This is a genomic window from Hymenobacter mellowenesis, assembly GCF_030581005.1.
GTDB classification, from domain to species: Bacteria; Bacteroidota; Bacteroidia; order Cytophagales; family Hymenobacteraceae; genus Hymenobacter; species Hymenobacter mellowenesis.
The window spans coordinates 1-57,099 of sequence record NZ_JAUQSX010000001.1 but is presented as its reverse complement, the minus strand read 5'-3'; the positions used below and the strand labels follow the sequence as shown (position 1 = coordinate 57,099).

At 63.2% G+C, this 57,099-nt stretch carries 48 protein-coding genes; 23 read left to right on the top strand and 25 right to left on the bottom strand.

Features of this window, described 5'->3' with window-relative positions:
• Positions 1-21: 21 nt before the first annotated feature.
• The 11 genes from Q5H92_RS00235 to Q5H92_RS00190 all read right to left on the bottom strand — a co-directional run bounded on the left by Q5H92_RS00235 (position 22) and on the right by Q5H92_RS00190 (position 17,540).
• Complete coding sequence (locus tag Q5H92_RS00235; protein ID WP_305009425.1) at positions 22-2,175, bottom strand: glycoside hydrolase family 97 protein; 2,154 nt, start codon at positions 2,173-2,175, stop codon at positions 22-24.
• A gap of 293 nt (positions 2,176-2,468) precedes the next feature.
• Positions 2,469-4,271, bottom strand: coding sequence for a HAMP domain-containing sensor histidine kinase (locus Q5H92_RS00230; RefSeq protein WP_305009424.1), 1,803 nt, complete (start codon positions 4,269-4,271; stop codon positions 2,469-2,471).
• A gap of 148 nt (positions 4,272-4,419) precedes the next feature.
• The gene (locus Q5H92_RS00225; RefSeq protein WP_305009423.1) at positions 4,420-5,592 is read right to left on the bottom strand and encodes a sensor protein KdpD; all 1,173 of its coding nucleotides are present in this window, start codon (positions 5,590-5,592) and stop codon (positions 4,420-4,422) included.
• 133 nt (positions 5,593-5,725) lie between these two features.
• Positions 5,726-6,847, bottom strand: coding sequence for a porin (locus Q5H92_RS00220; protein WP_305009422.1), 1,122 nt, complete (start codon positions 6,845-6,847; stop codon positions 5,726-5,728).
• 98 nt (positions 6,848-6,945) lie between these two features.
• Entirely contained in the window at positions 6,946-7,515 is a 570-nt protein-coding gene (kdpC, locus tag Q5H92_RS00215) for a potassium-transporting ATPase subunit KdpC (RefSeq protein WP_305009421.1), read from the bottom strand.
• 145 nt (positions 7,516-7,660) lie between these two features.
• Positions 7,661-9,700, bottom strand: a complete 2,040-nt coding sequence (kdpB, locus tag Q5H92_RS00210) for a potassium-transporting ATPase subunit KdpB (protein ID WP_305009420.1) — start codon at positions 9,698-9,700, stop codon at positions 7,661-7,663.
• Positions 9,701-9,825: 125 nt separating this feature from the next.
• The gene (kdpA, locus tag Q5H92_RS00205) at positions 9,826-11,526 is read right to left on the bottom strand and encodes a potassium-transporting ATPase subunit KdpA (RefSeq protein WP_305009419.1); all 1,701 of its coding nucleotides are present in this window, start codon (positions 11,524-11,526) and stop codon (positions 9,826-9,828) included.
• A 4-nt stretch (positions 11,527-11,530) separates the two neighbouring features.
• Positions 11,531-11,608: a potassium-transporting ATPase subunit F gene (locus tag Q5H92_RS26595; RefSeq protein WP_369811112.1), complete on the bottom strand. Its 78-nt coding sequence runs from the start codon at positions 11,606-11,608 to the stop codon at positions 11,531-11,533.
• A gap of 403 nt (positions 11,609-12,011) precedes the next feature.
• Entirely contained in the window at positions 12,012-13,376 is a 1,365-nt protein-coding gene (locus tag Q5H92_RS00200; RefSeq protein WP_305009418.1) for a sigma-54-dependent transcriptional regulator, read from the bottom strand.
• A 97-nt stretch (positions 13,377-13,473) separates the two neighbouring features.
• Positions 13,474-14,490 (bottom strand): LacI family DNA-binding transcriptional regulator, encoded by a 1,017-nt coding sequence (locus tag Q5H92_RS00195; RefSeq protein ID WP_305009417.1) that lies wholly within the window; start codon positions 14,488-14,490, stop codon positions 13,474-13,476.
• A 251-nt stretch (positions 14,491-14,741) separates the two neighbouring features.
• Positions 14,742-17,540, bottom strand: a complete 2,799-nt coding sequence (locus Q5H92_RS00190; RefSeq protein ID WP_305009415.1) for a substrate-binding domain-containing protein — start codon at positions 17,538-17,540, stop codon at positions 14,742-14,744.
• Between the two features lie 334 nt (positions 17,541-17,874).
• Between Q5H92_RS00190 and Q5H92_RS00185 the strand changes: the two genes are divergently transcribed.
• The 8 genes from Q5H92_RS00185 to Q5H92_RS00150 all read left to right on the top strand — a co-directional run bounded on the left by Q5H92_RS00185 (position 17,875) and on the right by Q5H92_RS00150 (position 31,347).
• Positions 17,875-20,928, top strand: coding sequence for a SusC/RagA family TonB-linked outer membrane protein (locus Q5H92_RS00185; RefSeq protein ID WP_305009414.1), 3,054 nt, complete (start codon positions 17,875-17,877; stop codon positions 20,926-20,928).
• 167 nt (positions 20,929-21,095) lie between these two features.
• The gene (locus Q5H92_RS00180) at positions 21,096-22,517 is read left to right on the top strand and encodes a RagB/SusD family nutrient uptake outer membrane protein (RefSeq protein ID WP_305009413.1); all 1,422 of its coding nucleotides are present in this window, start codon (positions 21,096-21,098) and stop codon (positions 22,515-22,517) included.
• Positions 22,518-22,667: 150 nt separating this feature from the next.
• Positions 22,668-23,837: an alginate lyase family protein gene (locus tag Q5H92_RS00175; protein WP_305009412.1), complete on the top strand. Its 1,170-nt coding sequence runs from the start codon at positions 22,668-22,670 to the stop codon at positions 23,835-23,837.
• Positions 23,837-25,063, top strand: a complete 1,227-nt coding sequence (locus Q5H92_RS00170) for a glycoside hydrolase family 88 protein (protein WP_305009411.1) — start codon at positions 23,837-23,839, stop codon at positions 25,061-25,063. The genes Q5H92_RS00175 and Q5H92_RS00170 overlap by 1 nt, the downstream gene beginning before the upstream one ends.
• Positions 25,024-25,884, top strand: coding sequence for an SDR family oxidoreductase (locus Q5H92_RS00165; protein ID WP_305009410.1), 861 nt, complete (start codon positions 25,024-25,026; stop codon positions 25,882-25,884). Before Q5H92_RS00170 ends, Q5H92_RS00165 begins: the two co-directional genes overlap by 40 nt.
• Positions 25,885-26,048: 164 nt before the next feature.
• The gene (locus Q5H92_RS00160) at positions 26,049-28,517 is read left to right on the top strand and encodes a glycoside hydrolase family 2 TIM barrel-domain containing protein (protein WP_305009409.1); all 2,469 of its coding nucleotides are present in this window, start codon (positions 26,049-26,051) and stop codon (positions 28,515-28,517) included.
• A 309-nt stretch (positions 28,518-28,826) separates the two neighbouring features.
• Positions 28,827-29,990, top strand: coding sequence for an alginate lyase family protein (locus tag Q5H92_RS00155; RefSeq protein WP_305009408.1), 1,164 nt, complete (start codon positions 28,827-28,829; stop codon positions 29,988-29,990).
• A gap of 175 nt (positions 29,991-30,165) precedes the next feature.
• On the top strand, positions 30,166-31,347 hold the full coding sequence (locus tag Q5H92_RS00150; protein WP_305009407.1) for an alginate lyase family protein: 1,182 nt from the start codon (positions 30,166-30,168) through the stop codon (positions 31,345-31,347).
• A gap of 425 nt (positions 31,348-31,772) precedes the next feature.
• Here the strand turns inward: Q5H92_RS00150 and Q5H92_RS00145 are convergent, their stop codons facing one another.
• Positions 31,773-31,973 carry a hypothetical protein gene (locus Q5H92_RS00145; RefSeq protein WP_305009406.1) on the bottom strand — a complete coding sequence of 67 codons (201 nt, stop codon included), beginning with the start codon at positions 31,971-31,973 and terminating at the stop codon, positions 31,773-31,775.
• A gap of 317 nt (positions 31,974-32,290) precedes the next feature.
• Here Q5H92_RS00145 and Q5H92_RS00140 point away from each other — a divergent pair, with 317 nt between their 5' ends.
• Both Q5H92_RS00140 and Q5H92_RS00135 read left to right on the top strand, forming a co-directional pair.
• Complete coding sequence (locus Q5H92_RS00140; protein ID WP_305009405.1) at positions 32,291-33,901, top strand: hypothetical protein; 1,611 nt, start codon at positions 32,291-32,293, stop codon at positions 33,899-33,901.
• A 62-nt stretch (positions 33,902-33,963) separates the two neighbouring features.
• On the top strand, positions 33,964-35,490 hold the full coding sequence (locus Q5H92_RS00135; RefSeq protein WP_305009404.1) for a hypothetical protein: 1,527 nt from the start codon (positions 33,964-33,966) through the stop codon (positions 35,488-35,490).
• 418 nt (positions 35,491-35,908) lie between these two features.
• Here Q5H92_RS00135 and Q5H92_RS00130 read toward each other — a convergent pair whose 3' ends face one another.
• Together Q5H92_RS00130 and Q5H92_RS00125 are read right to left on the bottom strand one after the other, a co-directional pair.
• The gene (locus Q5H92_RS00130) at positions 35,909-36,466 is read right to left on the bottom strand and encodes a hypothetical protein (protein ID WP_305009403.1); all 558 of its coding nucleotides are present in this window, start codon (positions 36,464-36,466) and stop codon (positions 35,909-35,911) included.
• 24 nt (positions 36,467-36,490) lie between these two features.
• Entirely contained in the window at positions 36,491-37,924 is a 1,434-nt protein-coding gene (locus Q5H92_RS00125) for a hypothetical protein (protein ID WP_305009402.1), read from the bottom strand.
• A 204-nt stretch (positions 37,925-38,128) separates the two neighbouring features.
• Here Q5H92_RS00125 and Q5H92_RS00120 point away from each other — a divergent pair, with 204 nt between their 5' ends.
• Both Q5H92_RS00120 and Q5H92_RS00115 read left to right on the top strand, forming a co-directional pair.
• A complete protein-coding gene (locus Q5H92_RS00120; RefSeq protein WP_305009401.1) occupies positions 38,129-38,773 on the top strand; it encodes a hypothetical protein in 645 nt (214 codons plus the stop codon).
• Between the two features lie 43 nt (positions 38,774-38,816).
• The gene (locus tag Q5H92_RS00115) at positions 38,817-39,347 is read left to right on the top strand and encodes a DUF6985 domain-containing protein (protein WP_305009400.1); all 531 of its coding nucleotides are present in this window, start codon (positions 38,817-38,819) and stop codon (positions 39,345-39,347) included.
• A gap of 11 nt (positions 39,348-39,358) precedes the next feature.
• On the opposite strand, the gene Q5H92_RS00110 is transcribed toward Q5H92_RS00115, so the two are convergent.
• The 4 genes from Q5H92_RS00110 to Q5H92_RS00095 form a co-directional block, all read right to left on the bottom strand.
• The gene (locus Q5H92_RS00110; protein WP_305009399.1) at positions 39,359-40,150 is read right to left on the bottom strand and encodes a hypothetical protein; all 792 of its coding nucleotides are present in this window, start codon (positions 40,148-40,150) and stop codon (positions 39,359-39,361) included.
• 62 nt (positions 40,151-40,212) lie between these two features.
• Complete coding sequence (locus tag Q5H92_RS00105; protein WP_305009398.1) at positions 40,213-42,750, bottom strand: DUF4132 domain-containing protein; 2,538 nt, start codon at positions 42,748-42,750, stop codon at positions 40,213-40,215.
• A gap of 61 nt (positions 42,751-42,811) precedes the next feature.
• Positions 42,812-43,204, bottom strand: coding sequence for a hypothetical protein (locus Q5H92_RS00100; protein WP_305009396.1), 393 nt, complete (start codon positions 43,202-43,204; stop codon positions 42,812-42,814).
• 64 nt (positions 43,205-43,268) lie between these two features.
• Positions 43,269-43,892, bottom strand: coding sequence for a hypothetical protein (locus Q5H92_RS00095; RefSeq protein WP_305009395.1), 624 nt, complete (start codon positions 43,890-43,892; stop codon positions 43,269-43,271).
• A gap of 113 nt (positions 43,893-44,005) precedes the next feature.
• On the opposite strand from Q5H92_RS00095, the gene Q5H92_RS00090 reads away from it, so the two are divergent.
• Complete coding sequence (locus Q5H92_RS00090; protein ID WP_305009394.1) at positions 44,006-44,485, top strand: hypothetical protein; 480 nt, start codon at positions 44,006-44,008, stop codon at positions 44,483-44,485.
• On the opposite strand, the gene Q5H92_RS00085 is transcribed toward Q5H92_RS00090, so the two are convergent.
• From Q5H92_RS00085 to Q5H92_RS00075, 3 genes are read right to left on the bottom strand one after another with little or no spacing between them, the layout of a single operon-like run.
• Positions 44,482-44,844 carry a hypothetical protein gene (locus Q5H92_RS00085; protein WP_305009393.1) on the bottom strand — a complete coding sequence of 121 codons (363 nt, stop codon included), beginning with the start codon at positions 44,842-44,844 and terminating at the stop codon, positions 44,482-44,484. The two genes, Q5H92_RS00090 and Q5H92_RS00085, sit on opposite strands and share 4 nt — an antisense overlap.
• Positions 44,845-44,883: 39 nt before the next feature.
• Complete coding sequence (locus Q5H92_RS00080) at positions 44,884-45,375, bottom strand: hypothetical protein (RefSeq protein ID WP_305009392.1); 492 nt, start codon at positions 45,373-45,375, stop codon at positions 44,884-44,886.
• Positions 45,372-46,475 carry a radical SAM family protein gene (locus tag Q5H92_RS00075; RefSeq protein WP_305009390.1) on the bottom strand — a complete coding sequence of 368 codons (1,104 nt, stop codon included), beginning with the start codon at positions 46,473-46,475 and terminating at the stop codon, positions 45,372-45,374. The genes Q5H92_RS00080 and Q5H92_RS00075 overlap by 4 nt, the downstream gene beginning before the upstream one ends.
• A gap of 100 nt (positions 46,476-46,575) precedes the next feature.
• Here Q5H92_RS00075 and Q5H92_RS00070 point away from each other — a divergent pair, with 100 nt between their 5' ends.
• A complete protein-coding gene (locus Q5H92_RS00070) occupies positions 46,576-47,139 on the top strand; it encodes a hypothetical protein (protein ID WP_305009388.1) in 564 nt (187 codons plus the stop codon).
• Positions 47,140-47,228: 89 nt separating this feature from the next.
• Here the strand turns inward: Q5H92_RS00070 and Q5H92_RS00065 are convergent, their stop codons facing one another.
• Together Q5H92_RS00065 and Q5H92_RS00060 are read right to left on the bottom strand one after the other, a co-directional pair.
• Complete coding sequence (locus Q5H92_RS00065; protein ID WP_305009386.1) at positions 47,229-47,450, bottom strand: hypothetical protein; 222 nt, start codon at positions 47,448-47,450, stop codon at positions 47,229-47,231.
• Positions 47,451-47,574: 124 nt separating this feature from the next.
• Complete coding sequence (locus Q5H92_RS00060) at positions 47,575-47,874, bottom strand: hypothetical protein (RefSeq protein ID WP_305009384.1); 300 nt, start codon at positions 47,872-47,874, stop codon at positions 47,575-47,577.
• A 179-nt stretch (positions 47,875-48,053) separates the two neighbouring features.
• Between Q5H92_RS00060 and Q5H92_RS00055 the strand changes: the two genes are divergently transcribed.
• The 3 genes from Q5H92_RS00055 (at position 48,054) to Q5H92_RS00045 (ending at position 50,678) form a co-directional block, all read left to right on the top strand.
• Positions 48,054-48,656 carry a hypothetical protein gene (locus Q5H92_RS00055; RefSeq protein WP_305009383.1) on the top strand — a complete coding sequence of 201 codons (603 nt, stop codon included), beginning with the start codon at positions 48,054-48,056 and terminating at the stop codon, positions 48,654-48,656.
• A gap of 127 nt (positions 48,657-48,783) precedes the next feature.
• Positions 48,784-50,352: a TPM domain-containing protein gene (locus tag Q5H92_RS00050; protein ID WP_305009382.1), complete on the top strand. Its 1,569-nt coding sequence runs from the start codon at positions 48,784-48,786 to the stop codon at positions 50,350-50,352.
• A gap of 32 nt (positions 50,353-50,384) precedes the next feature.
• Positions 50,385-50,678, top strand: a complete 294-nt coding sequence (locus Q5H92_RS00045) for a hypothetical protein (protein WP_305009381.1) — start codon at positions 50,385-50,387, stop codon at positions 50,676-50,678.
• 13 nt (positions 50,679-50,691) lie between these two features.
• Here Q5H92_RS00045 and Q5H92_RS00040 read toward each other — a convergent pair whose 3' ends face one another.
• Positions 50,692-51,390 (bottom strand): DUF6882 domain-containing protein, encoded by a 699-nt coding sequence (locus Q5H92_RS00040; protein WP_305009380.1) that lies wholly within the window; start codon positions 51,388-51,390, stop codon positions 50,692-50,694.
• A 230-nt stretch (positions 51,391-51,620) separates the two neighbouring features.
• On the opposite strand from Q5H92_RS00040, the gene Q5H92_RS00035 reads away from it, so the two are divergent.
• From Q5H92_RS00035 to Q5H92_RS00015, 5 genes are all read left to right on the top strand, one after another.
• Positions 51,621-52,145, top strand: coding sequence for an SMI1/KNR4 family protein (locus Q5H92_RS00035; RefSeq protein ID WP_305009379.1), 525 nt, complete (start codon positions 51,621-51,623; stop codon positions 52,143-52,145).
• A 32-nt stretch (positions 52,146-52,177) separates the two neighbouring features.
• Positions 52,178-52,786, top strand: a complete 609-nt coding sequence (locus Q5H92_RS00030) for a hypothetical protein (RefSeq protein WP_305009378.1) — start codon at positions 52,178-52,180, stop codon at positions 52,784-52,786.
• 9 nt (positions 52,787-52,795) lie between these two features.
• Entirely contained in the window at positions 52,796-53,590 is a 795-nt protein-coding gene (locus tag Q5H92_RS00025) for a hypothetical protein (protein WP_305009377.1), read from the top strand.
• A gap of 95 nt (positions 53,591-53,685) precedes the next feature.
• Positions 53,686-54,432 (top strand): hypothetical protein, encoded by a 747-nt coding sequence (locus tag Q5H92_RS00020; protein WP_305009376.1) that lies wholly within the window; start codon positions 53,686-53,688, stop codon positions 54,430-54,432.
• Between the two features lie 258 nt (positions 54,433-54,690).
• The gene (locus Q5H92_RS00015; protein ID WP_440137016.1) at positions 54,691-55,317 is read left to right on the top strand and encodes a glycoside hydrolase family protein; all 627 of its coding nucleotides are present in this window, start codon (positions 54,691-54,693) and stop codon (positions 55,315-55,317) included.
• 747 nt (positions 55,318-56,064) lie between these two features.
• Here Q5H92_RS00015 and Q5H92_RS00010 read toward each other — a convergent pair.
• Positions 56,065-56,742, bottom strand: a complete 678-nt coding sequence (locus tag Q5H92_RS00010; RefSeq protein ID WP_305009374.1) for a hypothetical protein — start codon at positions 56,740-56,742, stop codon at positions 56,065-56,067.
• 75 nt (positions 56,743-56,817) lie between these two features.
• Between Q5H92_RS00010 and Q5H92_RS00005 the strand changes: the two genes are divergently transcribed.
• On the top strand, positions 56,818-57,099 hold a 282-nt coding region (locus Q5H92_RS00005; RefSeq protein WP_305009373.1), incomplete at its 3' end, for a transposase.

The window sequence follows — 57,099 nt, the reverse complement described above, 5'->3', positions numbered from 1 at the left end:
TCTCCAACCAGCCTGTGCTGTCTATTTGCCCGCTTCCACCACGCTGATGGCGTAGCCGCCGCCGGGCGCGCAGTACTGCGCCAGCTTGCTCTTGCGCGTTACCGGCATTTTGCGGATGGCGTAGGCCTGCGGATTCTTCTCGTAGTGGGCGTCCTTGGCGTCGGCGTAGATGGTAGCCACGTACTTTTTGCCGGGCTCCAGGAAGTTGAAATTGATGTTGGAGGTGCGGCCGTTTTCGTCATTGGTGCTGCCGATGAACCAGCTGCTCTTGCCCTTGGCCTTGCGGGCGATGGTGATGTAGTCGCCGGGCTCGGCTTCGAGCACGTGGGACTCGTCCCAGTCCACGGCCACGTCCTTGATGAACTGGAAGGCGTCGAGGTGCTCGTTGTAGTGCTCAATCATGTCAGCCGCCATTTGCAGGGGCGAGTACATGGTCACGTACAGGGCCAGCTGGCGGGCCAGGGTGCTGTGCACGAAGGACTTGTTGGCCGGATTGAAGGTGCTGATGCGCGTCTGGAAAATGCCGGGCGTGTAGTCCATCGGCCCGCCGATGAGGCGGGTGAAGGGCAGGATGGTGGTGTGGTCGGCGTTGTTGCCGCCGAACGACTCGTACTCCGTGCCGCGGGCCGCTTCGTTGCCAATCAGGTTGGGGTAGGTGCGGGCCAGACCGGTGGGGCGCACGGCCTCGTGGCCGTTCACCATGATGCGGTGCTCGGCGGCTTTTTCCAGCACGTACTGGTAGTGGTTGTTCAGCCACTGGTCGTAGTGGTGATGGCCCAGGGGCAGCACGTCGCCCACGTAGCCGGTTTTCACGGCGTCGTAGCCGTATTTGTTCATGAAGTCGAAAGCCGCATCCAGGTGCCGCTCGTAGTTGCGCACCGAGCCCGAGGTTTCGTGGTGCATAATCATCTTCACGCCCTTGCCGGCGGCGTACTGCTGCAGCCCGGCCACGTCGAAATCGGGGTAGGGCGTCACGAAGTCGAACACGTAGTCCTTGTGCTTGCCGAACCAGTCTTCCCAGCCGGTGTTCCAGCCCTCCACCAGCACCGCGTCGAAGCCGTGCTTGGCGGCGAAGTCGATGTATTCCTTCACGTGGGCGGTGTTGGCGCCGTGCGTGCCGTTGGGCTTCACGGTTTTGTAGTCGATGGAGTCGAGCTTGATGTTGTCCTGGTTGGTGTACGACCACGTGCTTTTGCCCGTAATCATCTCCCACCACACGCCCACGTACTTCAACGGCTTAATCCAGCCCGTGTCCTTGAATTTGGTGGGCTCGTTGAGGTTCAGCACCAGCTTCGATTCCAGAATGTCGCCGGCCCGGTCGCTCACAATCACCGTGCGCCAGGGCGAGTTGGCCGGCGTCTGAATCAGGCCCTTGTCGCCCACCGCGTCGGGCGTGAGGTGCGATTCGAGTACAAAATTCTTGTCGTCCAGCTCCAGGTGCATGCAGGAATAGTCAATCAGGGCCGCCTCGTGGATGTTGATGTACAGCCCGTCCTGGCTTTTGAGCATGAGCGGCGTCTGCACGCCGGTGGGGGAGAAGGGCGTCTGCGAGGCGTTGCCGGTCACGGCCGCCTTCATGCGCCCGCGCACCTCCGAGAGCTTCGACGTGACGGTGCTGTACTCCTGCGTGTCGTAGTCGCCGGGCAGCCAGAAGGCCTTGTGGTCGCCAGCCAGGGCAAACTGCGTGCGCTCTTCCTTGATGGTGAAATAGTCGAGCTTGGGCTGGCGCGGAAACTCGTAGCGGAAGCCCAGCCCGTCGTCAAACACCCGAAACCGCACCCGGATGCTGCGGTCGGTGGCGGCCTGCCGGAGTGTCACGGCCAGCTCGTTGTAGTGGTTGCGGATGGTTTTCACCTCGCCCCATACCGGCGTCCAGGTTTCGTCGAAGCTGCGCTGCTTGCTCTCGGCCACGGCAAAGCCGCTGGTGAGGGCCGTGGCGTTTTTCAAATCCAGCCCCAGCTTGCTGGTTTTGATGACGTCGCGGCCCTTGTAGGTGAGGCGATAGGTGGGCACGCCGTCGCTTTGCAGGGCAAACGTCAGCTTCAGCTGGCCGTTGGGCGACTTAATATCTTCGGCCCGGGCGGCCTGCCACAGCAGGCACAAACCAAAAAACAGGAGGGCGCGGGCCGATTTCGGAAGCGAAATGCGGCCTGCAAGCGAGCGGTGGGAATACATAGGAGGACGGGTTGTGAAAACGTTTGCACAAAGTTCCCGTTTCTTCTGAGAAAAGCAAGTGCCGCCCGCAAAGAGTCCGTGGTGTTCAGTGGGAAACAGGGTGGCAGAATGGATTGAATAAAAGCACATCCTGTCGGGGCCGCTGCGACATCCCGGGTTTAAACCGGAACGACGTAGGGGCGGGGCTTGCCCCCGCCCGGCTATTCGCAACGTGGCAACGGTTCTGTTCAACGCCCGGGCGGGGGCAAGCCCCGCCCCTACGTCGTTCAGATACCCACCAAATTGAATGCAATTCAGGCCACCGGCAGCGTGAAGTGGAACGCGCTGCCGCTGCCCAACTCACTCTCCACCCACAGCCGGCCGCCCTGCGCGGTGATGAACTCGCGGGCAATGCTCAGGCCCAGGCCCGAGCCGCCGCGGTAGCCGGCCTGGTTGGGCACCTGGGCGAAGCGCTGGAAAATGCGGTCGTGGTGCTTGGCCGCAATGCCGGGGCCGTGGTCCTGCACGCTCACCTGCACCTGGGGGCCGGCCAGCGCGGCGCGCACCGTGAGCGTTTCGCCGGCCGGCGAGTAGCGGATGGCGTTGGCCAGTAGGTTGATGAGCACCCAGGTGGTTTTTTCCACGTCGGCGCGCACGGCGGGGAGTGTTTCGGGCAGCTGCAGGTCGAGGCGCAGGCGCTTGTCGTCGAGCTGGGCCTGCACGGTGGCGGTGGCGTAGCGCACCACGTCGGCCAGGTCGGTGGCGCGCACATCGAGCTGGATGCCCGCGCCGGAGTCGAGGCGCGACACGTCGAGCAGCTCGCCCACCATGCGCTGCAGGCGCTGGGTTTCCTGCCGCACGCTTTGCGTCACGCGCTGGCGCTCCTCGGCGGGCAGGCGCTCGTCCTGCAACAGGCGCAAGTTGAGGTTCATGCTGGAAAGCGGCGTTTTGAGCTCGTGTGACACCGTGGCCAGGAAGTTCGATTTCACCTGGTCGAGCTTCTTGAAATCGGACACGTTGCGCAGCGTGAGGATGTGGCCTACGAACTCAGTCTTCGCCGTGGCTTCGTTGAAGGACACCAAATCCTGCACCGCCAGCTGGTAAAAGGCTTCCTCGCCGCGCTGGCTGATGTGCAGCAGCGGCGCATCGGCCACGGCGGCCTCGCGGTTGGGGGCGTCGAGGGGCCGGAGCATGGCTTGCAGCAGGTCGTTTTCGAGGCGTACGGTAGCGGCGGGGCGGCCCAGCAGCTTTTCAGCCGGCAGGCCCAGCAGCTCGCACAGCACGGGGTTGGCCAGCAGAATGGTGCGGTGCTCATCGAGCAGCAGCAGGCCCTCGTCCAGGGTGTTTACGATGCTGGCGGCGCGGTTGCGCTCGGTGATGAGCTCGGCAGCGGTGGAGGTGCGGTACTCGCGCAACTGGCTCAGCATGCGGTTGAAGGCGCGGGCCACCTGGCCGAATTCGTCGTGGCTTTCCTGCGGAATACTGGCCGAGAAGTCGCGCTCGGTGGCGTGGTCGAGAGCGGCGGTGAGCTTGCGCAGGGGCTGCACGGCGGCTTCGGGCACGCTGCTGGCCAGGGCCAGGGCCAGCAGCCCGGCCAGCGTAGCGAAGAGAATCAGGTTGCGGTTGGCCTGGTCGGCGCGCAGGTTGGCGGCTTCGGTTTTGCGGTTCAGGGCGTCGGTGTTCAGGGCCATCATCTGGTAGGTGAGGCCACCCAACTGGTAGGCTTCGGCACTGATGCCCAGCGGGCTGGACTGGCCGGCCGCCGCGGCGCGCCGGGCCAGCTGCTGGTGCTGCTGGTGCTGCTGCAGCTGCTGCGTCAGGCGCTGCAAGTCGTTCACCACCTGCTGCTCGCCGGGTTCGGTCACGTTGCGGGACTCCGCGCGCAGGGCAGCCGTGAAGGCGGCGGTGCCGGCCGTATCGGCCAGCGGCTGGCGCGCCAGCTGGTCGAGGCTGCGCAGCATGCGCAGACCCAGCTCCACCGAATATAAATTGGCCTTCAGTACATCGCGCGAGCTGCGGTCGAGCTGGCGCAGCGAGTAGTAGGCGTAGCCCCCGATGCTGAGCACCAGCAGCAGCATGGCCAGGAAGCCGGTGGTGATTTTGGTTTTGAGGTTCATGGGGGTTTGATTGGCTTTCAACGGCCATTTGAACGTCATGCAGCGCGCAGCGAAGCATCTTTACCGCTTCGTTGTTTCGGTTGAATTGCTATTGCGGTAAAGATGCTTCGCTGCGCGCTGCATGACGTTCTGGTTTCGTTCAGAACATTCAATACGTCACCAGAAAAATATCCAGGTCGTCGCCGGAGCGGGCCACGGCGCGCACCAGGTTTTGGGTGACGCTGCGCCGGCTGACTTGCTCCCACCAGCTTTTTTCGCGCGTCACGCCGCACACGAGCAGCGTGGCGTGCTTCTCGCGCGCCACCCGCCGGATGGCGCCCACCACGTCGGCGTCCTTCACCCGCAGAATCTGGGCGCCCAGTTCGGTGGCCAGCTGCAGATTGCCGAGCAGGTGGCGCTGGGCGGCCAGGTTGATGCGGTCGGCCGCTTCGGGTGGCGTCTGCACGTAGAGCACGTACCAAGCCGCCACGGAAAGCCGGTCGGCCAGGCGCGAGGTTTTGCGGATGATTTCGCGGGCCGCCGCGCTGTTGGAGTTGATGCAGGCCAGCAGGTGGTCGGTGTTGCGGCGCTCGGGGGCCACGGCCGCGGCCCCGCCGGCTTCCGACTCAATCTGGCGGCCCAGCAGCAGGGCCACCTCGCGCACGGCCAGCTGGCGCAGCTGTAGCAGGTTGTCGGGTCGGAAGAAGCTGGCCAGCGCGGTGGGTACCTTCTGCGGGTCGTAAATCTTGCCTTCCTGCAGGCGGGCGCGCAGCTCGTCCACGGTCAGGTCCACGTTCACCACTTCGTCGGCCAGCTTGAGTACTTGGTCGGGCACGCGCTCGGTCACGTCGATGCCCGTGATTTTGAGCACCTGCTCGTGCAGGCTTTCCAGGTGCTGCACGTTCACGGCCGTGAGCACCGAGATGCCGGCTTTCACCAGCTCCTCCACGTCCTGCCAGCGCTTGTCGTGGGCCGAGCCGGGTACATTGGTGTGGGCCAACTCATCGACTACCACCACCGCCGGGCGCCGCTGCAGAATGGCCGCCACGTCCATCTCGGGCAGGGCGCGGCCTTTGTAAAACAGCGTTTTGCGCGGCACCGTGGGCAGGTCGCGCACCTGGGCTTCGGTTTCGGGGCGGCCGTGGGTTTCCACGTAGCCCAGCACCACGTCCACGCCGTGGCGGCGCAGGTCGTGGGCTTCCTGCAGCAGGCGGTAGGTTTTGCCCACGCCGGCGGCCAGGCCCAGATACACCTTCAGCCGCCCGCGCCGCCGCTGCTGCACCAGGCGCAGAAACCGTTCGGCGGATTGGTCGCGGGCGTCGTCGGTGGGCGAGGGGTTCATGGGGGGGATTTTGAACGTCATGCTGAGCGCAGTCGAAGCATCTCTACCGCTTCGTTGGCTCAATTGAATTCTCCTTCAGTAGAGATACTTCAACTGCGCTCGGCATGACGTTCTTTGATGGTTCAGCCGTCCTCTAAAACGACAGCGCCAGACTCGTCGTCACATTCCCGTAGCTGCGGTTGTCGGCATTATCAGCGCGGGCGAATACGCCCCGCATCCCGTTCAAATACCGTCCTTCGACCCGAAACACCACGTTGGCGGCCGGCGCGTAATCGAGGTTGAGGGAGCCGCCGGCCACGCGGAAATCCTGGTCCAGCGCCCCGGGCATGATGCTGCGGATGATGACGCCGCGCTCGGCGTAGTAGTACTCGCCGCGGAGCGTAGCCGAGAGCTCATCGGCCAGCTTCTGCTTAATGAAAATGGCCCCCGTGTGCCAGGTATCGTACCGCTCCCGGCCCGCGCCGCGCTGCTTGCCCACGTCGAACACCAGCGCAAGACTGGTGCGCTCGGAGGCAGCGTAGCTGATGTAGAAATCGTGGAAAAAGCGTCGCCGAATCAGCGAATCCTGCGGCTGCTCGTTGCCATAAAAGGTGCTGCTGTTAATGAGCAGCTTATCCGTGGGTTTCCACTGAAGCTGGGTGCCCAGGGCCTTGGCCTGGTTGGTTTCGCGGATGTTCTGCCAGCCGTTCAGCACCAGCCCGGCCAGCGTCAGCTTCGGGCTCACTTCGTAGGTGAAGCGCGCCCCGCTTTCGTAGTAGGGCGAGTTTTCGGCCATGATGGAGCGCGTCAACGTCCAGTTGTCCTTCGAGATGGCCGACTCAAACCCAATGTGCGAGCCGAAGATGCCTATATCCAGCCAGGCTTTTTTAAAGGGCCGTAAGCCGGCGTAGGCCTCGTACACGTGTTTCAAAACCGGGTCTTCGGCCGCATAGTTGGCCGACACGTAGGTGCCGGCGTGCAGGCCCAGCGCGCCGCGCACTTTTCCATCATCGTAGCGCAGGCCGATGAGAGCCTGGTTGATGGTGAACTCGTTCTGGCGGCCGTGCGAGTAGAGGAAGCCCTGCCGGTCGTTGCCATTGGCGTGGTTGAAATCGTAGCCATAGTAGGCATCTACGAAGCCATAGGTGCTGAGCGGGCCGGGCGCCGGGGCCGGCGGGACCGGGGCGGCCAGGTCGGGGGTGGCGGGGGGAGTGGTTTGGGCCAGCGCAACGCTTGTGCTCAGGGCAACGAGGGCGGGCATCAGCAGGTGTTTCATGGAAAGCCGGCGGGCAATGGGCGCCGCCAAAAGAATAAGAAAAGGAAGTACGCCAGCCAGCGCGGCGCGGTCAATAAATCGTTGGGTAAGCCCGGCCATTACAGGCCCGACAGTTTGTCCAAAGCTAAGTTGAGCTCCAGCACGTTCACCGTGGCCGGCCCGAAAAACCACACCAGCGGCTCCTTTACGTGGGCCGCCACCAGGGCGCGCACCCGCGCCGGGGCCAGGCCGCGCCGCCGGGCCACGCGCTCCACCTGGGCGTAGGCGCCTTCCGGCGAGAGGTGCGGGTCGAGCCCCGAGCCGCTGGCCGTCACCAGTTCGGCCGGTACCTGGCCGGCGGCCACGGCGGGGTTCTGCTGGAGGAAGGCACCCACGCGGGTCTGCACTTCTTGAAGGTATTCGGGGTTGCTGGGGCCTTTGTTGGAGCCGGCCGAACCGGCGGCATTATAGCCCACGGCCGAAGGGCGGGTGTTGAAATACTCGGGCCGGTCGAATTTTTGCCCGACCTGCGCGAAGCCGACCACGCGGCCCTTGTAGCTGACCTGCACGCCCTCGCCGTGGCCGGGCGCCAGCCGCGCCGCGCCCCACACCAGGGCCGGATACACGCCGCAACACAGCACCAACAAAGCCAGCGACAAACGAAAAGCGGGAAACAAATAGGTTTTCATGGGTTTGATTTAGTTTTTTGAACGTCATGCAGAGCGCAGCGAAGCATCTCGCGTGCTGCCACTAATCCTTGACGATTGGGTTTACTTTCAGCTCGCGAGATGCTTCGCTGCGCTCTGCATGACGGCCATCCGTCATCCGCCAAGCTTACCACACCAGCCCCACCAGCAGGTCGATGACCTTAATTCCGATAAAGGGCACTACCATGCCGCCCAGGCCATAAATAAGCAGGTTGCGGCGCAGCAGGGCCGAGGCGCCCACCGGCTTGTAGGCCACCCCGCGCAGGGCCAGCGGCACCAGCGCCGGAATGATGAGGGCGTTGAAAATAACTGCCGACAGAATGGCCGACTGCGGCGAGTGCAGCCCCATAATATTGAGCGCGCCCAGGGCCGGAATGGCCACCATGAACAGCGCCGGCACGATGGCGAAGTACTTGGCCACGTCGTTGGCGATGGAAAACGTGGTGAGCGTGCCGCGCGTCATGAGCAGCTGCTTGCCGATTTCCACCACCTCAATCAGCTTGGTGGGGTCGTTGTCGAGGTCCACCATGTTGCCGGCTTCCTTGGCGGCCTGGGTGCCCGAGTTCATGGCCACGCCCACGTCGGCCTGGGCCAGGGCGGGGGCGTCGTTGGTGCCGTCGCCCATCATGGCCACCAGCTTGCCGGCCTGCTGCTCGGCGCGGATGTACTGCATCTTGTCCTCGGGCTTGGCTTCGGCAATGAAGTCGTCGACGCCGGCTTTCTCGGCAATGAATTTGGCCGTGAGCGGGTTGTCGCCGGTCACCATCACCGTCTTGATGCCCATGGCCCGCAGCCGCTCAAACCGCTCCTGAATGCCGGGCTTGATGATGTCCTGCAACTCCACCACGCCCAGCACCCGGTCGTTTTCGCTCAGCACCAGCGGCGTGCCGCCGTTTTTGGCCACGGTTTGCACCCGCTCGGCCACTTCGGCGGGGTAGGCCTGGCCGGCGGCCTCGGCCAGGCGGCGCATGGCATCGGCCGCGCCCTTGCGGAGGCGGGTGCCGCCGGCCAGCGTCACGCCTGAGCTACGGGTTTCGGCCGTGAACTTGATAAGCTCGGCGCCCGCCAGACGGCTTTGCAGCTGCGCGGGGTCTACTTTATTGTCGCGGGCCAGCTCCACGATGCTTTTGCCCTCGGGCGTTTCGTCGGTGAGGGAGCTGACGGTGGCTTGCTCGACGAAGGCCTGCATGGCCACGCCCGGCGCGGGCCAGAAGTGCGTGGCCTTGCGGTTGCCGATGGTGATGGTGCCGGTTTTGTCGAGCAACAAAACGTCGATGTCGCCGGCCGTTTCCACGGCCTTGCCGCTCTTGGTGATGACGTTGGCCCGCAGCGCCCGGTCCATGCCCGCGATGCCGATGGCCGAGAGCAGCCCGCCAATGGTGGTCGGAATCAAACACACAAACAGGGCAATGAACGAGGCCACCGCAATAGGCGTGTGGGCGTAGGCCGCGAAGGGCTGCAAGGTCACGCACACAATCACAAACACCAGCGTGAAACCGGCCAGCAGGATGGTGAGGGCAATTTCATTCGGCGTTTTCTGCCGCGCCGCGCCTTCTACCAGCGCAATCATCTTGTCGAGAAACGACTCGCCGGGCGCCGTGGTCACCTGCACCACGATGCGGTCGGAAAGCACCTTCGTGCCCCCGGTCACGGAGGATTTGTCGCCGCCGGCCTCCCGAATCACCGGGGCCGACTCGCCCGTAATGGCCGACTCATCAATCGTAGCCAGCCCTTCAATAATCTCGCCATCAGTCGGGATAATCTCCCCGGCCTCCACCACGAACACCTGCCCTTTCTGCAATTGGGCTGAGGAAACAGCCACCATTTTGCCATCATCGAGGCGCACGTTGGCGGGCGTGTCCTGGCGGGTTTTGCGCAGCGAATCGGCCTGGGCTTTGCCGCGGGCTTCGGCAATGGCCTCGGCGAAGTTGGCGAAGAGGAGCGTCAGAAACAGCACCCCGAACACCGTGAAATTGTAGCCGAAGCTGCCCTGCGCCGCATCGGGCCGAAACAGCAGGCCGATGGTGACGAAAAACATCACCGCCGTCCCGATTTCCACGGTGAACATCACCGGGTTGCGGAACATGGTGCGCGGGTCGAGCTTGACGAAGGCCTGGCCGACGGCTTCGCGGACCAGCGCGGGTTGAAATAAGGATTGGGATTTCATTGTTTCGTTTGTCATCCTGAGCGCAGCGAAGGACCTTATCATGTCCGTGCCGCAAGAATTAGTAATGCCGATGAACGCAACCGTGATAAGGTCCTTCGCTGCGCTCAGGATGACAGGATATAAGGTTAGTACAGCGTGAAATGCTCGGCCAGCGGACCCAGCGCCAGGGCCGGGAAAAAGGCCAGCGCCGCGATAATCCAAATCACGAAAAACACCATCACGCCGAAGGTGGCCGTGTCGAGGCGCAGGGTGCCGGCGCTTTCGGGGATGTATTTCTTGCGGGCCAGCAAGCCGGCAATGGCTACCGGCCCGATGATGGGCAGGAAGCGCGCCAGCAGCATCACCACGCCGGTGCTCAGGTTCCACCAGGGCGTGTTGTCGCCCAGGCCTTCGAAGCCCGAGCCGTTGTTGGCCGCCGACGACGTGAACTCATACAGCATCTCCGAGAAGCCGTGGAAGCCGGGGTTGGCCAGCCAGCCGGCGTATTCGGTGGGGTGCCCGGCGTAGAGGTGGGCCGACATCGCCGTGCCGGCCAGAATCAGCAGCGGGTGCAGCAGAGCCACGATGAGGGCGATTTTCATCTCCCGCGCCTCAATCTTTTTGCCCAGCAGCTCCGGCGTGCGCCCCACCATCAGCCCCGAAATGAACACGGCAATGACCACGAACACGAAGAAGTTGAGAAAGCCCACGCCCACGCCGCCGTAAAAGGCGTTGGTCATCATGCCCAGCAGCTCGCACATCCCCGACACCGGCATGTGCGAATCGTGCATCGAGTTCACCGACCCGCAGGAAATCACCGTGTTCGTAATGCCCCAGTAAGCCGAAGCCGCCGCGCCGAAGCGCATTTCCTTGCCCTCCAAGGCGCCCAGCGTTTGGTTGGTGCCGAGGTGGGCCAGGGCGGGGTTGCCGTGCATCTCGTAGTACACCGTGGGCGCCAGTAGCAGCAGGAAGCCCGCCGTCATCACACCCAGCACCATGTAGGAAAGCTTGGGGCGCTTCAGATAATACCCCAGCGCAAACACCATGGCCAGCGGAATGAGCACCAGCGCAACGTTTTCCACCGCGTTGGTCAGGTAGGTCGGGTTTTCGAGCGGGTGGGCCGAGTTGGCCCCGAAAAAGCCCCCGCCGTTCGTGCCCAGCTCCTTGATGGCCACCATGGCGGCGGCCGGCCCCCGGCTCACCTGCACCGAGTCGCCCTGCACCGTCACCACGGCCGCCTTGCCAGCATACGTCATGGGCGTGCCCTGGAAGGCCAGCACCAGCGCCACGGCCAGCGAAAGCGGCAGCAGCACCCGCGTGAGGCTGTGCACAAAGTACACGTAGAAGTTGCCCAGCCGCTCGGCGCTGCGCTCGCGCAGGGCGTTGAACACCACCACGCAGGCCGCCATGCCGGTAGCCGCCGTCACAAATTGCAGAAACATCACCACCACCGTTTGGGAGAGGTAGCTCATGCCCGTTTCGCCGGAGTAGTGCTGCAAATTGCAGTTCACCAGAAAGGAAATGGCCGTATTAAACGCCAGGTCGGGCGTCATCGAGGGGTTGCCGTCGGGGTTGAGCGGCAGGCTGCCCTGGGTGCACAGCACCAGCATGGCCCAGAAAAACCACAGCAGGTTGATGGTGAGCAGGGCGCGCAAATGCTGCTGCCAGGTCATTTCCTGGCGGGCGTCGATGCCGCCCAGGCGGTAGAGACCGCGCTCCAGCGGCCCCAGGAAATCCGACCACGACCGGTCGCCGCTATACACCACGGCCAGGTAGCGCCCCAGCGGCAGGGCCAGCAGCACCGTACTCAAAAAAATGACGGCAATGCCGATAAGTTCAGTATTCATGGGTTTAGAAGCGTTCGGGGCGCAGCAGCACGTAGCCGAGATAGGCAAACGTGCCCAGCGCCAGCCCAAAAAGGATGGTCATCATGAGAAAGCGGGGTTAAATGCGGTCGAAAAACCCAATGGCCTTGTAGCAGAGCCAGAAGCCGGCCGCGCCCAAAGCCACGAGCAGCGGCGTCATCAATAAATCAGGCATAGGGGAGGGGATTAAGTGCGCAAAACCTGCGTGCCATCCCCAGGGCAAATCCGGCCCCGAAAGCCTTGTTTTTGATTTGTTAGACTGATAAACGACTGACGTGAAGCGTAATAATTTTTCGCCTGTCTGTGTGCTATCGGGCGCGACGGTCCGCGTACCCTAGCGTTTCGCTAGGGCGATTTGCAAAACGCTAGGGGTAGCGCGAATTTTCAGTTCGCGCTACGGTCCACCGCGCACAAAAAAGCCCCGCCGATAGGGGCGGGGCAGTGGGGCTGCGGCAGTAGGGAAGCGCCTACAACTGATACTCCTGCAGCTTGCGATACAGCGTCGTCAGGGCCACGCCCAGCACCCGGGCGGTTTCGGTTTTGTTGCCGGCGGTTTCCAGCAGCACGCGCTGGATGTGGCGCTTCTCCACGTTGCGGAGGCTGCGCTCGTCTTCGGGGCTGGCGGGCTGGTCGGCGCTTTGCAGGGCGGCTATCTGCAGCTCGATGGGCAGCAGCTCGGGCGTCAGGGGCTCGTCGGGCGGGGTGAGGATGGAGGCGCGCTCCAGCACGTTGCGCAGCTCGCGCACGTTGCCGGGCCAAGGGTAGCGCTCCAACACGAGCAAGGCCTCGGGGGTGAGCTCCAGCGGGCGGCGGCGCAGCTTGGTGGCAAACTGCTGCAGGAAAAACCGCGTCAGCGGGGCCACGTCGGTGGGGCGGGCGCTGAGCGGGGGCACCCGCACTTCCACCACCGAGAGCCGGTAGTACAAATCGGCCCGAAAATGGCCCTGGGCGGCTTCCTGGCGCAGGTTGCGGTTGGTGGCTGCTACCAGGCGCACGTCCACGCGGCGCGGCTTGGTGTCGCCGAGGCGCATGAATTCTTGGGTTTCGAGTACGCGCAGCAGCTTGGCTTGCAGGGTGATGTCGAGCTCGCCGATTTCGTCAAGAAACAGCGTGCCGCCGCTGGCTTCTTCCAGCAGGCCCTTCTTGTCGGTTTGGGCCCCGGTGAAGGCGCCTTTTTTGTAGCCCAGCAGCTCTGATTCGAGCAAATCCTTGGGGAAAGCGCCGCAGTTGAGGGCCACAAACGGCTTAGTCCGGCGCAGCGAGGCCTGGTGAATGGCCTGGGCGAACAGCTCCTTGCCCGCGCCGGTGGGGCCTTCGAGCAGCACGGTAGCATCAGTGGCCGCCACCTGGCGGGCTACCTGCTTGGCCTGCTCCAGCGCCGGCGAGTGCCCAATCATCGACTCAAAGGTGTGCCGGGCGCCCACTTTCTGCTCCAGCTCGTGCACGCGGCGCTGCAGGCGGGCCTTGTCGGCAGCGCGGTCCACCACCACCAGCAGCTGGTCGTCGGAATCGCCCTTGGTGAGGTAATCGAAGGCGCCTTCCTTCATGGCCCGCACGCTGTCGGGGATGCGGCCGTAGGCGGTGAGCAGGATGACTTCGGCCAGCGGCGCCCGCTGCTGGTAGCGGGCCAGCAGGTCGAGGCCGTGGCCGTCGGGCAGCTTCACGTCGCTCAGCACCACCAGCACCTCGTCGGCGTGCTGCTGCAGGGTTTCGAGGCCGCGGCGGGCGTCAGGAGCTTGCAGTACGGTGTAGCCTTCCAGCTCCAGCAGGCGCGCCACGGCCTGGCGCAGCGCGGTTTCGTCGTCGATGAGCAGCAGGGTTCCGGTAGGCATGCAAGGGGGATTTTTGGCAAAGATGCCGCATTTCAGCCCTAATGTCTTTTCGGCCTGAGTAGCTACGCCTCCCGGCGGCTACCCAATCTATTGCTGCCTAAAGAGTGGCCGTAGAAGCCCGCGCCACCAGCTCCGATTTCAGCACCATACTGTGGGCGGGCAGCACGGGCTTGTGCTTGATAATGGACTGGAACAGGATGCGCGCCGCTTCTTTGCCGATGGCGTAGGCGGGCTGAGTGATGGTGGTGAGGCTGGGCGCCAGCAGGGATGCCGTTTCCATGTTGGAAAACCCCACGATTTTAATATCCTGCGGAATGGCGCGCCCCAACTGCTGGCAGGCCTGGTAGCTGCTCAACGCCAAGCGCTCGACGGAGGCAAAGATGCCGTCGATATCGGGCCGCTGCTGAAGTAAGTTCTTGATTTTGCGCAGGCTGTCGGCGTTCGAGCCGCTGCCGTTGAGCACCAGGCCCGCGTCGTAAGGAATGCGGTGGTCGTGCAGGGCGGCCATATAGCCGTGCAGGCGTTTATTGCCGATGGAAAGTGTGCCCGACACCTGCAAATGCGCGATGGTCCGGCTGCCGGCCCGCAGTAAGTGCTCGGTGGCCTGGTAGCTGCTGGTGTAGTCGTCGGTGGTGACGGTGGCCGTGTTCAGGCTGTCGCTCACCCGGTCGAAAAGCACAAGCGGCAGGCCCCGCTGCCGCAGCTTTTCGAGATGGGCCACGCTGCGGGTGCCGCTGGCCAGGGCCATGAGCACCCCATCGACGCGGCCACCGGTGAGGTACTTGGCTACGGCTTTTTCCTGCTCACCGCTGTCGTGGGTGAGGTAGATGAGCACATGGTAGCCATTCTGCTGGGCCACTTCCTCGATGCCATTGATGGCCAGCGAAAAGAAATGGTTGTCGACCTGCGGCAGCACTACGCCAATGGTTTTGGTCACGTTGTTGCGCAGGCTGCCGGCAAACGGGTTGGGTTGGTAATTGAGCTGGCGGGCCACGGTCTGCACCCGCTCGCGGGTGGCGGTGCTGATTTCGTAGCTGTCGCGCATAGCCCGCGACACCGTGGACGACGACAGGCCAAGCTCGCCAGCCAGCTGTTTTAGATTGACAAAGCTCATGGGCGGGTGGGTTTTTGAATCAGAAGCAGGCGGGAGATGCTGGCTGAGCCGTCGCTTTTCCCCGGCCGACATCAATAGCCGACCCCTACAAAATTCCACGTGCCACGCGCCCATATCCTGCTCATTTATTACACAGGCTGTTCACAAGAAGATTTTTATTTAATAGACTAATTTTTAATTTGTTATAAATAAAAAAACCGACCTGTATAACAACTCGGTTTCGTTTTTATAACAGGGCTTTTGAGTTTGTTTCAGGATGTGGCCGATACGTGCAGGGCCCGGAATTCGGATGGTGACAACTGGTAGCGCGCCCGGAAGCTGGTGGAGAAATAGGAAGGAGAGGAGAAGCCCAGTTCATAGGCTACATCCGATACAGTGCGCTGCTCATCCAGCAGTAGGTCGCGTGCTTTGGTCAGGCGCAGGCTCTGGATAAAATCGGTGACGCCGGTGCCCAGCACGGCCTTCACTTTGCGGTAAAGCTGCATGCGCGAGATGCCCAAGGCGCGGGCTACGTCTTCCACGCTCAGGTCGGTTTTGGTGAGGTTGGCCTCCACCACGGCCGTGAGGTCGAGGAGAAATTTCTGGTCGGGGCTGGCGGGCGCGACCGTGGCGGTGTCCAAGCTAAGCTCGCGGCGGAAGTGCGCCCGCTGCCGGGCGCGGTTGGCCAGCAGGGTGCGCACGCTTTCCAGCAGAAAAGTGGGGTTGAAGGGTTTGGTAAGGTAGAGGTCGGCGCCGGCCTGCACGCCTTCCAGCTGCTGCTCCGCCGCTGAGCGGGCCGTGAGCAGGATGACCGGAATGTGGGACGTGCGCCAATCGGCCCGCAGCTGCGCCACCACTTCCAGCCCGCCCAGGCCGGGCATCATCACGTCGCACACTATCAGGTCCGGAATCAGCTCCGTGGCCAGCCGGAAACCGCTGTGGCCGTCGGTGGCGCTTTGCACCCGGAAATCGCCGCGCAGCTTGCGGGCCACAAAGTCGTTCACTTCGGCGTTGTCCTCAATCACCAGCACCAGCGTTTCGCTGGCCGTTTCGGAGGCAGCCACCAAGACTTCGGTTCCAAAATCGGCCGGCAGCGGCTCTGGCTCATCCAGAGAAATGGCGGGCAGCTGCATCGCACCACTGGCGCGTAGCTCCTCCGGCAATTCGCACGGTACCGCCACCGTAAACGTGCTGCCCTGGCCCGGCTGACTGCTGAGCGTGAGCTGCCCTTGGTGCAGCCGCACCAGCCCGTGCGCCAGCGCCAGGCCCATGCCCGAGCCCTTGGCCACCGCGCCCTGCTCGCCCTGATAAAACCACTCAAAAACGTGTGCCCGGTCCTGCGCACTGATGCCAGGACCGGTGTCAGCCACGCTCAGGCGCCAGGCGCGGCCATCCTCAGCGGCTTGCAGGCTCACGGTAATCTGACCCTGCTCGGGGGTGAATTTCAGGGCGTTGGACAGCAGATTGAGAAAGACTTTGTCCAGCAGATTGGCGTCGAACCAGGCGTGCAGTTCCGGCTCGGCCGCCACGAAGCGCAGCTGCACGCCGCGCAGTCGAGCCGGCTTCTCGAAGGCTTCCACGATGTCGCGCACGAAATCCACCAGGTCGCTTTCGGTGGCGCGCACGGCCATTTTGCCCACCTCAATTTTGCGGAAATCCAGCAGCTGGTTCACCAGTTGTAGCAGCCGTTGGGTGTTGCGCTGCACCAGCGCCAAATCCTGCCGCTGCGCCCCCGACAGCTCCGAACTGCTTCCGAGCAATTCCTCCACCGGCCCCATAATGAGCGTGAGCGGCGTGCGCAGCTCGTGCGAGAAATTGGTGAAAAAGCGCAGCTTGGCCTCGGTGTCGGCGCGGGCCTGCTCGGCCAGAGCCTGAATCTGGTTGCGCTGCTGGCTGATTTCCTCATTCTGAACCAGCAGCTGGCGGTTGATTTTATCGTTTTCGGCGTTTTGTAACACCAGCTGGTGGTTGATGAGGCGGTTTTTGCGGGCCGAGCGCCAGGCCACCGCGCCCAGCGCTAGGGCCCCAAGCAGGGTGGCCAGCAGGCCATAGAGCACGGTGCGCTGGCTGGCGTAGGTGGCGCGCAGGCCCTGCAGCAGTCCGTGCTGCTGTTCGATGTCTTTTTGCTGGGTGAGGATTTTCTCGCGCTGCTGCATCATCATCCGCACGTTGGTCGAGTCGATGACCACCGTACTCAGCTGATTTTCGCGCTTAAAGGGCTGGTGGTTCAGAATGCGCAGGGCCGTGCGAATGGCATCCTCCCCGGCCGGCGAATACAGCAGCGAGGCCTTGAATACGCCCTTGTCGACCAAATCCAGCGCCAGCCCATCAACGCCAATGATGCCCACCTTCTGGCTGAGGCCAAGCTGCTGAAGCACTTCGGCGGCGCTGCGGCCCATGTTGTCGTTGTGGGCGAAGATGAGCGCGGCCTCCGGATGCGCCAGCAGCGCGGCTTTCAGCGGCGCTTTCAAGGTCGTGATGTTCCAGTTGCCAGTCACCTCGGCCGCCACGTGCATGTTGGGGTAGGCCACCATGCCTTGAGCGAAACCCTGGTGCCGCCCCGCAGTGGCCGATGACTTCCGCGCTCCAGTCAGCTCAATCACGCTGCCGTGCTCGTGCAACAGACTGGCGGCGTAGCGCGCGGCTGTCTGGCCCACTTCCACGTTGTCGCCGCCCACGTAGGCCGTGAACTCTTGCGAAGTAATGCGGCGGTCGAGCAGCAGCACCGGAATGCCCGTTTCGTAAGCTGCTTCCACGGCCGGCGTCACGGGGCCGGGCTCGTAGGGCGACACAATCAGTAGGTCGATGCCGCCGGCCAGCAACTCTTTGATTTGCTGGGCCTGGCGCTGGCTATTGTCCTTGGCATCCAGCATGCGCAGCTGCACTTCGGGATGGAAGCTCAGCTCGCGCTTCATGCCATCCAGCACCGCCTGCCGCCAGATGCCTTGCGTGCTGCACTGCGAAAAACCGATGCGGTAGGCGCGCGGCCGGGCTGGCTCAGCGCAGCTGCTGAGCAGCGCTACCAGCGGCCACAGCCACGCCCATACTCGAAAGCCAATCCTACTAATCACGGGTAATCCTGAAAATGCCGGGGCGAAACGGGCAGCCTGGCTTACCCAAATATACGGCTTGCTGCGACCGGGCTGGCCCAGGCCCGAAGCCGGCGGCACCCGTCCGGGCCATGCCGTGCCGCGCAGTTGCCACTGCTTGCCGCAGAACTGCCCCGGCTTTTGCAACAGCTATTTCATTAGTTTGAGTGTAAATAGCTGATTTGCAAACTATTAAAAGCAAATTTTACGTAAACGATTCCGTAAAAAAACGTTTTTTGCGAGCCGCTTGGGGGATTTGAGGTTCTTTATTTACTGAATAAATGAGCCCTCACTCACTTTAATAATCCCACCTATTATGCGAAAACTTTGTCTCATTTTTGGGCTACTGGCGTTCCTGGGAACGTTTGTGGCGCAAGCCCAAACCCGGCAAGTGACCGGGCGGGTCCTCAACGCGACGGATAAAACGCCCCTGCCCGGCGTGTCGGTGCTGCTGAAAGGCACCACCACGGGCAGTAGCACCAACGCGGCCGGCGAGTTCGAGCTAAATGCCCCGGCAACTGGCGGCACGCTCGTGTTTTCGTTCGTGGGCTTCGAATCGTTTGAGCAGCCCATCGGTACCTCCACTTCCTTCAATGTGCAGCTGAAAGAGCAGGCCCAGGACCTCAACGAGGTGGTGGTGGTGGGCTACGGCACGCAGCGCAAGCGCGACATCACCGGCGCGGTGGCCTCCATTTCGGCCGAGCAGGTTGCCGAAACGCCCATCGCCCGCGCCGACCAGATTTTGCAGGGCCGCGTGAGCGGCGTGCAGGTGACGCAAACCAACTCGGAGCCGGGCGGCAACGTGTCCATCCGCATCCGGGGCACCAACTCCATCAACACCGGCAACGAGCCGCTGTTTGTGGTGGACGGCTTTCCCGGCGCCGGCGACCTTAACTCCATCAACCCGAGCGACATCGAGAGCGTGGAGATTCTGAAAGATGCTTCGGCCACTGCTATTTACGGCTCGCGCGGGGCCAACGGCGTGGTGCTCATCACCACCAAAAAGGGCAAAGTGGGCAAAGGCACCATCAACCTGGAAGCCTACACCGGCGTGCAGATTGTGCGGCACAAGTACGAGCTGATGAACGCCAAGGAGTTTGCGCAGTACCTCAACGAGGTGAATCCCGGCACCGGCGTGGGCGCTATTCCGGCGCCCTACCGCCAAGGCCAGATTGACTCCCTGGGCGAGGGCACCGACTGGCAGTCGGCCATCCTGCGGCCGGCCCGCATGAGCAACTACCAACTGGCCTTCAACGGCGGCACTGAGGAAACGCGCTACAACCTGAGCTTTAACTATTTCGACCAGGAAGGCATTGTGCTGAACTCGGGCTTCCAGCGCGCCACGGTGCGCCTGAACCTGAACCGCAAAATCAGCCGCAAGCTGAGCTTTGACTTTTCGAGCCAGCTGGCGGGCACCTTCGAGCAGCGGGCCTTCGCCAACTCCTCGGGCGGCAGCAACGGCGGCGTCATCCTCGATGCCCTGCGCTTCAGCCCCATCAACCCGGTGCGCGACGCGGCCGGTAACTACACTTACTCCAACACGCCGCTGCCCTACGTGGAGGACGTGGGCAACCCAGTGGCCTACGCCGAAAAAGCCAAGGACCACCGCACCACCGCCCGCGGCCTGTTCAACGTGGCTGGCAACTACGAAATCCTGCCCGGCCTGACGCTGCGCATCACCGGCGGCCTGGACTACAATAACAACCAGCTCGACGCCTACCGGCCGTCGGACATCTACCTGGGCCGCCTCACCAACGGTTCGGCCAACCGCGTGCAAACCAACCGCTACAGCTGGCTGAACGAAAACACGCTGACCTACGACAAGAAGCTGAACGAGAACAACTTCCTGAACGTGGTGGTGGGCGTGACCGAGCAGCAGTTCTACGGCAACGACTTCAGCGCCACGGCCAACGGCTTCTTTACCAACACGCTGGGCTCCGATAACCTGGCGCTGGGCTCCAACATCCAAACGCCGAACTCGGGCAAGTTCACCAACTCGCTGGCCTCGTACTTCGGCCGCGTCAACTACCGGCTGTTCGAGCGCTACCTGTTCACGGCCACGCTACGGGCCGACGGCTCGTCGCGCTTCGGCAAGAACAACAAGTGGGGTTATTTCCCGTCGGCAGCCTTTGCCTACCGGCTGATTGACGAGAAGTTTATGTCGGACTTCACGGCGTTGAGCGACCTGAAGCTGCGCGTGGGCTTCGGCATCACCGGCAACCAGGAAATCAACAACTACCAGTCGCTGGCGCGCTACGACGTGGGTTCCTACGCCTCGGGCAGCACCCGCCTGGTGGGCCTGGTGCCGGCCAACATCCTGAACCCCGACCTGCGCTGGGAATCGACGGCTGCCACCAACGTGGGCATCGATGCCGCGTTTCTGCAAAACCGCATCACCTTCACGGCCGATGCTTACTATAAGAAAACGAGCGACTTGCTGCTGCGCGTGGCCACGCCCCGCACCACTGGCTACGGCGACATTCTGCTGAATGCCGGCAGCGTGGAAAACAAGGGCCTGGAGTTTGCCCTCAACACCACCAACTTCGACAGCAAAGCCTTTGGCTGGAAAACCAACCTCAATATTTCGATGAACCGCAACAAGGTGCTCGACCTGTACAGCGTGGACGAATTGCCGGTGGGCGCCTCCAGCTCCAGCCTCTTTGTGGGCGCGGGCCTGGGCCAGACCAGCATCCTGCGCGAAGGCGAGCCCATCGGCTCGTTCTACGGCTACCAGTTCGACGGCATCTGGCAGTCGGCCGACGAAATTGCGGCCAGCGGCGCCAAATCGACCACGCTGCGCCCCGGCGACCCGCGCTATATCGACCAGAACGGCGACGGCTTCATCACGGCCGCCGACCGGGTTATCATCGGCCGGGCCCAGCCCGATTTCATTTATGGCGTCACCAACAACTTCACCAAGGGCGGCTTCAGCCTGAGTATTTTCATTCAGGGCGTGCAGGGCACCGACGTGCTGAACCTGAACCGCTACGAGCTGGAATCGGGCGTGAACAGCACCAACAAGCTCAAAACCGTGGTGGACCGCTGGACGCCCACCAACCCCAGCAACACCATTCCGCGGGCCGGCAGCACGCTGCGCCGCAGCACCGGCATCGTGAGCGACGTGGTAGAGGACGGCAGCTTCGTGCGCCTCAAAACCGTGACGCTGGGCTACAACCTGCCCAAGTTCAGCAAAGCCGTGAAATCGGCCAGCGTGTACATCACCGCCCAAAACCTGGTGACGCTGACCAAATACACCGGCTTCGACCCCGAGGTAAACTCCTTCGGCCGCGACAACCTGAGCCTGAATACCGATTACAATGCCTACCCCAGCACCCGCACGTTCATCGCCGGGCTGAAGATTGGTTTCTAGAACATTAAATCGATAGAACGTCATTAGAAAGAACGTCATGCTGAGCGCAGCCGAAGCATCTCGCGTGCAACAGTAATCAAAACCGCCACAACGAAGCGGTAGAGATGCTTCGACTTCGCTCAGCATGACCGTGCTGGTGTTGTTCATCAACCCTCCGAACTCATCCCATGAAAAAGAATATCCTGTTCCTGAGCTTGCTGACCTTGGGCCTGAGCTCCTGCGAGAAATTTCTGGAAGAAAAGCCCTACGACTTCCTCGCCGCCGAAAACTTTTACCAGAATGAGGGCGACGCGGTGGCCGGCCTCAACGGCGTGTTCAACGCCCTGCTGCCCCAGACGTACTACGGCCGCACCGGCTGGCAAATCACCGAGCTGCCGGCCGAGCTGATTCGGGTGGGCAACGCCAGCGACGAGCGCGCCCAGCTCTCGCGCTTCACCTTCACGCCCACCAACACCGAAATCAACAGCTGGTGGACCAACTCGTACCGGATGATAAACCGGGCCAACGACGTGATTGAGAAGGTGCCCGCCATCAACATGGACGCGGCCAAAAAGGCCAACATCATCGGCAATGCCCGCTTCCTGCGCGCCCAGGGCTACTTCGATTTGGTGCGCTGCTTCGGCGACGTGCCCCTGGTGACGGCCACCGTGAAGGGCCCCAACGACGAGCTGCGGCCGTCGCGCACGCCGCTGGCCCAGGTGTACAACCAGATTATCGAGGACCTGCAATTTGCCGAAGCCAACTGCTACGCCGAAAACCAGATTCCGGCCGGTGAGAAAGGGCGCGTGTCGAGAGGGGCTGCGGCGGCCGTGCTGGCCAAGGTGTACATCACCCGCGCCACCACCAGCGCCGCCCTGGCCACCGACAACCAGAACGGCCTCGATGCCTGCAACCGCGTGATTGGCTCGGGCTTATACAGCCTGCTGCCGGTGTACGGCGACGTTTTCAACCCCGATAAGGAGAACGGGGCGGAGCACATCTTTAGCATCCAATTTGACCTGCCGCCGAATACGGGCAACATCATCGTGCGGCAGTTTTTGCCCTCGCAGTTGGCTGGTTTGGGCACTTTTACGGTGGAAGACAGCCTCGTGCGCGCCTACCGCACCACCGACGTGCGCCGGGCCTGGAACATCAGCAACCAGGCCGGCACCACCACGCTGGCTCGCTACTATTTCAACAAGTTTCGGGACGACAAGCGCATCGTGAACGACTCGCGCTGCAACTACCTCGTGACGCGCTATGCTGACATTCTGCTGCTGCAATCGGAAGCCCGCAACAACCTCAATCCCAACGACCCGCTGAAATACCAGGGCTACAACCTGGTGCGCCAGCGCGCCGGCATCGCGCAGTGGGCCAGCACTCGCGTCACCACCAAAGACGCTTTTGTGGACATGCTGGTGCGGGAGCGCGGCTGGGAGCTGGTGCAGGAAGGCCACCGCTGGTTCGACCTCGTGCGCCTCGGCCGCCTGCAGGAGCGGGAGCGTGCCATCTTCAACCGCGTGGTGGACAACAAGTACCTGCTGTTCCCCATCCCGCAGCCCGAGCTGATTCTCAACCCGAACCTGACCCAGAACCCGGGCTATAACTAACGGCGCGAACTGTAGCGTGGACTCTGCGAGTCCGCGCATTGCAGAACGTTCGCCCCGGCGCGGACTCGCAGAATCCACGCTACAGCTCGCCTTATTAGCGAACCATTCATTATCAGTTTATTATTCATGCGATTTGTCCTTCTTTTCCTAATGCTGTGGTGGGCAATGAGCGCGCCGGCGCCGGCAGCTGCAACTGCCGCGCCGGCCGCGTTCATTTTGCTCGACCCTGCCGCCCTGGCCGCCTACAAAACGGCCTACAAAGCCGGCCACCAGCCCGAAGTCACCCGCGTGCAGGAGCTGCTGAGCGAGGCCAACGCCGCCCTCAAGCGCGGGCCTTACACCATCACCACCAAGCCCCAAACGCCCCCCAGCGGCGACAAGCACGACTACATCTCGCAGGCTCCGTACTGGTGGCCCGACCCCACGAAGCCCGACGGCAAGCCCTATATCCAAAAGGACGGGTTGCGTAACCCCGAGTCGGAGGCCATGAAGGACAGCGACACCATGAGCAAGCTGTGCGCCGACGTGCAGAAGCTGGGGCTGGCCTACTACTTCTCGGGTAACGAAGACTACGCCCGCCAGGCCACGCGCCTGCTGCGGGTGTTTTTCTTGGACCCCGCCACCCGCATGAACCCCAACCTGAACTTCGGGCAGGGCATTCCTGGCATCAATAATGGGCGCAACTTCGGCATTATTGAAACGCGCCATCTGGTGAATATTCCGGAGGCGCTGGCTTTGATGAATGGCAGCCCGAGCGTGGACGCGGCTGTGGTAGGAGGGGTGCAAGCTTGGTTTAAGGACTTCACCACCTGGCTCACAACCAGCCCGGTGGCTCTACCCGAAGGCGCGGCCAAGAATAATCACGGCACGTTCTACGACACGCAGGTGGTGGATTTTGCCCTTTTCACTGGCAACACGGCCCTGGCCAAAACCACTCTGCAGCAGCAAACCTGGCTCCGCGTGCCCGTGCAGTTCCAACCCGACGGCGCGCAGCCGCTGGAGCTGGCCCGCACCCGCCCCTGGAATTACACCAGCATGAACATGCAGGGCTGGGCCCGCCTGGCCCTGATGGCCCCGCACGTCGGCCTCGACCTCTGGCACTACGCCACGCCCGACGGCCGCGGCCTGCGCGCTGGCGTGGAGTGGTTTCGGCCCTACCTGCTGGGCCAGAAAAAGATGGATAAAGCCGACGCCGCCGGCACCTCCAACACCCTGGCCCTGGACGTGTATGAGCAGGCCAGCCGCGCCTACCCCGACCTGAAAGCCGCCGCCGTTTTCGCGCAGCATCCTGATTTCAAACCCGTGCCCTGGGCGTACTGATGATGAAGCAATTCCTGTATATCACGGCCGCTTTGCTTGGGCCCGCACTGGGGCCGTTGCAGGCCCAAAAGAAGCAGCCTGCCAAACTGCCCGTCAGCAAGCAGCTGGCCGTGCCCGTAGCCACTGTGGTGGCCCGCGCCGAAGCCCAGTACGCCGCCTACCTGCGCCGCTACCCCGATAGCACCCAGCACCCGCGTAGCACCGAGAACGACGGCCGCCTCGTGCGCACCACCTCGCGAAACTGGACCAGCGGTTTCTTTGCCGGCAACCTGTGGTACCTGGCGCGCCTGAGCGGGCAGCCGCAGTGGCCGCGCCGCGCCGCGGCCTTCACCGAAACCCTGGATGCCGAGAAGAACGTGACCACCACCCACGACCTGGGCTTCATCCTGAACAACTCTTACGGACAGGGCTACGCCGTCACGAAAAACCCGAAGTACCGCGCCGTGCTGCTGCAAGCCGCTGCCACACTGGCCAAGCGCTTTAATCCTAAAGTTGGGGCCATCCGTTCCTGGGACCACCACGCCGAGGTGTGGAGCTACCCCGTCATCGTGGATAACCTGCTGAACCTGGAGCTGCTCTTCGCCGCCTCCCGCCTCAGCGGCGACACCGCCTACGCGCACATTGCCAAAACCCACGCAGCCACCGATTTGAAGTACCGCTTCCGGCCGGATTTTAGCACCTACCACGTCCTGAATTTTGACCCCGCCACTGGCAAACTGCTCACGGCCGTGACGCACCAGGGCTTTGCCGATAATTCCTGCTGGGCGCGGGGCCAGGCCTGGGCCATCTACGGCTACACCATGGTGTACCGCGAAACTAAGGACCCCAAATTCCTGGCCGCTGCCCAGCACGCAGCCGACTATTTCCTGGCCCAAACGGCCAAAATTCCTGACCGCATTCCCTACTGGGACTTCAACGCGCCCGACATCCCCAAGGCGCCGCGCGATGCCTCAGCCGCCGCGGCTGCCGCCTCCGGCCTGCTGGAACTTAGTAAGTACGCGCCCCCAAAAAACAACTACTACGCTGCCGCTACGGCCATCCTGGCCAGTTTGAGTGCGCCCCAATACCTCGCAGCGGCCGGCACCAACAACTTCTTTCTGCTGAAGCACAGCACCGGCAACAAGCCGGCCAACTCCGAAATCGACGTTCCGCTCGTGTACGCCGACTATTATTTCCTCGAAGCCCTATGGCGCTATCAGAATTACGCTCAGTTGACGCTCAACTAGCCCCCGCGGCCAGCCCTTTTTCCCTCGAAAACAAGGTTATTGTCGTAACCGGCGGCACCGGCATCCTCGGCGAGGCCTTCCTGGCCGGCATCGTGGAAGCGGGCGGTACGGTGGGCATCCTGGGCCGCAACGCCGCCGTGGCCGAAGCCCGCGCCGCCGCCATCAACGAGCAGGGCGGCCGGGCCCTGGCGCTGGTGGCCGACGTACTGAACGAAGAAGAACTGCGCCTGGCCTGCGACCTCATACTAAGCACCTTCGGCCGCATCGATGGCTTGGTGAACGCAGCCGGCGGCAACGCGCCCGATGGCGTGCTGGCCCCCGATACCGACGTGTTCAAGATGGACCTGGCCGGCATGCGCCGCGTGATGGACCTCAACGTGTGGGGCACGCTGCTGCCCACCCAGGTATTCGGGCCGGCCCTGGCCGAAGCGGGCGCGGGCAGCATCGTCAACATCTCGTCCATGAACTCGAAGCGCGCCATCACCAAAGTGCTGGGCTACAACATGGGCAAGTCCGCCGTGGACTGCTACAACCAGTGGTTCGCGGTGGAAATGGCCAACCGCTACGGCGACCGCCTGCGCATGAACGCGCTGGCCCCCGGCTTCTTCCTCACCGAGCAAAACCGCAGCCTGCTCACCACGCCCGAAGGCGGCTTCACGCCGCGCGGCGAGCTGGTGATTCGCCAAACGCCCTTCAAGCGCTTCGGCCAGCCCGACGAGCTGAAAGGTGCCCTCGTCTGGCTGCTGAGCGACGCTTCTCGGTTCGTGACCGGCTCCATGATTTGCGTGGACGGCGGTTTTTCCATCTTCGGCGGCGTGTGATGTGGACTATGAAGGCAAGTTCTTTTTGGCGCAACGGCGGAACCTCACCCCCGGCCCCTCTCCCGCAGAGAGGGGAGCCTGACGACTTTAAAAGCCGTCTAGTGGAGTTTCGCAAATCTCACGCAAATCGTCAGGCTCCCCTCTCCGCGGGAGAGGGGCCGGGGGTGAGGTTCCGCCGTTGCGCCGTCTACATACTGCTGCTGCTCAGCTTCAGCAGCAACATCCCAGTTTTCGCGCAGCAGCAAACCCGCCTGAACGCCGGCTGGGAATTCGTGCGCCAGGACCTGGGCGGCGTGTGGGAAGCCGTGCGGCCCGTGACGGCCGGCAACCCCGAAAGCGTGCCGCTCTGGGAGCCTGCGACGCTGCCGCATTGCTTCAACGCCCGCGACGCCGTGGACCCCGACGCGAACTACTACCAGGGCCCCGGCTGGTACCGCACGCAGCTCACCATCCAGAACCCCTACGCCAACGGCCGCACGCTGCTACACTTCGAGGGGGCGGGCCAGAAAACTCGGGTATTTATCCACACCACCGAAGTCGGCAGCCACGTCGGCGGCTACGATGAGTGGACCGTGGACATCACTCAGGCCGTGGCCGATTTTCAGAAAACCGACGCTTTCAAAACCCAGTTCAAGGGCAAAATTCCGCTCTCCATTCGCTGCGACAACTCGCGGGATTTGGAGATGATGCCCTCCGACTTGTCAGATTTCAACATCTACGGTGGTCTCTACCGGTACTTGAACCTCGTGTACGAGCCAGCCGTTTCGCTGGAGCGCATAGCGGCAAAAGCGGAAGTTGATGCCGCTGGAAAGCTTGGCACGCTGACGCTAAAAGGTGTTTTTCGGGAGCCTTTGGCTGACGGAAATGAGTTGGTGAATGTCCAGCTGCTCGACCCCAAGGGCAAAGTAGTAGCGAAGGCCCAAGCCAGCATTGCCATAAAAACCGGTGAGTTGGACCTGGCCAGTTTCAGGCTAAAAGCCCCGCGCCTCTGGGCACCAGAGCACCCGGAGCTCTACACTTTGGAAGTGACGACGGGCAGCGGCCCCGGGCAGTTTAAGCACCGCGAAAAAATCGGCTTCCGGCACATCGAATTCGTGGAGCACGGCCCGTTCCGGCTGAACGGCCAGCGCCTACTGCTGCGCGGCACCCACCGCCACGAAGACCACGCCGGCGTGGCCGCCGCCATGACCGAGCCCCAGATTCGGCAGGAAATGCGGCTGATGAAAAGCATGGGTGTCAACTTCATCCGCCTGGGCCATTACCAGCAGTCGCGCATCGTGCTGAACCTCTGCGACTCGCTGGGCATCGTGGTGTGGGAGGAAATTCCCTGGTGTCGGGGCGGGCTGGGCGGCGAAATCTACCAGGCGCAGGGCCGCCGCATGCTCACCAACATGGTGCAGCAGCACTACAACCACCCGGCCGTCATCATCTGGGGGCTGGGCAACGAAAACGATTGGCCCGGTGACTTCCCGGAGTTCGACAAGGAGAAAATTCGCACCTATATGAAGTCGCTCAATGACCTGGCGCACCAGCTCGACCCGGCGCGCTACACCGCCATTCGCCGCTGCGACTTCTGCAAGGACATTCCGGATGTGTACTCGCCCTCCATCTGGGCCGGTTGGTACCGGGGCATTTACACCGATTACAAGGAGGTAACGGAGCAGGAGTTCAAGTCCGTGAAGCGCTTCCTGCACGTGGAATGGGGCGGCGACAGCCACGCCGGCCGCCACTCCGAAAACCCCGACAACGCCTTAGCCAAAATCAGCCGCGGCCAGGGCGCCGACGAGCGCGCCGGTGACGCCAGCCTGTTCGGCGGCAGCGCCCGCGTTTCGAAGGACGGCGACTGGAGCGAAAGCTACCTCTGCAACCTCGTCGACTGGCACCTCAAGGAGCAGGAAACCATGCCCTGGCTGAGCGGCGCGGCCTACTGGCCGTTCAAGGATTTCAGCACGCCCGTGCGCCCCGACAACCCCATTCCCTACATGAACCAAAAGGGCGTGGTGGAGCGCGATTTCACGCCCAAAGAGGCCTTCTACGTCTTCCAGTCGTACTGGACCACCGCGCCGATGGTGCACATCTACGGCCACTCCTGGCCCGTGCGCTGGGGCGAGGCCGGCGAGCAGAAGATGGTGAAGGTGTACTCCAATGCCGCCGCCGTGGAGCTGTTTGTGAATGGCCAGAGCCAGGGTGTAAAAAAGCGCAACAGCCAGGATTTTCCCGCCGCCGGCCTGCGCTGGCTCGTGAAGTTGAACGAAGGTGAAAACACCTTCCGCGCCGTGGCCCGCCAGGGCAAAACCACCGTGCAGGACGAAATAACCCAGCGCTACCAAACCACCAAATGGGGCAAGCCTGCCAAGCTCACCCTCACCAAAACCACCGAAACCAGCGGCCTCGCCACCATCGAAGCAAAGCTGTTCGACGCCCAAGGTGTGCAGTGCCTGGATGCCGCCAGCTGGCTGCGTTTCGGACTGACTGGCGACGGTGTGTTGCTCGACAACCTGGGCACCAGCAGCGGCTCGCGCAAGGTGCAGGCCTACAACGGCCGCGCCATTATCCGGGTCCGCACCAACGGCCGGCACAGCGTCGCCAGCGTGGCTTCGGAGGGCATGGAAACGGTGTTTTTGAACCTGTAGAACTGTAGCGTGGACTCTGCGAGTCCGCGCCCGGGCGAACAGGCTCGGGCAATGCGCGGACTCGCAGAGTCCACGCTACAATCGCCAAAATTTTCTCATGTGGTTTCTGCGTTCTAACAGTTGTTAACTCATTAAAAACGAGTGTGTAGCATGCGTTATTTTTCGCAAACGATTCCGTAAATAAAGCCTGCTTTTGAGGTGCTTATCGGTCTTTGATGATTCTACTTTTATGCCGCTCCCCGACGATGGCCTAAGTCGCGAAGCTGCCTGATAATCATTGTTTCCATCCGTCAATTCCCACAGAAGCTCATGACCCATTTTGCCTCGCTACCCCGCTTTGCCCGTCTGGGCTTTGCTGCCGCCATCACCCTGTTCAGCAGCTGCCAGAAAGAGTCCGTCGCCACGCCCGACACCACCACGGCCAGCACCGCCGATTCGACGATTACCACCTTCCGCCACCCCGGCGTGGTGGTGAGCACCGCCAGCCTCAACCTGGTGGCCGGGCAAGCCAACGCCGGCGATGCTACCCGCACCGCTGGCTACAACAAGGTGGTCGATTACATGAACCAATACGCGGTGCCGACCAATTTTCCCGCCGTGGTGTACGTGGTGGGCAGCGGCGGCAGCCCCTCCGAAGACCAGATTCGGCGCGACTGCATCCTGGCCTACGCCTGCGCCCTGCGCTGGGTGAAAACCGGCAGCACCACCTACGCCAACCAAGCCAAGCAGATTCTGAACGGCTACGCCTACAACTTCCAGCGCTACTCCACCTCGCCCAAGCCCGACGGCAGCCCCACTGAGTTCCGCCAGACCTACCTGGAGGCGGCCTGGGTGGCGCCCACCTTCGTAGCGGCGGGCGAAATTATCCGCTACCACCAAGTGAACGGCGCGGGTGCGGGCTGGTCGGCCACCGACGTGGCCAAGTTCTCGGACTTCCTCAACAACCTGAAAAACAACTACGTGAACAACGTGCCCGGCGCCATCAGCGACACCAACAACTGGCAGGCCTCGTACTGCTACGCCAAAATGGCGCTGGGCGTGTGGTTCAACAGCACGGCGGTGTACGATTCGGGCTACGACTACCTGCTGCAAATCATGCCGCAGTTGGTGTATTCCGACGGGGCCATCAAGGAGCAGCGCGACCGCGACTGCGTGCACCCGCAATACACCCTCACGGCCATGACCTACGCCGCCGAAACAGCCCGCATCCAAGGCAACAATGCCCTCTACGAAGCCAACGGCCAGCTCATCAAAAACGGCTGGAACAAGTACGAGGATGCCGCCGCTGGCAACTACTCGCGCAACTGCAGCGGCAGCCAGATTTTCCCCGGCATCGAAACCGCTTACAACTACTACGGCACCAGCAAGCTAGCCTCCCTGCGCGACCGCCAGGACCCCTACGGGGTGTCGGGCGACAAGACCTTTCTGGGTTTCACTTCCTTCACGCACCGCAGCATCGGCACCGTGCGCTAACGTAGCGTGGACGCTGCGAGTCCGCGCCTGAAGGAACGTCATGCAGAGCGTAGCGAAGCATCTCGGGTGCAGGAGTAATCAAAGCCGTTTTCACGATTGAGTTACTACCACACGCGAGATGCTTCGCTGCGCTCTGCATGACGTTTTATGGTGCGTAAGTTTATAAATCCAGTCTATGCTGCTCCGCATAACCGCCTTACTGCTAGTCCTCCTCACGGCCGCGCCCGCCACCCGCTCAGCCTCGCCACCCGCCAGCAAGCTTCGGCAGGAGGCCATCCGCACCCTGAGCCCCTACGTGCTGAAAGAAGCGGCTTGGGCCTTGCAGCAAGTGCCCATTACGGTCACGGCCAGCGTCTCCCCGCGCAGTGCGGGCGGCCCGCACGATTTCTTTTCCGAAGGCGACTACTGGTGGCCCGACCCGCAAAACCCTAGTGGTCCCTACATCCAGAAAGACGGCCTCACCAACCCTGACAATTTCACGGCCCACCGCCTGGCTATGATTCGCTTCAGCCGCGTCATCGGCGCGCTGGCTTCGGCCTATAAGCTGACGGGCGACGAGAAGTACGTGCGCCACGCGCTACTGCACCTGCGCGCCTGGTTCACCGCTTCGCAAACGCTGATGAACCCGTCGCTGCTCTACGCGCAGGCCATTTCGGGCAAATTCACGGGGCGCGGCATTGGCATCATCGACACCATTCAGCTGATGGAAGTGGCGCAGGGCGTGCTGGTGATGCAAGGGGCCAAAAGCTTCGGCAAAGACGACCTGGCCGGCATCAAAAGCTGGTTTGGCCAGTACCTGACCTGGCTCACCACCCATCCCAATGCGAAAGAGGAAATGAACGCCGCCAACAACCACGGCACCTGCTGGACCATGCAGGTGGCGGCCTTCGCCCGCCTCACCGCCAACCAAGAGCTATTGGCCCTGTGCCGCACCCGCTACAAAACGGTGCACCTGCCCACCCAAATGGCGCCCGATGGCAGCTTCCCGCTCGAAACCAAGCGCACCAAGCCCTACGGCTACTCGCTCTTCAACCTCGATGCCATGACCATGCTCTGCCAAATCCTGAGCACGCCCACCGACAACCTCTGGACTTACCAGACGCCCGATGGGCGTGGCATCCGAAAAGGCATCGAATTCCTGTACCCGTTTGTAAAGGATAAGAACGCCTGGCCCTTCCCCAAGGATGTAATGTATTGGGAAAACTGGCCCGTGGCGCAGCCCTTCCTGGTTTTCGGCGCGGTGCAGTTCCAAAACCCGGCCTGGCTCGGCACCTGGCAGAGCCTCGACCACGCGCCCGAGGTGCCCGAAGTGGTGCGCAACCTGCCCGTGCGCAACCCCCTTATCTGGCTGAACTGAGGCGGAATGCCGACTCTGCTTCAATGCAGTTTTAAAACGAGCATTCTAACAGGAGCCGCAATTTGGAGCACTTCGGCCAAGCTCGACTGCTTGATGGCTTCTGAAATGCTGCCGCTGACTATTCAATCGGTGCCTTCGGAGTGGCCGCATCAAGCGCAGCACTTGTTGCTGAAAAGCAAGCGTGTCCGGGTGCTGCACCAGCAGCCAGAAATGTAGGCGCTTGTTTTGCCTACTTGCCGCACGTCTGAGTACCGTAATGGCGCACAGTTTTTTATAGAAGATACTGATAGCGGGCGAAATTTTTCTTTTTTACCTGTGCCAAATCCCGGCCTGCACTGTCGGGCTGCTGGGTGAACATGCGCTGCATGGCCACTCAGCGGGATTGGTCTTGAACAAGCAGGCACTCCCAGAAGCTAAAGCAAGGCCTACCACAAACTATCGGCGGAGAAGACAACGATGCCGGACCACACCACCAAGCCAACCAATACCAGGGCCGTCGTCAGCAGCCCGTGCCGCAGGGCTTGGCGCCAGGAGCCACGGGGCGCAAGCGCGGCGCGCGCTTGCAGGGCGCCGCCCGCCAGCCCCAACGCCAGGACCCACAGTAAAAGAAGCGGCAGCAGAAACATCCCCGCAAGCTACTGGAATTCTTCCGCTTGCCTTCTCACCCCTTTTGCGGAACACCAGCCATTCGCTCGGCCTCGCGCGTGGCTGCCCAATCCCTCTTGCTGCTTCTAGCTGCTTCTAGACTTTAGAGGCCCTGCCGTTTCAAGGGGCCGTCGTGCCGCAGTGGTTCAACAGCCATTCAGTAGCAGTGCTTTCTGGCTGAGCAAAATTCACGCAGCCAGCCTGCTACGCCCGCGTTGCCTACCTTTGAGAAGAAACCGCTATTGCCCACTGATTTCACTTATCGGCCTCCTCTTGTCATCTTTCTTTACCCTTTTGCATGCGTAATTCTTTTGTGCAACGGCTGGTGCTCAGCAGCAGCCTCCTTCTCTTGCTCACGGCCGGGGCCCAGCCCGCCGTGGCCCAGGAGGCCACCATCTCCGACCTGGGCTCGGCCTACTACCGGGGCTTTCGTACCGTGGAGGGGCAGCTGTATTTCATGTTGCGGCAGGAACGCAACGTCTACGACCTGTTTCACCTGGAAATCTACGGCCGCGACCTGCAGAAAAAAGGCACTACCGACCTGCGCCTAGGCCGGGGCTGGTTCCAGGGCGATGCCCGCATGGTGGGCGACCAGGCCGTGTTTTACTTTTTCACGGGCAAAGAAGGCCTGCTGCTGACCGTCGATGCCTCGGGCCAGAAGTTCAAGGAAATTCGCTTCCCGGCCAATGACGTGCTGGTGAGCCAGGCCGTCATTGCGCCGGCCGGCGGCGGGGATTTTTACCTGGCCTACCCCTTCGACCCCGGCAAGACGGGCTACGTGGTGGCCCGCTACGGCCCCGACCTGAGCGTGAAGTGGAAAAAGGACTACGCGCCCGAAAAAGGCAAGTACCGCGTGCGCTTCGTGCAGGCCGATGCCGCCACCGTGTACGTGGTAGCCGACCACACCAAGGGCACCTACGAGGTGGTCACCCTGGACGGGGCCACCGGCGCCGAGAAATTCCACCAGGACCTGCCCGCCGAGGCCACGCCCCTCACACCCACCTTCGCCGGCCTCAGCTCGGCCGGGCACCTGCTGCTCACGGGCAGCTACGCCGAGCCCGCGCAGAAGACGCCGGTGGTGTCCGTTGCGTCTGCTTCCGCGCCCCGGCCCGGCGGCCTGTTCGTGCTGGCCATGGGCCCGGATGGCAAACCGGATTTCCTGACCCGCATGAGCTACGCCAAAGACTTGGCCGGCAAGCTCAACACCCATTCCACGCTGCAGCAGTTCACCGTGGGCGAGACGCCGGGCGTGAAAGTGCACGCGCTGCTGCCCCGGCCGGGCGGCGGCTATGCACTCATGGGCGAGACGTTCAAGAATTTCAGCTTCACAGATACCCAGTACGAGGCCGCTGGCGGGGTGCGGGCGCCGGGCCTGAACGGGGTGGCGGGCGGCCCCGGCCCGCTGCGGCGCGACATCCTCGATTTGGTGGTGTTTCAGTTCACGCCGCAGGGCCAGCTGGAGTCGGTGCGGCGCATTCCCAAGCCCTACAAGATTTACAACGACCAAGCCATGGGCGGCGGCAACACGGAGTTCAACAACACGGCGGTGTACGCCTACCGCTTCCTCTACCAGCGCGACCCCGCCCAGCTGCCCGAGCTCGTGTTGTTCAACTGGCACCAGAACTTGCTGTATGTGAACAGCGTGAAGCCGGCCACCGACGCGCGCGACAATCTATTCACCCGCCGCTACCTCGACCAGCCCGCGCTGCCCGCCGGGCCCGACCGGGGCGAGCTCACCGCCCGCACCTACTCGAACGAGATGGCCGGTTCCATCGATTACGCGCCCGCCGCGCTGTTTTTCGACGAAGTGCTGCCGCACGCGCCCGGCAAATTCCTCTATACCCACTTCGACCCCGCCACGTCGCGCCTGCACCTGCAGGTGATGGACGTGCCGGGAGGCAGCAACTAGTTATGAACGGCAACCATTTACTTTCCGGTATCGCGCATTTACGCATGAGAATTCATCCCCTTTTGGCCCTTCTCCTCCTGCCCGCGCTGGGCTGGGCCCAGCAGCCCCTGCAGGAAATCCGGGGCGTGGCGCAGCTGCCGCAGGTGCTGCCGCTCGACGACCACGGCTACGCCATTCTGTACCGCAGCGAAGCGGGCGAAGACGACCAGGACATTTTCGCCCTGCGCCTGCTCGACCCGGCCCTGAAGGTGCGCCACCAGTACGCGCTGCCCGTGCCGGTGGGCGCGGCCCCGCTGCCGCGCCTGCAGGGCAAAACCACGTTTGCCCTGCCTTATCACAACCAGAACACGGCTGGCCTTTCGCTCTACACCTTCAACCCCCAGACCGGGGCCCAGCTCCGCCGCGACCTGGTGGCGGCGCCCGACCGCCGGCGCGTGCCCGCCGGCACGCCCCTGCTGGCCATGACGCCCACCGAAGGCTATTGCATTGTGCAGCCCTTCCGCCACGACACGGCGGGCTACGCCGTGACCATGCTCGACCCTAGCCTCAAAACGCAGTGGTCGCGGATGTACTTCCCAGCCGATTTGCGCCAGCACCAGCCCCTGCAAGTGGCGGTGAGCAAAGACCTCATCACCCTGGTGCTTTCCGATTCTTACCTTCTCAATCCGAATACCCCCAAGCAACGCAGCGTCACCGACCTGTCGGTGCTGGGCCTGGACCGGGCCACGGGCAAGGTGCTCTTCCGCACCCCCGTGCGCCAGGACAAGCTGGTGTTGATGCCCACGCAACTGCTGCCGCTGTCGGATGGCCGCGTGGTCGGCGCCGGCCTGTACGCGCAGCCCCAGGCCACCCGGCCCGACAGTGTGCTCGGGGTGTTTATGACCACCTACCGGGCCGACGGGCAGGCGGGCGCTCCCACGCTCACCCCCTGGGCCGACCTGGCCGCCGCCACCGGCGAGCCCGCGCTGGGCCGCCGCCTCTACGAAGGCAAAGGCAGCTTCCGGTTGCTGGAGCTGCTCAGCACCACGGGGGCCGACGCGCAGCTAGTGAGCGAATACAGCGGCGCGCAACCGGGCCCGTTCGTGGTCATGGGCTACCCCACTGCGGGCGCCTACCCCGTGGCGCGCACGTTCAAAACCACCCGAACCCCCGCCGAGCAGCGCCTGACCAGCTACCGCAGCGTGGTGAGCCGGCAGGGCGAGCCCACGTTGGTGTACACGGGCGTGGAAGGCAACCAGGCCTATGCCTACGCCACCGTGCTGGCCAACACGCCCGCCCGCACCGCCACCCGCGCGCTCACCGAAACCGAAAAACTGCCCGAGCTCCCGGCCTACGCCGCCGCCCCGCCCATGGCCACCAGCCCGGCCGTGGACCGGCTAACGGGTCGGCTCGCGGCGCTGCAGCAGAAACTCAACACCGGCGTGGAAGCCGTCAACAAGGTTGTGAACGGCGAACAGGCTCCCCCAACCGTTTACTACCAGCCCGACCAGCTGGCGAATTTTGTGGTGGGGCCGCGGGGCCAGGTACTGGTGTACCGCTACGAGGCCAGCCGCAAGATGCTGCGCTACCAATTGCAGCCGCTGAAGTAAACAGGGCCGTTTCTGAGAGAATTGGCGCCCCCGGCTCCTCGGCGGAGCTGCGTTGTTCGCTACGGCGCACCTGGTGTTGCCGGCCGGCCTGCCGCCGGGGGTGTACCTGGTGCGCAGCGGTAGCCAGGCCGTACGCTTGGGGGTAGAATAACCCCGTACCAAAAAGCTCCGGCATCGCATGCCGGAGCTTTTCTGGTTATCAAAGCCTGTGCAGGAAATGAGTGGCGGGTAGGTGTTACGCCGTAGCTGTGCCTCCAATGGAGAGTTAGCCGGTTTGCCACTTGGGAAATGTGATGCAGCTCCGCCAGAGTGGAGCTGCCTCGCACCAGCGCGCGCCAGTTGCGCGCGCCGGCTGATTTGTGGGCTGATGTCCAGCCGACGCCTCGGATACAGAAAAGCAGGTAAATACCAAGGATAGTTAGCGAGTTAATCCACCTATTCCGGCAATCAGCCCCACCACGAAGCCCCCGATGGTAGCCAGGCCCGAAACTAAGAACAATAGTATCAGCGGAAGCGTTTTGCCGGCTGTCGAGGGCATAATGCGCAGCTTGTCGCCGAGGTGAAACTGGGCCGTGTAGGGGTTGATGAGTTCGTATTCCCCCGGCACCTCGGCCACGAAGTCGGCAATTCGCTGGGTGGTGTCTCCACCCATGTTGGTGCGTTTGGCCCAGTTCCAGAAGCTGGGCCGCAACCGCTGCACCGGCCCGTCGGGCAGCAGCCGCACCCGGATTTCAACGTCGGGCAGGGTAAAGTACTGGCCCCACTTACCGGGGCGGGTGCAGGCCAGCTCGTAAGTGCCCGCCGCCGTGAGCGTGAAGCAAAACGTGTCTTCGGCCGCCGGAAAGGCAAAGGCATTGGCCGACGGGTCGAATAGCCGGGTGGCCCAGCCAATGGCCCGCCCCAGCCCGTAGATGCCGAGCACAAAAGCCGCCCCGCAGGGCCAGGCCACCCAAACGGGTAAAGTAGGGTCAGGCATAGTATATTATTTCTTCTATTCTTTTTATTCGGCTTCTACGGTGAGCTGGCCCTGCCTGACGGGCTCGATGCGAGCCCGGTAGCGGCGGCCGGCAACGGCAAAAGCGGCCACTCCGCCCTGGGCGGCATCTACGGCGAGGTACTGCGCGTCGGCTGCTACGGTGCGGTAGCGGGGGCTGCTATCGAAGATTTCGAGGGTGAAAACGAGCTGTGGCGGTTGGCCCGTGGCCGTGCGGATACCCACGTAGTGCAGGGTGAAATGCGTTTCGGTCACAGCGCCGTACTGCAACCCGGCGTGGCGGTAATCGGCGGGCTGGCTCAGCGTGGCGGGATTTTGGGTGTTTTCGGCCCGGCTGAGGTCCCAGTAGACGGGGGCATGGTGCGGGGCCGCCGCAAAGCCCGGCTGCCGTTGCGCCTGTGTTCGTGATTCCTGGGTTTCGCGCAGCAGGCCAGCCAGTTGGAAAGTGCTGAATTCCTCGGGTGGAAACCACAGCGGCTCCGATACGCCCGTGCGCCGCCGCAGTTCGTGTCCGGCCGGCACGCCCTGCTGCAGAATGGCCTGCTGGTTGAACGAGGCGAGGTAACGCCCGGCGGAGTTGTTAGCCGTGAAATAAGCTGGCGTCGCTGGCTGCGGCTGCGTGGAGGTACCCAGCTGGGCCACAAACAGCACCTCCTGAAACTCGTTCACCCCATAAAAATAGTCGCCCACATCCACGAAGCGCCCCGGCTCATACAGTGCCACCGGCCGCAGCCCCGGTAGGTTGGCACCGGCTAATTCCTGGCTGAAATGGAGCAGATTGGCTTGCACATTGGCGGCTTTGAGGGCGGCTTCGTGCTGCAGGAAATGGCGCAAATACGTGAAGTGCTGCGCCAGCGTCACCGGCTCGCGCTGGAGGCTACGCATGGTTTGACGCAGGAGCTTTTCGGCGGCGGCGCGCGACATTTCCCGGTCATCCACGCTCAGAAACAACCGGGTGTGCTGGGCGGGGTCGGTCAGAATCATGTGCATTTCGTGAAACGATTTCACGGAAAACCAGCCCGGCGCGGTGCGGGCTTCTTCGGTGAAGTATAGGCCGGCGCCCGCTGGGGCGGCCCGGGCGTAGGTGGCTTCGCGCTGGCCGTCGTAGTGGTAATGCTGCTGCGCGATGGCGTGGAAGTAGGCCGGGTCGGGGGCTTCGGTTAGCGGCACATCGTCGGCGTAGAGCGTGACGCGCAGCAGCACTGGCACCTCGCGGCCGCCCAAGCCCTGGGAGTCGTGGCTGGGCAGGTAATACGTCAGGTGGTCGGCCGATACCAGCGGGCGCAGGTAGGGCTGGCGCCGACGGCGCCGGGCTGGGGGCAAGTGCTGGTCCGGCGTATCGTCGAGGTGGAAGGAGGCCGGCAGCTCCAGCGTGGCCAGCCCGTCCAGGTCAACGGGCCGCGTGGGGCTGCCCGACCCGAACAAGCGGCTCAGTAGCATAAGGAAAACGGAAAATAGCGCGCTGCTAAAAAGGCTTTTCATGAGAAGGCCGAGCCGCTGCCAACCACAACTCGCTAAACCAAACGGTAATGTAGTACAGCGCTAATTTAGAACTACCTATACTTCCTGCCAACATGCCCCGTAGCGTCACCGGCCGGCGGCCCGCTGCGTACAACCGGTAGCCCATCATTTCGCTATAACTGCATGTCTGCTTCCACCCCGCTCCCCGCTGGCCTGTCCGAACCTATCCCGTTCTACGTTACGCCCTACTACAACTCCGAAGGGCCCGAAATCAACGTAGGGCCGCTTAGCCAGGCGCTGCTTTCTGCCACGCCTGCTACCATCGGTGCCATTGCCGAGGGCCTGCGCCCGGCGCTACCCTACCAGCCGGCCGTGGTGCTGTTTGTGCTGGCCGTGCGGCTGTTTGACCTGGGCCAGCACGACGAGGGCCTGTACTGGTTTTATCAGGCGCAGTACCGCGCCCGGCTCCTGCACCGCGTGCTCGATTCCGAACAGATTGGCCAAATGTTCGACCCGGCTTTTGAGTTGGAAAGCGCCCACGGCGCGTTTATGGAGTTGGCCGGGCCGTACTTCAACGGCTACGCCGGCTGCTCGCAGGCGCGGTGGCTGGGCGTCATTGCCCGCGTGCAGGCCGACAACCAAACGGCGCCCGACTTCTCCCTCATCTACCCCGATTTAGCCCTGCGTCCCGCCGCGGAGTGGCCCGTCCTCAACCAGCAGGTGAATGAGGGCCTGAGCCAGCTGGCCGAAGCCCTGCGCGAGGGCTGGGACGAAATGCAGGCCCAACGCCGCGCCAACGGCACGCACGAGCGGTTCTGCACCGAGTAGTTTCCATCGACCCTTCCTGTTTCAAACTTCAATCCACTACCCTATGACCCGCGACGATTTGCTGCGCACCTGCACCTGGGACCAATACGACTTCGCCAACATCACCGTCGAATCCGCTCTGTTTGGCGGCCCGGTCCAGGTGCAGTTCCGGCCCGAATTCGACTCGGGCCGCGTCATTACCGAGCGCATGGTGGCTGTGCTGAACGACTTTCTGGCCCTTTCGCCGGCGGAACTGCCCACCATCAAGCAATTGCTGTGGGCCGATTGCCTGGATGATTTCGACAACATCAACTACGGCTTTGGCCCCGATACCGGCGAACCCGAGCTAGTGGTCAACCAACGCGAATTCGGCATCTACTCGGCCGAGGATGCCTACGCGCAGAGCAACTTGACTTGCGTGTCCATCCCAGAGGAGCCCACGGCGCGCCACCGCTATGGGTCTATCGATTTTGAGCCGACGTGGGCCAGCCACGGGTGCAGCATTATTATGAAAGACGGCCAGCTTATAGGCTCCTATTCCAACGACTGGCATTTCAGTAAGTACGAAGACGACGAAGAAGCCCCGGCGGCGTGAAACCGGCGCGGCTAGGTGCCTAGCGCAAAAGCGGCATCCGCCATTCGCACCACATAGGGGCCATTTTCGGGGTAGTAGTCGGGGTAGCTGCCCAGGTGGCCGGGCTGGCCTCCGTGCTTCGCCAGACACGCGGCCACGAGGGCCGCAAGGGCGTGGGCATTGGTATAGCGCAATGGCTGGCCGCCGACGCCCTGCCGGCCGTTGCTGAAAAACAGCATCAGGTTGACGTGCGGAGGAATTTCGTAATCCAGGTAGTAAAGCACGTCCAGGTTCGCGGCCTGGCAGAGCTGGTTCAGGTCGGTGATAAACGCGGATTTGTGCGCCAGGAGCAGGTGGCAATCGAGCCGCAGGGACAGGGTTTCGGCCCCGTACCGGCCGGGCGCGGAGCTGACGGCTTGCAGCAGGCCTCCGCTCAAAGGCTGCGTTGCATCTTCTGCCGGTGTGGTTAGGCGGATGAATTGGGCCCCGGCCGGCAGGGGTTCGGTGGCCAGGGCGGCGTGCTGCCGGCGTAGTGCCTTTTCCAACTCGCCCGCTACGAAGAAGGCATAATCGGACAGGCTGTAGCCGCCCACGGTCAGGCGCAGGAATTGCCCGTGCACTTCACCAAACAGGCGCACCTCGGGATGCCGGGCGGCCACGGCGCGCACTTCGGCCAGCAGGGCCGCCGGGTCGGGTGCCTGCACGGTGGCGGTTAGCTCCGCCGGGCCATCGGCGTGCCCGCCCAGACCTGCCCGAAAAGTGAAAAAATCGAATTGGTAGAGGCCCTCCGGGAAGTAGCGGTACCAATAGACGCCGAGGAGCATAGGGGGCTGACTGGTTCGTTTGAAGAGGTTTGGGCAGGAATGGCTGGGCTCCTGGGCCAGACTCAGAGCTGGCGCAGGATGGTGGTGTCAGTGATTTTGTCGTCGTCCATCAGCAGCGCGGCTTTGCTGAGGATGATGGACAGCACGGCGTCGCCCTCGAAGGGCAGGAAGACGGCGCTCTCGCCCATGGTTTTGCTGGAGCGGTCGGGCACGATGCACAGGTACTGGTCGTTGGGCTCCATGAGGATGTTGCCCGAGCCGAGGTGGATTTTGTAGGTGTGGCGGTGGCCCTTCACCACCAGGAAATTGCCCTTGATTTCGCTCACCTTGCCGATTTTCAGGCGGGGCACCAGCCGTTCCAGGGCCAGCTTGCGCGACTTGGCCACCTCGCTCAGGTCGCCGAAGCTGTAGCTTTCCCAATAGTTGCGGAACTGGGCCAGGCCGCCATTGTCGCGCCACTGCGGGTCGTTGCCCACCGAGGCCACGCCCACGAACAAATCCACGTCGCGCATCACCTCCGAAAAAGCCAGCGGCGGGATTTCGGGCAGCGGCACGGGCGCGTCGTTGCGCGTGAAGCGCACCTGGTCGGTGCTCACGTAGTTGTAGATGCCGGTGTCGTTCCACTCGCCGTCGGCGTACACTTCGCTCACCCAGTACTCGGCCGTGAGGCCGTGGGCGGGCAGGGGCAGGCTGGCAATTTCGGAATCATAGCCCTTGTCGTAGGCCCCGAGCAGGCGATAGCGCCAGCCGCGCAGCTTGGCCAGGGAGTTGAACTGGTGCTGCTTAAGAATGTGCGCGGCCATGCGGTTGGAGTAGGTAGCGGTGCGCTCCTCGGGCGGCGTGAGCAGGTACACCTCCCGGAAAGCCTGCTTCAGCGGCTGCCGCAGCTGATGCTTTTCCAGCAGCGCGCGCCAGGCCAGCACCTCGGCGGCCGTGGCCAGCACGGGGTGCCAGAGTTGCAATTGCGTCTCGGCGTCGGGGGCGGGCACGGGCTGGCCGTGGGCATCCTGCCAGGCGTTATCGATGTAAAGCGCATCCTGGAAGGTGCCATCGGGCCGGTGCAGGCGCCAGATGAGGCGGCGGGCCAACTCGCTCATCAGCCCGTGGTCGAAATAATACTGCGCAAACCACGGCCACGGCATCCGGCGTTCCTCCACGAAGCTGCGGTCGAGGCGGTCACGCTGGGCGGTGTAGGTTTGCTGGGCCTGGGTTTGGGCGGCTTTCAGTTCCTTTAGCTCGTCGGCGTGGGTGGCTTTGAGGGCCGTAGGGGCGCTTTTGAGCGGTTTGCCGGCCTTTTGCCACTGCACATCGGATTTGCCGTCGGCGAGGGTGAGCGTGGCGCTGTAGTCGCTCAGTTCTTCCACCAACCGGCCATTTTCGAGTCCGAAGTCCGGCACGGCCATGTCCTCAATCTCGGCCGGACTCACGCCCATCTTTTCCGATTCCTGGGCGATGTAGCGGGCGATGAGCTCCTGTGTATTGGTCTGGCGGATTTTGCTGCGCACCCGCGCCAGGGCCGCCACGCCGGGCAGCCCGTTTTGCGACAGCGCCAGCAGGCAGGCATTGCCCAGCCCGGCGGCCAGCGGCCCCTTGCCTGGAATTTTGCGGAAGCACTTGGCTGCCACCGAAGTCAGCAGTTGCAGCAGGGCCGGGTCGCCCAGCGGCTGCAGAGTCCAGATAAGGCCCTTGGCCACCGTGGCATTGGACTCGGTCACGAAGTCCCAGGTAGAATAATGGTAGTCCCGGCCGCTGTCGTAGGTAATTACGTGCTGCTTTTCCGTCACCGGAATGTCGGCCACGATTTGCAGCCAAGCGCGGCCCTGCTCGCGCACGGCATCGGGGCCGATGGCGGCCGTGGCGGCGTCCAATTCTTTGCGCAGCTTGGCGGTGGGCTGGCCGGCGGTGGCTTTTTGCCAAAGCTGCAACAGGCCCAGCCAGGTGGCACTGCGCGGGTCGGCACGGTCGAGGCCGGCCACGAACTGGCTGAGGGCCTGGCCCAGCGGGTCGTTCTCGGCAAATACTACGATGGGCAAAGCGTCATCGCCGGCAGCCTGGCCCAGCAATTCCTGGATTTTGAGGTGGATTTTAAGATTATCGCCGGTTTGCCCGGCGCTGAGGTCGCGCAGCTGCCTGAGAAACGCCAGCATCGGCTCGCCCAGCGGCTCGCGCTTGGCTAGCTTAGCTACCTGACTGAGCGTTAGCAGTAGCGGGAAGGGGTAGACGTGCAGCGACACCTCATCCGGCTTACTGAAATCGAGCCCGTAGCTGGCGAACATCCGCAGGTAATCGGCTTCCGTGAGGGTGAGCGTGGTGCGCAGCAGGGCCGTGAGCACCTCGGCCAGGCCCCAGCGGAGCTGGTAGTTGTCGTCGCGGGTCACGCGGTTGATGGCCGGCACCAAGGCCAGCACCAGCCGGCTTTGGTAGGCCGGGTCCTGCGCCCGAATGGCTTGGTAGGCGGGCAACTCGTTGAGCTTGGTGCCGTAGGTTTTGGCCAGCAACTGGGGCAGCAGCTCGGTCAGAATGGGTTTCATTTCCACCGCTTCGGCGCTGGTATCTTCCAGAATGGCGGGGCGAATGGGGTCGGTTTTCGTAGCGGGCATGGCGGCAGCGGGTGGATTAAACAAAGCCAAAAAACGGTCGAGCAGTCCCATATAGCCGGGCTCAGCCGCCCACCAGCGGGGTGAGTTTCAGGAAGCTGGCGGTGGCGCCGCTGCCCAGCCACACTTCCTCGTCCAGGCTGTCCACCTGCCGGTCGTTCACGAGCACGAAAAAGCCGTTTCGCTGAAACGCTTCGAGGGCGCGGTACACCTGCTGCTCGGCGTCGATGAGCTTCTGGGGCCGCAGGCGGTAGCCGTTGAGCACTTTTTCCGATTCGGTGGGCTGCACCAGGCCCTGGAACACGCCGCTCTGGCGCTCGTTGTAGGCGGCCGCCTCGTCGTGCACGCGGCGGGCAATCAACTCGCGCACGGTGAGCATTTCCTGATTTATTTCCAGTTCCAGCCGGTGCAGGATGCTGCCGCTGGCGTTTTCGTCGAGAATGGTGAGCAGGGGCATAAGCAGAATTGGAAAGAATGGATTACATCAGTTATCCCGAAGGTCAAGCCGAGGCCGGCTGGCGTTATTGACTGGCAAAATCAGTCGCTGACGCCGCCCGGAGCTGCCGCGTAGCGGCGGCACCCCGGTAAATGGCGATACCCAGAAACAGACGTACCACCAGGCCGCCCGTGCCCTGGCCGCTGCCCAGCAGCATCACGCCATCGAGCACCAGCAGGCCCAGGGCCACGTAAAACGCCCAGGCCGCTTGGCGGTACTTGCCCAGCCAGCCCAGGCCGGCATATACCAAGCCTTCGGCCAGGGTGCCCCAGCCGAACCCTAAAGTCAGGAGGAATTCGACCTGCCCCAGCAGCGCCGCCGCCGACAGTAGCACATTGAGGCCCGCGATGAACATGATGGACCCAAAAGCAATGTTAATTTGTGTGAGCGGGTCGTTCACAGTGCCGCCCAGGGGCCGGCCATCCAGTTGAAAGTCGAGGCCCTGCGCGCCGATTTTTTGCTGGAGCCGCACCAGCAGGCGGCGGCCGTCGGGAAGAGTGAACTCGTGCCCGGCTTTCAGCTCGGCGGGAGTGAGTTGACCCAACTCCCGCCCCTGGTAGTCGAGGCGAAAGTTGCGAAAAAACATGCCCCAGCTAGCCGTAACGGCATCGGTGCGGGCAGCGTCGAGGTAATAGGTATTGGTGGGCATCGTGGAGGAAGTATGGTTGAGCTAACGTGCCGGGCCCGGCGGACGTTGCGCGGGCGGCACCCGGCTCGTTATACCTTTACCGCCCAACCCATTGCCCTGGCGTGCTGAGACGAATGCTCTTTTACTGGCTCACGTCCTTTGGCTGCGCCGCGGCGGGCTACGGCTTGCTCTGGTCACTGCTGCCCGGCCACCGCGTATTCGGGGCCCCTTATGGCATGTACCTCTATCATACCGCTCATCCGCTGGCCTACATCGCGCTGTGCTGCGGGGTTTTCGGCCCGCTGGCAGCCGGCGCTACCGATGCGTTCGGGCGGCGCGGGCGCTGGGGGCGGGCAGGGGTGGTGGCGTTGCTCGCGCTGGCCACGGTGGGGCTGAGCGCCCCGCTGGGCGGCATGCTGTGGGAGTGGCACGACATGCGGGCCGGGTATTTCCCCGCCGACTGGGCCCGCGTCCTGTTCCTGAACGGCGCCCGCGACGGCCTAACGGTAGGCTGGTTCATCGTGCTACTCTCGGTGCCCTACAATGTGCTCGGGCTGCTGGTTTGCTATGGGTTGCTGGCCGCCAGGGCCCGTCGCTTTCCGGCGCGTCGCTAGCCCTCAATGAAGTATTGCAGCAGGAATGGCAGAAGCACCAAGCCACTCATCACCACATAAAACCAGCGGCCCGGCTTCCGCCAGATGGCGTTGGCCAACAGCACGGCGGCAAACAGAAGTGCAAACCCCAACTGCCCCAGCAGGAGCCAGTTCAAGGCATCGCCCGCGCCGCCGGGCGCGGGCTGGGCATGATATGCCCGCGCCTCCACAATATACTGAACCCAGCGCCCGGTGTAGATAGCGTAAATGGCCAGGGCCAGCCAATGGGCGCGCCACGCGGGGCGGTTGGGGCGCTCATCCAAGGCCACTGGCGGCGTGGCGCTTCGGACCGGACCGGGCAGGTTTGGCGGTGTTTCCATGGCTCTGTAATACGGCTCGGTTCGTTTGCCAGTCGTCGGTTAAGCGTTGGTCGTCGAGAAAGCCGCCCGCTGCCACCAGCGCAGCACGGCCCGGTCGGCCGGGCGGCCCACTTGGGCTTTCTGGCGCAGAATGGCGGCGGGCGTCAGCAATGGCAGCCCGTGGTGCCAATGGCAGTTGGCCCAGAACTCCGGCCAGCTCAGGAAGTCATTCTCGTAGGCGCAATCCAGCACGGCCCCGGCCTGACGGGCGCGCAGGTAGTATTTGCCCGATAAGTCAGCCGCGGATAGCGGCAGCGTGACCGGCTGCTCCCAGAGCGTGACGCGCCAGCCGCTGGTTTGCAGCCGGTCCGTCAGCGCATTCAGGGAGGCCGGGTCGGGGGGGAGCAGCAGGTCGCAGTCGGCCACCAGGCTGCGGGGCAGGGTGGGGCATTGCTGGCGCAGGGCGAAGGTGCCCAGCCCGCCGAACGGAATGCCGGCCGCTACCAGCAGGTGCAGCGTGCGCAGGTACAGGCGTTCGTGGGCGGCCGTCATGGCTGGGCCAATGCCGGGGCGGCCACGCAGCTCAGCACGCGGCTGTTGGGGTCCCAGTCGCCGGAGAGGGTGCCGTCGGAGTGCAGAATCAGCTTTTGCAGCACGCCGGTGGCGTTGGCGGCTTGCAGGGCGGGGTAGCTGGAGGTTTCAAAAATAACCTCGACGCCCTGCCAACGGTAGTGCTCGTTGTAGTAATAGTAGCCGAAGGTGCTGCCCGCGTACTGCCAGCCGGCGCGCGGGTTTTCCAGCGTGGGCACCACGGCGGCCAGTAGCGGCTCGATGGGCACGCGCTGCTTCTCAATCCATTCGGTGAAAACGTTGGGCAGGTAGCTGCCTTCCAGCCGGCTCAGCTCGCGGAAGACCACCTGGCGCACGCCCAGCCCGGCCGCCCAGGCTAGGTAGCGCTCCACGTCGGGCAGCGTGGCAATACCCAGTTGGGTGAGAATGCAGGAATTTTTGATGGCCAGATGCTGATGCAGCCAGCGCACGGTCCTGGCGTACACGGCGTTTTGGCGCATGGGCTGGTTGCGGTTGAAGCGCATAATCTGCTGGTTCACCGCCTCGTCGTCGTGGCAGCGCGAGAGCTCCAGGCGGCTCAGGCCGAAATCCTGCAGGGCCAGGCCGAGGTCGGGGCTGGCCACGAAACCGCTGCCGTTGGTGTAGAGTACTTTCTCATCGAATACCACGCCCTCGCGTTCTAGCTGGGTGAGGCAGGCCAGCAGCTCGCGCAGCCACTGCGGTTCAGCCGTAGCTTCGAGGCCCGAGAGACTCAGGCCAAGCGGCCTGCCCTGGAACGGGCGCAGCACCTCCCGCAGGCGGGTAAAGTAGGCCGGGTAGTCGTCAATCAGGCGCTTGGCCGTGAGTTGGTGGCCGTCGTAGCGCTGCAGCTCCTCGGAGCAAAACGCGCAGTGAGCCGTGCAGCGCACCGCGTTGGCGAAGGGCGTGAAGGTAAGGCCCGGCCGCAGCCACCATTCCCGCCCGAAGGCCGGCAGTGCCACCGGCGCCACCGGCTCGTAAAGCCGCCACGCCTGCTGCCGGAAGTGCGCCAGCTCGGCTGACGTAGCAGCCACCCGAAACTGGTTTCGTTGAGCAATAGCCATCAAGAATTGCGATTAATCCGTATCTGAGAACGTTCCAAGGTACGTAGTTTGCCCGGCTGCCGGCCGCGTTTATCACGCTGTTTAAAGACCTGCTTTTTTTATGCTTATTCGCTTATTGCCCTTTGGCCTGCTGCTGGGCCTGGCCGCTTGCACCGAAACCACCGACCAGAAAGCCCCCGCTTCCGCTCCCAACGCTAGCCCGGCCGCCGCGCCGCCAGTTGCCCCGGCAGGCCCCCGCACGGCCCAATACGCCGGCGAATACAGCTGGGGTGACCCCAAGCGCAAGCAGGCCGGCGGCAGCCTGACCGTATATCCAGAATCCGATTCGACCGTGCTGGTGTACTTCGACATCAGCAACGGCCCGCCTGCCTTTCACTTGGGGATGCTGCTGCAGCGGGCCGTGGTGCGCGGGGGCGTGGCCCGCTGCGCGTTCAAGGAAGACTACGACGAGAAGGGCTGCCGCCTCGCCATTGCCTTCACCCCGCAGGCCGCCCGCGTGAAGACCGAGCCCGGCTACGGCGAGTGCGGTTTCGGACAGGGCGTTTACGCTGACGAAACCTACCAGCGCACCAGCGCCGCCATCCCGCAGCAGTTCGTCAACGGCGAAGGCACGACTGTGAAATTCAAGGGCCTGGACCCCATAAAATATCAAGCTGGCGAGTAGCAGGCGGTTTCCGACAGCCAGCGCAGGTGTGCGACGAAAGCTGTAAGGTGAGCCCACCGCGTTGCTACGCCAATAATTTCAGGCCTGAACTACCGCTTGCGCCGGCTCAGCCACCAGATGCCGCCGCCCAGCGCGGCCAGCGCACCGGCCACCAGCGCCACTACGGTAACGGGCGGCCCAAACGCCTTGCACGAACAGGTGGAAAATACCGGCTTGCCCGCGATGCGCAGCCGACGGCGGCAAAAGGCACACGGCATCAGATTCGGGTCGACCTGGCCGGGGAGGGGCCATTGGTTGGCAGGAGAAATCATACAGTAGCTGGATGAAAGACGGCGCCGCACGGGCCCCCGCCCTTAGATACCGGAGGGGGCGCAAGGTAACCCGGCGGGGCTGCCGCAACCGATGCGGCGTTTGGGCCGAGCGGGCCTGCTGCCTTCATTCGGCCCCGGTGATTTTTGGCTTCCCGCCGGCCCGGCCGTAGTCCGGGTGATGGCCCATGACGCCAAAACCGGTGCCGGGGTCGTAGAAACCGGCTTCCTGGCCTGCCACCCGGCCGTCGTAGGCCACGTAGCGCACCTCCGTGCCGAGGCTGAAGTGTCGCCGCACGGCGGCCTCATCAAAGTAGCAGTCGAAGTACGTCCAATCTAGCCCCTGGCCGTAGGGGTCGCCGTGGTAGGTGGGGGCAAAGCCCAGGCGCTGCAAGTGCGCAACGAGCTGCTGCAAACCGTTTTCCATTGAGGATAAGCAAGGGTGAGAAGCCGTTGGTGCTGGGTGATGGGCTGATGCAGGCAGCTGCGCAGGCCAGGCGGAATGCCGGTAAATTTCGCAACCCAACCTATTACCACAACGGTATAGCGGTATGCGCGCCACCGGGCAGTTTCGCTTGCCGAAGCCTGCCTTCTCTATTTCGACCCATGACTTTTGACGAAGCGTTTGCGGAAATCCGCCAGTTCTGGCCCGGCGAGATGCCTTTTGCATTTGGCCACGGCGCGGCGGCCGGACGGCTGGCCGCGGAGTTTGGCCGCGAGCTGCCGGCCGACTTGGTGACCTACCTCGATACCATCGCCCCGGCAGAGGAAGTGGATTTCACAACCGTTGGCAACCCGCTTTCCCTCTACGGCCTCGACCGGCTGGGCGTGCGGCAGGACGGCTACAATTGGAACTCCGTGACGAATGAGCCCATTGCCGACTGGCCCGCCGGTTTTTTTATGCTGGGCGACGAAGGGGCCGACCCGGTGCTGCTCGACCTGGACCACCCCGAACGGGGCATCCAGAAGCTACGGCACGGCACGGGCGACTGGGAAACCGGCGACACCGTGGCCGATACCATCGGGCAATTCCTGCTGTGCAGCGCCGCGCTGCACCACGCCTTCGAGGCCTTTGAGACAGACTACATTACTGACGATGAACGCGGGTTCAACCTGGCCCCGCAGGCCGCCGCGTGGCTATTTCCGCGCATGAAAACCTGGGCCGGGCTGTACTACCAGGCCTGGTGCGCGGATTTCGATAACGCCTGAGTTGCCAGCGTAAAAATTGCTTCCCGAACCGTTTTCCGGCAAAAGCAACATTGTCTTTTATCAGAAGCCATCCGGTTGCCCAGAGGCGGCGGCCGAACTGTAGCTTGCTCCTCTTTAATTGCTGCTAATGCCTCGTTATTACCTGTTTTTCTGGTTGGTGTGGGCCAGCTGGCTGAGCGGCTGCCAGTCGCCGGAACCCGCGCCCCGCATCACGGCCGCCAACTACCTCACGGCCATTCCCGACCCCAAAACGCTGGGCGAAGCCTATGTCAGCGACCCCGACGGCGTGCTCCGCCCCGGTACTGCCACCAGCCTCAATGCCCGTCTCGACAGCCTCGACCGCAGCGGCCGGGCGCACATCGATGTGGTGCTGGTGCGTAGCATTGGGGAGGTCGTGCCCAAAACGGCCGCCACAGCGCTGTTCAACAAATGGAAAATTGGCCGCAAGGACACGAACAATGGCCTGCTGATGCTGCTGGTGCTGGACCAGCGCCGCGTGGAGTTCGAAACCGGCTACGGCCTGGAAGCCGACCTGCCCGATATCATTTGCTACCGCATCCAGCAGCGCCACATGGTGGAGCCCGCCCGCGCCGGCGATTACAACCGCGCCGTGCAACAAGGTGTGGCGGCCATCATCGGGCGGCTGCGCCCGGCCGCCGTGCTTCCAAAACCAGAGCTCCGCACGGCCGATGACTCGGCCAAATTCTACGTGGATAGCCTGAAACGGGTGGTAATGGCGCAAAGCGGGCTGGCCGAAGAATCGGATGACCCGCTGGAAACTGCCTTGCCCGGCGAAGACCTGGCCCAAAACTACGCGCCACCCAAATCGGATTTCCCAATCGGCACGCTGGTAGTGGCTTTGCTGGCGCTGGTGCTCTACCTGGTGCTGTGGTACCGTACCACCCAGGGCCTGCGCGGGCGCGGCTGGCTGGTGCTGCTGCCGCTGGGGCTGCTGGCGGGCCTGGTGGTGCCGGCCCTGCAGGATAACCTAAGCACGCTGGGATTTTTGGCCCTGATTTACGGGCTGCCGCTGCTGTATTTGCACGGCTATTTTGGGTGGCAATACCGGCGGGCGCAGCGCCCCGTGGCTCCGGCTGCCCGACCTGACGCCTACGGGCAGCTGCAAGCCGCGCACCGGGGGCTGGGGTTCACGGCGTACCTGTTTCCGGTGGGGCTGGCGCTGTATTGGCCCTGGTACCGTCGGCACCTCACGGCGCTGCGCGACACGCCCTTCGCCTGCCCCGAATGCGGGCAGCCCATGCAAAAGCTCGGCAGCACCGCCGAGAAAAGTCACCTCGCACCCGGCCAGCAGGCGGAGGAAAAATTCCACTCCATAGACTACGACGTGTGGGAATGCGCCAACGGCCACCACCTACCGCTCGCCTACGCCAACCCCGACAGTGAGGCTCGAATTTGCCCCGCCTGCCAGCACCGCACGCTCGGGCCGGGCCGGCTGCGGGTGGAGCAGCGCGCCACCACTACCGCCGAAGGTTGGGGCTGGCGGGTGTCAACCTGCCGTTTCTGTAAGCACGAGGAGAAAACGAAGGAGGTGATTTCGCGCCTGCCTAGCCCGGCCAGCAGCTCTTCTTCCGGTGGTTCGTCGTCGTGGGGGAGTAGCTCGGGCAGCAGCTCGAGTTCCCGCAGCAGCAGTAGCGGCGGCTCATCGGGCGGCGGCGGGGCGGGCAGCAGTTGGTAGGCTGAATGGTGGCTGAATTTAATGAATTAGTGATGCCTATCGAACCCGTCCGTTACCCGTCCATTGAGCTGGTGGAATGCCCCCGGTGCGGCAGCCCCCGCAAGCAGCCGCCAAGCGCCGACTTGTGCCGGTGCGCTGACTGCGGCACGAACTACCACCTCGATTGGGTGGAAGCCGGCGTGCAGGTGCGCCAGCCTACGGCGCCGCGCCCTTCGTCCTCAGCTCATTGGAACTGGCTGCCGCTTAAAGCGTTGCTGCTGGTTGTGGTGGCAATGGCCGTGCTGGTCGGCCTTTCTTTTCTGGTGGCCCCGGCGGGAAGCAAATAGGGCGGCCGGAGCCCTATTCCGTGGTGGGAGCAGCCGTGCTGTGGCCCTGCAGGTTGGCCAGCCGGCCCAGGTGGTCGAAGGTGGCAGTGAGAGTGCCGAAATCCACGGCCGCGCTGACTGCATCAGCGGTTTCGGTGACGGAGTAGCCTTTTTGGGTGAGGTAGTGGATGAAGGCCGGCCGATGGTTCATCTCGAACGTGCTGATGACTTGCGGAAAAGCGTGCGGAATGCGGGCGAAGTCGTTTTTGGGCAGCTGGTCAATCAGCTCGCTTTTCACGGTGACCAGCATCGTGCCCTGGCCGTAGTTGGCCAGGTAGTAGCCGCTGGCCCCAAACATGCCCGAGGCGATGATGCCGATGAGGTGCAGGTCCTTGTCCGTCGCGTCAAACTCGCTGGCAGTGAGCAACTCAATGCCATGCCGTTCGCCGTAGGCCTGCAGCTGCTCGGCCTGCGTGAGCAACCGGGCCGGCAGGTTGGATTGCACGTTGGCCCAGGCCCAGAGCCACGTTTCGGAGGAGTGCGAAAATGTGCCCAGCACCTGCAGCGGAAAGACCAGGTCTGGGCCGAAGGAGATGGTGCCGGCGTCCATGTCGGCGTTCCAGGAACTGTCGCCGATAACCTCGTACAAGTCGTTTTGCTTGTCGTAGGCGATGGCGGCGTAGCGTTCGAGCAACTCTTGCTCGGTATGGGCGGGCGGAAAGTCGGTGGCCATGGGGTAGGTGATGGTACTTAGGCCTTTACCAAGCCGAGGTTTGCAAGGTTGCCGACGCTACCCCAGCCTCGTTGCGCACGCCGGCCAACCCAAGCACCTGAACAGGTCCTCCACTTATCCCCGGCGCGGCTCAAGTCGCTTGCATGGTCGCTGCCGATTTGGTGCTGTAGTTCGCCCATAACCAAACGTTTTGCCCGGGCGTAAGCTTAACAAACCCACCAGCATCACGCATGGAATTACCCCCGGATTTTGACTCCAGTAACTTTTGGGAAGACAGCCCCTTCGCCGCGACCAAGACCGAGCCCCCACCCACCGACGAATTGATTCACGCCCTTGAGACGGAGTTGGGCTACCGACTGCCGGCCTTCTACGTGGCAATGATGCGCGAGCACAACGGCGGCATTCCACACAACAACACTTTTCCCACTACCGAGCCCACTAGCTGGGCCGACGACCATATCGCCATTACTGCCATCTGCGGCATTGGGCGCAGCCAATCCGTCTCATTGGGTGGGCCGCAGGGCAGCCAGTTCATGCTCGATGAGTGGGGCTACCCCAACATCGGCGTGGTGGTCTGCGACTGCCCCTCGGCGGGCCACGATGTGGTGATGCTCGATTACCGCGCCTGCGGCACTCAAGGCGAGCCGGCCGTGGTCCACGTCGACCAAGAAGACGATTACAAAATCACGTTTCTGGCTCCCAACTTCGAAGCCTTTGTGCGCGGGCTGGTGCCCAGCGAGGCTTTTGATGAATAAGTGTCATTGGTATTGATTTATAGCTGGTTGATATGAATTATTTGCTCGCTTGTCTGCTTGGGCTATTGTCATTTAACGCCTCAGCTAACGCCTCAGCTAACGCCTCAGCCCAGGCCCCGCGCGAACCAGTTCCGGCCCTGCCCGCCGCCATTCGCCGCGCATTGCCGGCGGGCTACGCCGTGCTCGATGCCGCCCGGGGCGACCTGAACCGCGACGCGCTGCCCGACTGGCTGGTGGTGCTGCATAAGCCGGATGAGCAGAAAACTTCCGACGTGGTGGACCACCCCACCAAGCGCCCGTTGCTGCTGTTTGTGGGCGGGGCGGGCGGCATCTACACGCTGGCTGCCCGCGCCGACAACGCCGTGTACTGCGTGGATTGCGGCGGCATGATGGGCGACCCCTTCACCGGCCTGACCATTAAGAACGGCTATTTCACGGTGGAACATTACGGCGGCAGCGCCCACCGCTGGACGCGCTACGTGACCTTTCGCTACGACCCAGCCGCCCGCACCTGGCTGCTACACCGCGACGGCAGCGAGCGGTTCCACGCCCTCGACCCCGAGCACGGCACCACCACGGCCACCACCACCAAGGATTTCGGCCGGGTACCGTTGGCAAAGTTCGATATCTACAAAGAATAGCGCCGCCCCATGTCTTGCCCTCATATCAGCCTGAAAATTCTGACCGCGAGCTTGCTGCTGAGCAATGCCGCCTGCCGGCCCGACACCTCGCCGGCCCAGGAAAAGCCGGCCGCCACACCCGCCCCGGCAGCGCCCGCCCCCAGCGCCACCGCCAACCCTGCCGATACGCTGCACCTGCCCGGCGGCCAGGTGGTGCAGCTACATCCAAGCACCGCCGCCGTATTCAACCAGCTGCCCGCCAGTGGCTTGCCAGACCTGCCCAACGACCCCACGGCCGAGCCGCTGGCTGCGGCCCAGGGCAAGGTGCGCCGGCAGGGGCTCGATTTGTTCTTGCCCTCCGCGCAGGGCGGCGAAGTCAAACTATCCTCGACGCCTGATGCCGATTTTACGCTGCAAAATGCTGATGGCGTGAAGTACATGTACTGGGGCACCCTGCCGGCCGCTCATCAGTGGGCGGTGCGGGCCTGGTACTGGGAGTCGTCGGGCACGGTGCTGGTAGACCAGCGCACCGGCCGCCGCCTGGCGCTGATTGGCGACCCCGTGGCCTCGCCCGATGGCCGCCTGGTGCTGCTCACCAGCCCCGGCTTAGGCGGCGGCGAGCAGGCCAATCTGCTTGAGTTGGCCGAGATAGACGCCGCCGGGCCGCGCCTGCGCTGGCGGCGCGAGCCCACCGCCTGGGAGGCCCGGGAAGCCCGCTGGGCCGCTCCCAATCGGGCCATCCTGAAGCTGCGCCACCTCAACGCCCAGGGCGAAATGCCCGACGATGCGCCCGAAACTTACGCCGAGCTAGACATTTCGCGCTGAGTATATTTCTATGCGACTATGCGCGCGCCCTGCTCCTCGGATAACCGTTTGCCGTCCAAATCCGTCGAATAATTTTCAACTCAATCCTCCCACTCATGAAAACGCGCTATTCCCTTTTCCGCATTGTCCTGCTGGCCTTGCTGGCGTCGCCTGCCGCTCAAGCACAGATGTCGCCGGACCTAATTATGGAAAACTATAACAGCAACATCAGCGTCATCACCAACGGAATCATCAATAAATCGATGATGGATAAGGCGATAGAGCGCAACAATGCGGGAAAAAATGCTGGACGCGGCAGCGCGGCCACCCGGCCAGCGGCCAGCACCAGTACCGCCTACACGCCCACGCCCGCCCTGCGCCAGCAAACGGTGCAGACATACGTCGACCGCCTGAAAACCAGCAACCCGGCGGGCGCGCAGGCTATTGCGTCCGTCTTCGGCCCCGGCAAGTACGACTACAGCAAGACCTACCGCGAAATACTGGATGGAACCGGGCTACGCGAAAACGACGCCGCCGATGCGTTGGCCTGTTACATGATAATGGGGTGGGTAGTAATTCATAACGTACAGGATGGCAAGGCCATCACCATCCCAATGGCGCAGGGCGTGCGGGCCCAGGTGGCGCCGTTGCTAGCCGGCAACCCACAGATGCGCACCCGCGCCGCGCAAGTAGGGGAGGAGCTGAAGCTGCAAACGGTGATAGTGCAGGGCGGTTGGCAGGCGGCCATAAAGGAAGGCAAGCTGGCGGCTTACCAGCAGGGCATCGGCAACCTGTTCAAAACGCAGTATGGCATGGACATGAGCCAGTTCAAGCTCACCAGCCAGGGCTTTGCCAGGAAGTAGCGTGGGCAGCTAACTATTACCAGCCGAAGAGGTTCGCAACCGCTTGCGGACGTTGCTGCGCACCCGGCAATTGCTGCATATTGAGCCGGCTAAGCTCCCGGCTGCCTCGCAACTACTTGCGCACATTGGCGGCGACCCACACAATTTTCGGCTGAAAACCTATCTCTGCATCCGCCCCGGGCAATTGACCCGGGTGGCCCGGCCGGCTGAGTTGCCTTCCATCGGGTTCGGCTACATTCGCACCCAGGCCCCGCCTCCCTGCCCGATGATGACGAACTGGCCGCCATTGCCCCCAGACTGCAAGCGCTGTGCGAGCAACTCCAGCACCAGTTCGATGTTATGGTGTCGCTGTGCTTTAACATCAGCACTGGTGGTTTCGACAAGTCGAGCGTGCTCACCCTCACGAACTGCGGCTGGAGCACGCCCAGCGCCATCACGGCCGCCTTCGGCCTGTGGAACAAGCTTGCCAACCCCAAAACCAATCAGCTGCGCGTGAGCCAGGGCCTGCCTCGGCGCCGGCGAGGTATTCTTGTACGTGCAAGTATGAGAAAACCCCTGTTACTTGCCCTGTTCACGCTGAGCACGCCGGTGGCCCTCGACTCGCTGACCAACCTGCCGTCCTGCTTGGTGCCGGCGCTGGCGGGCAGTACCCCATGCCAGAAGCGACAGTGGCAGAGGGCTCAGGCCGCCAACCTGTCCCGTACCGGCGTGCTGCCCACCAAGCTCAAAAACAGCAGCCTGGCCATGGCGCCCAGTGCGGTGGCCACTACCGTTACGCGGCCCTGCACACCGGTGGCCACGGGTGCCGGCAACGCCACCGGCAATATCAAGGCCGGCCAGCGCAGTAGTACCCCGCTATTGGCAACGGCGCCCACGCGGAGCTAACCACCAAAGCGGCCTGCGGTACTGGTGGCTACTGGTGCCGGTTGTCGGGCTGCTCCGGTGAAAACGTCGCTCGTTGGTCGGGCTGTTGGGTTAACAAGGGTTAGCGATGCAACCAAATTTACGAAACTCATCCCCGCCGGGTGTTCATTAAACGTTGATTCGTAGCCGAGTTTCTTAACCCCGGCTATGCTCAATCCGCCTGTTGACCACCTTTTGTTGAGGTGCTGAAGCAGTTCAGGAAATGGAGTCTTATTTTCATGCTCTGTTTCTCCCTATCTCGTTTATGCACCTCCAGCCTTGCTACGGCCTTCTTTGCTTACCTCTGGGGTGGGTAGTCACCTCATGCGGTGGCAACGCGATGCACTACGACGCGGCCACGCACGCCCTGGCGACGTGCAACGGGGCCACGCTGACCAGTGTGTATGTCGCCGGAACGGACGGAAAAGACTTTTACCACCTTAAAAAACGTCCCGGGACTGCGGGCACCGCGCACCTCCGGTTGGACCAATTGGGGGAGAGCTACGTCGTGAGCGGATGGGATTCTCGCGTGCGCCCCGCTGGCGTGCGGTTGCGCCCAAATACGTCTTACCGCGTCCGTAACGTATCAAATGGGGATGCGGCGGCTTCCGACGTTTTGGTCAAAACGGCTTCCGATAGTCTCATTAACGAGGGCAGCCCGGCCGCTTGCCGGTAAGCAGTGCCACGCGAGGGCTAGTTCACTCAAACGGTCTGACCAATAAGAACAAGTCAAAAGGTGAACGGGGTTTGCGCGGCTTCGTAACTTTCGGGGCCCTGAAAGATGGTGCCTCTCCGTTGCCTAGCGTCGAGGGTTACCTCCGTGACACTATCCCACCACGACCGGGTCCAGATTCCGGTTGCCCCGGGCCGGGGCGGACCGTACTCGTTGTGGAACGAGGGGTCGCCATAGGGAGAAGCGGGACCGGGACTGACACGGCCGCTGTACTCCTCAAAGAACACCCATTGGGGTCGGTAGAGCTTGATGCACGTTGTTGTGATATTAGTGAACCCGCCGGTGTCTTGCACGAACTCCAGGCTGAGGTGAGCGTCGCGATAACAACGCGTCCCCGGCCCCGCCAACAGGAATAAGAACGCAGCGCAGGGCACGACTGATGCCTGCACCGTCGTCAGGAAGCGGCCCCAAACTGGCACCAAGTCGAGTTTCCGCCGCAGGCCGGCGGCCAAGCCGCTGGCCAGGAGCACCGCCAGCCACAACCAAGGGTGCCGCAGGCTCCAGCCGGTTGCCCAACTGAGCAGGCAACTGGCCAGTACGATGGCGCTGCTGGTCCCGTGCGCCCAGCGCAACGGCCAGCGCATCTGGTCGGCCCGCAGCCGTGGGGGAAGGGCGCTCAGTAAAAAGAAGTAGAGCGCAACGGCCCCGACCAAACCCAATAGGCTCAGCAGCATAATTGAAACGAAAACACCTTTGAAGTTTAGTGGCTGTTGCAGAAGTAGGCGAGAGGTAAGCGGTATCTTAGGTCTATGCAAGGGCACAAGCAGTTCACCGACAGAGTCGTCCTGCGCTTCCGCTTATCGGAGCGCGTACCGAAGCAGAATCTCTACCGTCGACTAGCGGAGCTAGTCGACTGGAACTTTCTCTACCAGCAGACCCAAGCGCTGTATAGCCACACGGGCCAGCCCTCGCTCGACCCGGTGGTCTTCTTCAAGCTGATGCTGGTTGGCCGGTTGGAAAACTTGGTCAGCGACCGGCGCCTGGTCGAGCACTGCAGCTTACGGCTCGACATTCTCTACTTTTTGGGCTAT

Excerpts from the sequence above, each read along its gene's own strand:
- Q5H92_RS00235 (WP_305009425.1), bottom strand. The coding sequence starts at position 2,175 with ATGTATTCCCACCGCTCGCTTGCAGGCCGCATTTCGCTTCCGAAATCG.
- Q5H92_RS00230 (WP_305009424.1), bottom strand. The coding sequence starts at position 4,271 with ATGAACCTCAAAACCAAAATCACCACCGGCTTCCTGGCCATGCTGCTG.
- Q5H92_RS00225 (WP_305009423.1), bottom strand. The coding sequence starts at position 5,592 with ATGAACCCCTCGCCCACCGACGACGCCCGCGACCAATCCGCCGAACGG.
- Q5H92_RS00220 (WP_305009422.1), bottom strand. The coding sequence starts at position 6,847 with ATGAAACACCTGCTGATGCCCGCCCTCGTTGCCCTGAGCACAAGCGTT.
- kdpC (WP_305009421.1), bottom strand. The coding sequence starts at position 7,515 with ATGAAAACCTATTTGTTTCCCGCTTTTCGTTTGTCGCTGGCTTTGTTG.
- kdpB (WP_305009420.1), bottom strand. The coding sequence starts at position 9,700 with ATGAAATCCCAATCCTTATTTCAACCCGCGCTGGTCCGCGAAGCCGTC.
- kdpA (WP_305009419.1), bottom strand. The coding sequence starts at position 11,526 with ATGAATACTGAACTTATCGGCATTGCCGTCATTTTTTTGAGTACGGTG.
- Q5H92_RS26595 (WP_369811112.1), bottom strand. The coding sequence starts at position 11,608 with ATGACCATCCTTTTTGGGCTGGCGCTGGGCACGTTTGCCTATCTCGGC.
- Q5H92_RS00200 (WP_305009418.1), bottom strand. The coding sequence starts at position 13,376 with ATGCCTACCGGAACCCTGCTGCTCATCGACGACGAAACCGCGCTGCGC.
- Q5H92_RS00195 (WP_305009417.1), bottom strand. The coding sequence starts at position 14,490 with ATGAGCTTTGTCAATCTAAAACAGCTGGCTGGCGAGCTTGGCCTGTCG.
- Q5H92_RS00185 (WP_305009414.1), top strand. The coding sequence starts at position 17,875 with ATGCGAAAACTTTGTCTCATTTTTGGGCTACTGGCGTTCCTGGGAACG.
- Q5H92_RS00180 (WP_305009413.1), top strand. The coding sequence starts at position 21,096 with ATGAAAAAGAATATCCTGTTCCTGAGCTTGCTGACCTTGGGCCTGAGC.
- Q5H92_RS00175 (WP_305009412.1), top strand. The coding sequence starts at position 22,668 with ATGCTGTGGTGGGCAATGAGCGCGCCGGCGCCGGCAGCTGCAACTGCC.
- Q5H92_RS00170 (WP_305009411.1), top strand. The coding sequence starts at position 23,837 with ATGATGAAGCAATTCCTGTATATCACGGCCGCTTTGCTTGGGCCCGCA.
- Q5H92_RS00165 (WP_305009410.1), top strand. The coding sequence starts at position 25,024 with ATGGCGCTATCAGAATTACGCTCAGTTGACGCTCAACTAGCCCCCGCG.
- Q5H92_RS00155 (WP_305009408.1), top strand. The coding sequence starts at position 28,827 with ATGACCCATTTTGCCTCGCTACCCCGCTTTGCCCGTCTGGGCTTTGCT.
- Q5H92_RS00150 (WP_305009407.1), top strand. The coding sequence starts at position 30,166 with ATGCTGCTCCGCATAACCGCCTTACTGCTAGTCCTCCTCACGGCCGCG.
- Q5H92_RS00145 (WP_305009406.1), bottom strand. The coding sequence starts at position 31,973 with ATGTTTCTGCTGCCGCTTCTTTTACTGTGGGTCCTGGCGTTGGGGCTG.
- Q5H92_RS00140 (WP_305009405.1), top strand. The coding sequence starts at position 32,291 with ATGCGTAATTCTTTTGTGCAACGGCTGGTGCTCAGCAGCAGCCTCCTT.
- Q5H92_RS00130 (WP_305009403.1), bottom strand. The coding sequence starts at position 36,466 with ATGCCTGACCCTACTTTACCCGTTTGGGTGGCCTGGCCCTGCGGGGCG.
- Q5H92_RS00125 (WP_305009402.1), bottom strand. The coding sequence starts at position 37,924 with ATGCTACTGAGCCGCTTGTTCGGGTCGGGCAGCCCCACGCGGCCCGTT.
- Q5H92_RS00120 (WP_305009401.1), top strand. The coding sequence starts at position 38,129 with ATGTCTGCTTCCACCCCGCTCCCCGCTGGCCTGTCCGAACCTATCCCG.
- Q5H92_RS00115 (WP_305009400.1), top strand. The coding sequence starts at position 38,817 with ATGACCCGCGACGATTTGCTGCGCACCTGCACCTGGGACCAATACGAC.
- Q5H92_RS00110 (WP_305009399.1), bottom strand. The coding sequence starts at position 40,150 with ATGCTCCTCGGCGTCTATTGGTACCGCTACTTCCCGGAGGGCCTCTAC.
- Q5H92_RS00105 (WP_305009398.1), bottom strand. The coding sequence starts at position 42,750 with ATGCCCGCTACGAAAACCGACCCCATTCGCCCCGCCATTCTGGAAGAT.
- Q5H92_RS00100 (WP_305009396.1), bottom strand. The coding sequence starts at position 43,204 with ATGCCCCTGCTCACCATTCTCGACGAAAACGCCAGCGGCAGCATCCTG.
- Q5H92_RS00095 (WP_305009395.1), bottom strand. The coding sequence starts at position 43,892 with ATGCCCACCAATACCTATTACCTCGACGCTGCCCGCACCGATGCCGTT.
- Q5H92_RS00090 (WP_305009394.1), top strand. The coding sequence starts at position 44,006 with ATGCTCTTTTACTGGCTCACGTCCTTTGGCTGCGCCGCGGCGGGCTAC.
- Q5H92_RS00085 (WP_305009393.1), bottom strand. The coding sequence starts at position 44,844 with ATGGAAACACCGCCAAACCTGCCCGGTCCGGTCCGAAGCGCCACGCCG.
- Q5H92_RS00080 (WP_305009392.1), bottom strand. The coding sequence starts at position 45,375 with ATGACGGCCGCCCACGAACGCCTGTACCTGCGCACGCTGCACCTGCTG.
- Q5H92_RS00075 (WP_305009390.1), bottom strand. The coding sequence starts at position 46,475 with ATGGCTATTGCTCAACGAAACCAGTTTCGGGTGGCTGCTACGTCAGCC.
- Q5H92_RS00070 (WP_305009388.1), top strand. The coding sequence starts at position 46,576 with ATGCTTATTCGCTTATTGCCCTTTGGCCTGCTGCTGGGCCTGGCCGCT.
- Q5H92_RS00065 (WP_305009386.1), bottom strand. The coding sequence starts at position 47,450 with ATGATTTCTCCTGCCAACCAATGGCCCCTCCCCGGCCAGGTCGACCCG.
- Q5H92_RS00060 (WP_305009384.1), bottom strand. The coding sequence starts at position 47,874 with ATGGAAAACGGTTTGCAGCAGCTCGTTGCGCACTTGCAGCGCCTGGGC.
- Q5H92_RS00055 (WP_305009383.1), top strand. The coding sequence starts at position 48,054 with ATGACTTTTGACGAAGCGTTTGCGGAAATCCGCCAGTTCTGGCCCGGC.
- Q5H92_RS00050 (WP_305009382.1), top strand. The coding sequence starts at position 48,784 with ATGCCTCGTTATTACCTGTTTTTCTGGTTGGTGTGGGCCAGCTGGCTG.
- Q5H92_RS00045 (WP_305009381.1), top strand. The coding sequence starts at position 50,385 with ATGCCTATCGAACCCGTCCGTTACCCGTCCATTGAGCTGGTGGAATGC.
- Q5H92_RS00040 (WP_305009380.1), bottom strand. The coding sequence starts at position 51,390 with ATGGCCACCGACTTTCCGCCCGCCCATACCGAGCAAGAGTTGCTCGAA.
- Q5H92_RS00035 (WP_305009379.1), top strand. The coding sequence starts at position 51,621 with ATGGAATTACCCCCGGATTTTGACTCCAGTAACTTTTGGGAAGACAGC.
- Q5H92_RS00030 (WP_305009378.1), top strand. The coding sequence starts at position 52,178 with ATGAATTATTTGCTCGCTTGTCTGCTTGGGCTATTGTCATTTAACGCC.
- Q5H92_RS00025 (WP_305009377.1), top strand. The coding sequence starts at position 52,796 with ATGTCTTGCCCTCATATCAGCCTGAAAATTCTGACCGCGAGCTTGCTG.
- Q5H92_RS00020 (WP_305009376.1), top strand. The coding sequence starts at position 53,686 with ATGAAAACGCGCTATTCCCTTTTCCGCATTGTCCTGCTGGCCTTGCTG.
- Q5H92_RS00010 (WP_305009374.1), bottom strand. The coding sequence starts at position 56,742 with ATGCTGCTGAGCCTATTGGGTTTGGTCGGGGCCGTTGCGCTCTACTTC.